The organism is Paraburkholderia acidipaludis NBRC 101816 (assembly GCF_000684975.1).
Lineage (GTDB): Bacteria > Pseudomonadota > Gammaproteobacteria > Burkholderiales > Burkholderiaceae > Paraburkholderia > Paraburkholderia acidipaludis.
This window is the reverse complement of record NZ_BAXZ01000009.1, coordinates 167,988-224,279: the sequence shown is the minus strand read 5'-3', so window position 1 is coordinate 224,279 and position 56,292 is coordinate 167,988. Positions and strand designations below refer to the sequence as shown.

General features: G+C 66.5%; 50 protein-coding genes (2 of these 50 running past the window's edge). 32 read left to right on the top strand and 18 right to left on the bottom strand.

Annotation, left to right across the window (positions count from 1 at the left end; all coding sequences use genetic code 11):
- Positions 1 to 842, bottom strand: the 5' portion of a protein-coding gene (locus BAC01S_RS12915) for a zinc-binding dehydrogenase (protein WP_027795141.1). 244 nt of this gene lie to the left of the window's left edge; the window shows 842 of its 1,086 coding nt (coding positions 1–842); the start codon lies at positions 840 to 842; its stop codon lies off the left edge, out of view.
- Between the two features lie 90 nt (positions 843 to 932).
- On the opposite strand from BAC01S_RS12915, the gene BAC01S_RS12910 reads away from it, so the two are divergent.
- The 5 genes from BAC01S_RS12910 to BAC01S_RS12890 all read left to right on the top strand — a co-directional run bounded on the left by BAC01S_RS12910 (position 933) and on the right by BAC01S_RS12890 (position 6,957).
- Positions 933 to 1,850, top strand: a complete 918-nt coding sequence (locus tag BAC01S_RS12910; RefSeq protein ID WP_027795140.1) for a LysR family transcriptional regulator — start codon at positions 933 to 935, stop codon at positions 1,848 to 1,850.
- 436 nt (positions 1,851 to 2,286) lie between these two features.
- Entirely contained in the window at positions 2,287 to 2,985 is a 699-nt protein-coding gene (locus BAC01S_RS12905) for a (2Fe-2S)-binding protein (protein WP_043202094.1), read from the top strand.
- 17 nt (positions 2,986 to 3,002) lie between these two features.
- Positions 3,003 to 4,004: an FAD binding domain-containing protein gene (locus BAC01S_RS12900; protein ID WP_027795138.1), complete on the top strand. Its 1,002-nt coding sequence runs from the start codon at positions 3,003 to 3,005 to the stop codon at positions 4,002 to 4,004.
- Entirely contained in the window at positions 4,001 to 6,232 is a 2,232-nt protein-coding gene (locus BAC01S_RS12895; protein WP_027795137.1) for a xanthine dehydrogenase family protein molybdopterin-binding subunit, read from the top strand. The genes BAC01S_RS12900 and BAC01S_RS12895 overlap by 4 nt, the downstream gene beginning before the upstream one ends.
- Before the next feature lie 137 nt (positions 6,233 to 6,369).
- Positions 6,370 to 6,957 carry a nucleotidyltransferase family protein gene (locus BAC01S_RS12890; RefSeq protein WP_027795136.1) on the top strand — a complete coding sequence of 196 codons (588 nt, stop codon included), beginning with the start codon at positions 6,370 to 6,372 and terminating at the stop codon, positions 6,955 to 6,957.
- Positions 6,958 to 6,978: 21 nt separating this feature from the next.
- Here the strand turns inward: BAC01S_RS12890 and BAC01S_RS12885 are convergent, their stop codons facing one another.
- Entirely contained in the window at positions 6,979 to 7,353 is a 375-nt protein-coding gene (locus BAC01S_RS12885; RefSeq protein WP_043202091.1) for a hypothetical protein, read from the bottom strand.
- Positions 7,354 to 7,363: 10 nt separating this feature from the next.
- On the opposite strand from BAC01S_RS12885, the gene BAC01S_RS31210 reads away from it, so the two are divergent.
- Together BAC01S_RS31210 and BAC01S_RS12875 are read left to right on the top strand one after the other, a co-directional pair.
- On the top strand, positions 7,364 to 7,576 hold the full coding sequence (locus BAC01S_RS31210) for a hypothetical protein (RefSeq protein ID WP_156954403.1): 213 nt from the start codon (positions 7,364 to 7,366) through the stop codon (positions 7,574 to 7,576).
- A gap of 174 nt (positions 7,577 to 7,750) precedes the next feature.
- Positions 7,751 to 8,974, top strand: a complete 1,224-nt coding sequence (locus tag BAC01S_RS12875; RefSeq protein ID WP_027795134.1) for a PepSY-associated TM helix domain-containing protein — start codon at positions 7,751 to 7,753, stop codon at positions 8,972 to 8,974.
- A gap of 43 nt (positions 8,975 to 9,017) precedes the next feature.
- On the opposite strand, the gene BAC01S_RS12870 is transcribed toward BAC01S_RS12875, so the two are convergent.
- From BAC01S_RS12870 to BAC01S_RS12855, 4 genes are read right to left on the bottom strand one after another with little or no spacing between them, the layout of a single operon-like run.
- Positions 9,018 to 10,085: a 2-aminoethylphosphonate aminotransferase gene (locus tag BAC01S_RS12870; protein ID WP_027795133.1), complete on the bottom strand. Its 1,068-nt coding sequence runs from the start codon at positions 10,083 to 10,085 to the stop codon at positions 9,018 to 9,020.
- Between the two features lie 10 nt (positions 10,086 to 10,095).
- On the bottom strand, positions 10,096 to 11,280 hold the full coding sequence (gene aepY / locus BAC01S_RS12865; RefSeq protein ID WP_027795132.1) for a phosphonopyruvate decarboxylase: 1,185 nt from the start codon (positions 11,278 to 11,280) through the stop codon (positions 10,096 to 10,098).
- Positions 11,277 to 12,989, bottom strand: coding sequence for a phosphoenolpyruvate mutase (gene aepX, locus BAC01S_RS12860; protein WP_027795131.1), 1,713 nt, complete (start codon positions 12,987 to 12,989; stop codon positions 11,277 to 11,279). Before aepX ends, aepY begins: the two co-directional genes overlap by 4 nt.
- Positions 12,986 to 13,753: a phosphocholine cytidylyltransferase family protein gene (locus BAC01S_RS12855; protein WP_027795130.1), complete on the bottom strand. Its 768-nt coding sequence runs from the start codon at positions 13,751 to 13,753 to the stop codon at positions 12,986 to 12,988. The genes aepX and BAC01S_RS12855 overlap by 4 nt, the downstream gene beginning before the upstream one ends.
- 397 nt (positions 13,754 to 14,150) lie before the next feature.
- Here BAC01S_RS12855 and BAC01S_RS12850 point away from each other — a divergent pair, with 397 nt between their 5' ends.
- Both BAC01S_RS12850 and BAC01S_RS12845 read left to right on the top strand, forming a co-directional pair.
- Entirely contained in the window at positions 14,151 to 15,698 is a 1,548-nt protein-coding gene (locus BAC01S_RS12850; RefSeq protein WP_027795129.1) for a methyl-accepting chemotaxis protein, read from the top strand.
- A 205-nt stretch (positions 15,699 to 15,903) separates the two neighbouring features.
- On the top strand, positions 15,904 to 17,655 hold the full coding sequence (locus tag BAC01S_RS12845) for a peptidoglycan D,D-transpeptidase FtsI family protein (protein WP_027795128.1): 1,752 nt from the start codon (positions 15,904 to 15,906) through the stop codon (positions 17,653 to 17,655).
- 29 nt (positions 17,656 to 17,684) lie between these two features.
- Here BAC01S_RS12845 and BAC01S_RS12840 read toward each other — a convergent pair whose 3' ends face one another.
- Together BAC01S_RS12840 and BAC01S_RS31205 are read right to left on the bottom strand one after the other, a co-directional pair.
- The gene (locus BAC01S_RS12840; protein ID WP_027795127.1) at positions 17,685 to 18,008 is read right to left on the bottom strand and encodes a DUF4148 domain-containing protein; all 324 of its coding nucleotides are present in this window, start codon (positions 18,006 to 18,008) and stop codon (positions 17,685 to 17,687) included.
- A 173-nt stretch (positions 18,009 to 18,181) separates the two neighbouring features.
- The gene (locus BAC01S_RS31205) at positions 18,182 to 18,964 is read right to left on the bottom strand and encodes a Crp/Fnr family transcriptional regulator (protein ID WP_084168564.1); all 783 of its coding nucleotides are present in this window, start codon (positions 18,962 to 18,964) and stop codon (positions 18,182 to 18,184) included.
- A 176-nt stretch (positions 18,965 to 19,140) separates the two neighbouring features.
- On the opposite strand from BAC01S_RS31205, the gene BAC01S_RS12830 reads away from it, so the two are divergent.
- The 5 genes from BAC01S_RS12830 to BAC01S_RS12810 all read left to right on the top strand — a co-directional run bounded on the left by BAC01S_RS12830 (position 19,141) and on the right by BAC01S_RS12810 (position 24,169).
- A complete protein-coding gene (locus BAC01S_RS12830) occupies positions 19,141 to 20,808 on the top strand; it encodes an acyl-CoA synthetase (protein ID WP_027795126.1) in 1,668 nt (555 codons plus the stop codon).
- A 301-nt stretch (positions 20,809 to 21,109) separates the two neighbouring features.
- Positions 21,110 to 21,427 carry a hypothetical protein gene (locus BAC01S_RS12825; protein ID WP_027795125.1) on the top strand — a complete coding sequence of 106 codons (318 nt, stop codon included), beginning with the start codon at positions 21,110 to 21,112 and terminating at the stop codon, positions 21,425 to 21,427.
- A gap of 680 nt (positions 21,428 to 22,107) precedes the next feature.
- Entirely contained in the window at positions 22,108 to 22,701 is a 594-nt protein-coding gene (locus tag BAC01S_RS12820; RefSeq protein ID WP_027795124.1) for an IMPACT family protein, read from the top strand.
- Between the two features lie 323 nt (positions 22,702 to 23,024).
- Complete coding sequence (locus BAC01S_RS31200) at positions 23,025 to 23,276, top strand: DUF2964 family protein (protein WP_043202088.1); 252 nt, start codon at positions 23,025 to 23,027, stop codon at positions 23,274 to 23,276.
- A 488-nt stretch (positions 23,277 to 23,764) separates the two neighbouring features.
- Positions 23,765 to 24,169 carry a helix-turn-helix domain-containing protein gene (locus tag BAC01S_RS12810; protein ID WP_027795123.1) on the top strand — a complete coding sequence of 135 codons (405 nt, stop codon included), beginning with the start codon at positions 23,765 to 23,767 and terminating at the stop codon, positions 24,167 to 24,169.
- A gap of 55 nt (positions 24,170 to 24,224) precedes the next feature.
- Here the strand turns inward: BAC01S_RS12810 and BAC01S_RS31195 are convergent, their stop codons facing one another.
- Complete coding sequence (locus tag BAC01S_RS31195) at positions 24,225 to 25,814, bottom strand: GGDEF domain-containing protein (protein WP_245616583.1); 1,590 nt, start codon at positions 25,812 to 25,814, stop codon at positions 24,225 to 24,227.
- 213 nt (positions 25,815 to 26,027) lie between these two features.
- On the opposite strand from BAC01S_RS31195, the gene BAC01S_RS12800 reads away from it, so the two are divergent.
- On the top strand, positions 26,028 to 27,614 hold the full coding sequence (locus tag BAC01S_RS12800) for an inorganic phosphate transporter (protein ID WP_027795122.1): 1,587 nt from the start codon (positions 26,028 to 26,030) through the stop codon (positions 27,612 to 27,614).
- Positions 27,615 to 27,706: 92 nt separating this feature from the next.
- On the opposite strand, the gene ppk2 is transcribed toward BAC01S_RS12800, so the two are convergent.
- The 3 genes from ppk2 to BAC01S_RS31190 form a co-directional block, all read right to left on the bottom strand.
- Complete coding sequence (gene ppk2, locus BAC01S_RS12795) at positions 27,707 to 28,639, bottom strand: polyphosphate kinase 2 (protein WP_027795121.1); 933 nt, start codon at positions 28,637 to 28,639, stop codon at positions 27,707 to 27,709.
- A 147-nt stretch (positions 28,640 to 28,786) separates the two neighbouring features.
- The gene (locus BAC01S_RS12790) at positions 28,787 to 29,164 is read right to left on the bottom strand and encodes a VOC family protein (RefSeq protein ID WP_027795120.1); all 378 of its coding nucleotides are present in this window, start codon (positions 29,162 to 29,164) and stop codon (positions 28,787 to 28,789) included.
- Entirely contained in the window at positions 29,149 to 29,928 is a 780-nt protein-coding gene (locus BAC01S_RS31190) for a TetR/AcrR family transcriptional regulator (protein WP_084168563.1), read from the bottom strand. The genes BAC01S_RS12790 and BAC01S_RS31190 overlap by 16 nt, the downstream gene beginning before the upstream one ends.
- A 166-nt stretch (positions 29,929 to 30,094) precedes the next feature.
- Between BAC01S_RS31190 and BAC01S_RS31185 the strand changes: the two genes are divergently transcribed.
- Positions 30,095 to 31,513, top strand: coding sequence for a carotenoid oxygenase family protein (locus BAC01S_RS31185; RefSeq protein ID WP_245616582.1), 1,419 nt, complete (start codon positions 30,095 to 30,097; stop codon positions 31,511 to 31,513).
- On the opposite strand, the gene BAC01S_RS12775 is transcribed toward BAC01S_RS31185, so the two are convergent.
- Positions 31,419 to 32,249: a GGDEF domain-containing protein gene (locus BAC01S_RS12775; protein ID WP_156954402.1), complete on the bottom strand. Its 831-nt coding sequence runs from the start codon at positions 32,247 to 32,249 to the stop codon at positions 31,419 to 31,421. The genes BAC01S_RS31185 and BAC01S_RS12775 overlap by 95 nt on opposite strands.
- 321 nt (positions 32,250 to 32,570) lie before the next feature.
- Between BAC01S_RS12775 and BAC01S_RS12765 the strand changes: the two genes are divergently transcribed.
- From BAC01S_RS12765 to BAC01S_RS12740, 6 genes are read left to right on the top strand one after another with little or no spacing between them, the layout of a single operon-like run.
- Entirely contained in the window at positions 32,571 to 35,372 is a 2,802-nt protein-coding gene (locus BAC01S_RS12765; protein WP_027795118.1) for a monovalent cation/H+ antiporter subunit A, read from the top strand.
- On the top strand, positions 35,372 to 35,704 hold the full coding sequence (locus BAC01S_RS12760) for a Na+/H+ antiporter subunit C (RefSeq protein ID WP_027795117.1): 333 nt from the start codon (positions 35,372 to 35,374) through the stop codon (positions 35,702 to 35,704). Before BAC01S_RS12765 ends, BAC01S_RS12760 begins: the two co-directional genes overlap by 1 nt.
- Positions 35,701 to 37,374: a monovalent cation/H+ antiporter subunit D gene (locus tag BAC01S_RS12755; protein WP_027795116.1), complete on the top strand. Its 1,674-nt coding sequence runs from the start codon at positions 35,701 to 35,703 to the stop codon at positions 37,372 to 37,374. The genes BAC01S_RS12760 and BAC01S_RS12755 overlap by 4 nt, the downstream gene beginning before the upstream one ends.
- A gap of 2 nt (positions 37,375 to 37,376) precedes the next feature.
- The gene (locus BAC01S_RS12750) at positions 37,377 to 37,871 is read left to right on the top strand and encodes a Na+/H+ antiporter subunit E (protein ID WP_027795115.1); all 495 of its coding nucleotides are present in this window, start codon (positions 37,377 to 37,379) and stop codon (positions 37,869 to 37,871) included.
- A complete protein-coding gene (locus BAC01S_RS12745) occupies positions 37,865 to 38,140 on the top strand; it encodes a K+/H+ antiporter subunit F (RefSeq protein WP_027795114.1) in 276 nt (91 codons plus the stop codon). The genes BAC01S_RS12750 and BAC01S_RS12745 overlap by 7 nt, the downstream gene beginning before the upstream one ends.
- A gap of 14 nt (positions 38,141 to 38,154) precedes the next feature.
- Positions 38,155 to 38,553, top strand: a complete 399-nt coding sequence (locus tag BAC01S_RS12740) for a Na+/H+ antiporter subunit G (protein WP_027795113.1) — start codon at positions 38,155 to 38,157, stop codon at positions 38,551 to 38,553.
- 135 nt (positions 38,554 to 38,688) lie between these two features.
- Here BAC01S_RS12740 and BAC01S_RS34615 read toward each other — a convergent pair whose 3' ends face one another.
- The 3 genes from BAC01S_RS34615 to BAC01S_RS12725 all read right to left on the bottom strand — a co-directional run bounded on the left by BAC01S_RS34615 (position 38,689) and on the right by BAC01S_RS12725 (position 42,659).
- Entirely contained in the window at positions 38,689 to 39,261 is a 573-nt protein-coding gene (locus BAC01S_RS34615; protein ID WP_156954401.1) for a hypothetical protein, read from the bottom strand.
- Positions 39,261 to 41,597, bottom strand: a complete 2,337-nt coding sequence (locus BAC01S_RS31180) for a M23 family metallopeptidase (RefSeq protein ID WP_043202084.1) — start codon at positions 41,595 to 41,597, stop codon at positions 39,261 to 39,263. Before BAC01S_RS31180 ends, BAC01S_RS34615 begins: the two co-directional genes overlap by 1 nt.
- Positions 41,598 to 41,747: 150 nt before the next feature.
- Positions 41,748 to 42,659: a LysR family transcriptional regulator gene (locus tag BAC01S_RS12725; protein ID WP_027795112.1), complete on the bottom strand. Its 912-nt coding sequence runs from the start codon at positions 42,657 to 42,659 to the stop codon at positions 41,748 to 41,750.
- A 147-nt stretch (positions 42,660 to 42,806) separates the two neighbouring features.
- On the opposite strand from BAC01S_RS12725, the gene BAC01S_RS12720 reads away from it, so the two are divergent.
- The 5 genes from BAC01S_RS12720 (at position 42,807) to BAC01S_RS12700 (ending at position 50,857) form a co-directional block, all read left to right on the top strand.
- Positions 42,807 to 44,936, top strand: a complete 2,130-nt coding sequence (locus tag BAC01S_RS12720) for a 3-hydroxyacyl-CoA dehydrogenase NAD-binding domain-containing protein (protein WP_027795111.1) — start codon at positions 42,807 to 42,809, stop codon at positions 44,934 to 44,936.
- A 39-nt stretch (positions 44,937 to 44,975) separates the two neighbouring features.
- Entirely contained in the window at positions 44,976 to 46,172 is a 1,197-nt protein-coding gene (locus BAC01S_RS12715; RefSeq protein WP_027795110.1) for an acyl-CoA dehydrogenase family protein, read from the top strand.
- 11 nt (positions 46,173 to 46,183) lie between these two features.
- Positions 46,184 to 47,332, top strand: a complete 1,149-nt coding sequence (locus BAC01S_RS12710; protein WP_027795109.1) for an acyl-CoA dehydrogenase family protein — start codon at positions 46,184 to 46,186, stop codon at positions 47,330 to 47,332.
- 92 nt (positions 47,333 to 47,424) lie between these two features.
- Positions 47,425 to 48,651 carry a CaiB/BaiF CoA transferase family protein gene (locus BAC01S_RS12705; protein WP_027795108.1) on the top strand — a complete coding sequence of 409 codons (1,227 nt, stop codon included), beginning with the start codon at positions 47,425 to 47,427 and terminating at the stop codon, positions 48,649 to 48,651.
- A 100-nt stretch (positions 48,652 to 48,751) separates the two neighbouring features.
- Positions 48,752 to 50,857, top strand: coding sequence for a VTT domain-containing protein (locus tag BAC01S_RS12700; RefSeq protein WP_245616581.1), 2,106 nt, complete (start codon positions 48,752 to 48,754; stop codon positions 50,855 to 50,857).
- Between the two features lie 42 nt (positions 50,858 to 50,899).
- Here the strand turns inward: BAC01S_RS12700 and BAC01S_RS12695 are convergent, their stop codons facing one another.
- Positions 50,900 to 51,163 (bottom strand): hypothetical protein, encoded by a 264-nt coding sequence (locus BAC01S_RS12695; protein ID WP_245616580.1) that lies wholly within the window; start codon positions 51,161 to 51,163, stop codon positions 50,900 to 50,902.
- A gap of 139 nt (positions 51,164 to 51,302) precedes the next feature.
- On the opposite strand from BAC01S_RS12695, the gene BAC01S_RS12690 reads away from it, so the two are divergent.
- The 5 genes from BAC01S_RS12690 (at position 51,303) to BAC01S_RS31170 (ending at position 55,703) form a co-directional block, all read left to right on the top strand.
- Entirely contained in the window at positions 51,303 to 52,394 is a 1,092-nt protein-coding gene (locus BAC01S_RS12690; protein WP_027795105.1) for a Dyp-type peroxidase, read from the top strand.
- Entirely contained in the window at positions 52,387 to 53,187 is an 801-nt protein-coding gene (locus tag BAC01S_RS12685; protein ID WP_027795104.1) for a family 1 encapsulin nanocompartment shell protein, read from the top strand. Before BAC01S_RS12690 ends, BAC01S_RS12685 begins: the two co-directional genes overlap by 8 nt.
- A gap of 155 nt (positions 53,188 to 53,342) precedes the next feature.
- Positions 53,343 to 53,663 (top strand): pyrimidine/purine nucleoside phosphorylase, encoded by a 321-nt coding sequence (ppnP, locus tag BAC01S_RS12680; RefSeq protein ID WP_027795103.1) that lies wholly within the window; start codon positions 53,343 to 53,345, stop codon positions 53,661 to 53,663.
- 40 nt (positions 53,664 to 53,703) lie between these two features.
- Positions 53,704 to 55,062, top strand: coding sequence for a chloride channel protein (locus BAC01S_RS31175; RefSeq protein ID WP_043202081.1), 1,359 nt, complete (start codon positions 53,704 to 53,706; stop codon positions 55,060 to 55,062).
- Positions 55,063 to 55,094: 32 nt separating this feature from the next.
- Positions 55,095 to 55,703, top strand: a complete 609-nt coding sequence (locus tag BAC01S_RS31170; RefSeq protein ID WP_043202078.1) for a flavin reductase family protein — start codon at positions 55,095 to 55,097, stop codon at positions 55,701 to 55,703.
- A 27-nt stretch (positions 55,704 to 55,730) separates the two neighbouring features.
- Here BAC01S_RS31170 and BAC01S_RS12665 read toward each other — a convergent pair whose 3' ends face one another.
- Positions 55,731 to 56,292 carry the 3' portion of an enoyl-CoA hydratase/isomerase family protein gene (locus BAC01S_RS12665; RefSeq protein ID WP_027795102.1) on the bottom strand. 587 nt of this gene lie beyond the right edge of the window, so only the last 562 of its 1,149 coding nucleotides appear in the window; the start codon falls outside the window, past its right edge; its stop codon occupies positions 55,731 to 55,733.

Here is a 56,292-nt window from a genome sequence, read left to right as displayed (position 1 = left end):
TCCATACTGCCCATCAGCACCATGCGCCCGTTGCGGCGCAGGCCGCGCAAGCAGGCGAGCGTCGCATCCGGATCGGTGGCATGGCCCACCATGTCGAAGGCAAGGTCCGCTCCGCCGTCCGAGGCCGCGCGGATCGCGGCGATATCGCGCGCGGCGTCGCCGCTCAACGCGAGCGTCGTGACGCGTTTGCCCGCGCGCGCCGCGATCGATTCGAGCGCCGCGGCGCGGCGTCCCACCGCGACGACGCGGCTCGCGCCCAGCGCCAGCGCCCCCAGAACCGCCGCCGACCCGAATGCGCCCGCCGCGCCGTTCACGATCACCGTTTCGCCCGCGGCAAGCCGGCCGCGCCGCAGCCCGCCGAACGGCACGACGAGCTTGCCGAGCGCGGCGAGCTGCGCGGACGGGACCGCATCGAGGCCGTCGAGCGAAAACACCGTCGAAGCCGGAAATTCGGCGGCTTCACGCAGGGTGCCGTGCGGAAAATCCGCCAGCATCGCCGCGCTGCCCGGGCTGATGGCGGTCAGGCCGATCAAGGCCTGCTCCGGCTCGCGCACGGCCTCGTCGGCAACCCAGTAGGGGCTCAGCGCGACGCGCTGGCCGGGGCGATAGCCGCCGTAGACGCCCTCGCCCGCCGCGATTACGCGCCCAATGCCGTTGGTGCCCGGCGAGAACGGTCCGGGCGGATACGCGTATGGCAGCCGGCCCTGCACGTACTGGCGCGTGTAGCTCAGGAGCGGCACGGCTTCCATGCGCACGAGCAGCGTGCCGCGGCGCGGTTCGGGCCGGGCCTCGTCGCGAAGCGCGAGCGGCTGGCCGGGGGTGTCGAGCATCCAGGCTTTCATGGTCGTCTCCATCAGGATCAGTTGACGGTTTGAACTGTAGGCGCCGAAGACCTATTCTTGAAATCCATTCCTCCGATTCGACCTATCACTGTGGCTGATCTCTCCGGCATCGACCTGAACCTGCTCGTCTCGCTCGACGCCCTGCTCGCCGAATCGAACGTGACGCGTGCCGCCGCGCGGCTCAATCTCACGCAGCCCGCCGTTTCGGCGCAGCTCGCGCGGCTGCGCCAGTTGTTCGGCGATCCGCTCCTGATTCCGGCCGCAAACGGCCGAGGCATGACACGCACCGCCCGCGCGCTCGAACTGATGGAGCCGCTGCAATCCGCGCTGCGAACGCTCGAAGCCGTGGTCCGCCGCCAGCCCGTTTTCGACCCGCACACGGACACGCGGCGCTTCGTCGTGGCGGCCAGCGACCAGGCCGTGGCCGTGCTGGGCCTGCCGCTCATGCAGGCATGGCCGAGACTTGCCGGGCCGCATGTCCAGCTGGCGTTCGTCTCGGCAGAACTCGTGGGGCTGGCGGAGCGCTTCGAGCGCGGCGAGCTCGATCTGCTGCTGGGCTCCGAGCGCATGATGCCGCCCACGCTCAAGGCGCGGCGCCTTTACGAAGAGCGCTTCGTGACCGCACAGCGCCAGGGGCATCCGCGCGGCACCGCACCCTATACGCTCGACGACTACTGCGCCTTCGAGCATGTGCTCGTCTCTACCTCGGGCGGAAGCTTCTTCGGCTTCATGGACGAGCACCTCGAAACCCTCGGCCGGGCACGGCGCGTGGCCTTGTCGGTCCAGCACTTCACGCTCGTGCCCGAGGTTCTCGCGTGCACCGACTACCTCGCCACGCTGCCCGAGCGGCTGATCGCACGCTACCGCGACCGCCTCGATCTTTTCGAACTGCCGTTCGAAGCGCGCGGCTTCACCATGCTCGCGGGCTGGCACCCGCGCAGCCAGAACGATCCGGCGCATGGTTGGCTGCGGGAAGCGGTTGCGGCGATCGTGCCGGTTGCAAATTGAAAGCCGTGAAGCCGCATTCATCTTATGGAGTGCTACATATTTGGCCGCGGACGCAACCGGACGATTTATGTCCGCCCTGCCAGCCTCGCGTCAGCCGCCGGTCATGCATAGGCCAGTCCCGCGCCACACTCGCACGAGTCACGAAAGTTTCGCAGTCCCGCTCTTTACTTTCGCTTCCGGCAAGCGCAACGTGCTGGTCTGATGCGCGTGCCGGGCCTTCGTCCGGCCGCGTATCGCGCGAACCTGCCGCGTCGCGCTTCGCCGGTAAGCGATCAGCAAGGAAAGCACAACGCAGCGCGGGCTCGCGGCATCGGAATTGCTGTCCAGACAGAATGCGCAAAACGCGCAAGATTCGCAGATTTCGCGCACCGCGGGCCCAACTTCATGCGACCGCGCGTGCGCGTGTTTCCGTCCTTCGATGGAGCCGCCGAACGCCATGTCACACGACCTTCCCGACGACGCAGGCAAGCCCACGCCCGCCGCCACCCCCACCGACGTCTCGCGCCGCCGCTTCCTGCAGTCGGCGGCCGCTGCCGCCGCGCTGGGCGCCACGCCGCATCTGCAAGCGCAGACCGAACCCAACGCCGCCGAAACCGCAGCGCCGCGGCCGACGCCTGCTCCCGCCCAGCCCGTGCACCTGAACATCAACGGTCGCGAGTACGTGCTGCACATCGAACCGCGCGTCACGCTGCTCGATGCGCTGCGCGACTATGCAGGTCTCACCGGCACGAAGAAAGGCTGCGACCGCGGGCAGTGCGGCGCATGCACCGTGCTCGCGGACGGCCGGCGAATCAACTCGTGCCTCACGCTCGCGGTCATGCACGAGGGCGCACGCATCACGACCGTCGAAGGGCTCGCGAACGCGACTACGCTGAGCCCCGTGCAGCGCGCCTTCATCGAACACGACGCGTTTCAGTGCGGCTACTGCACGCCGGGGCAGCTCTGTTCGGCGACGGCGTGCATCAGCGAGTTCAATGCGGGCACGGCGAGCGCCGTCACGCGCGACGTGCGCGAACACCCCATGCAACTCACCGATGCCGAAATCCGCGAACGCATGAGCGGCAATATCTGCCGCTGCGGCGCCTATGCCAACATCGTGGCCGCCGTGCGCGATGCGCATGCGGCCAGCGCGTGACGAAGGAGGCGCCTCTCATGGATGCCATCTCCTACCAGCGCGCCGCCGACGTCAACTGCGCGATTGCGGCCGTGCAACAGCCGGGCGCGGTATTCGTCGGCGGCGGCACGAACCTGCTCGATCTCATGAAGGGCGGCGTGACGCATCCGGTCACGCTCATCGACGTCACGCGCATCGACGCCCTGCAGAACATCGAGACGCTGCCGGACGGCGGCCTGCGCATCGGCGCGCTCGTGCGCAACAGCGATGCGGCCAATCACGCGCTCGTGCGCACGCGTTATCCGCTGTTGACCGAGGCGTTGCTCTCGGGCGCCTCGGGGCAATTGCGCAACATGGCGACGATGGGCGGCAATCTCATGCAGCGCACACGCTGCGGCTACTTCTACGACACCGCGTTCGCCCAGTGCAACAAGCGCGCGCCGGGCAGCGGCTGCGCGGCCATCGGCGGCTTCAACCGCATGCACGCGATACTCGGCGCGAGTCCGCAATGCGTGGCCGTCAACCCGTCCGACATGAACGTGGCGCTCGCCGCGCTCGATGCGACCGTGCAGGTAAGCGGCCCGCGCGGCGCACGCGCGATTCCCATCGCGCAGTTTCACCGCCTGCCCGGCGACCGCCCCGATCTCGACACGACACTGCAGCCGGGTGAACTGATCACCTCGGTCGATCTGCCGCCGCCCGCGTTCAGCGATCACACGCATTACCTCAAGGTGCGCGACCGCGCGAGCTACGCGTTCGCGCTCGTCTCGGTAGCGGCCGCGTTGCAGATGGACGGCAAAACCGTGCGGGCCGCGCGCGTCGCGCTGGGCGGTGTCGCACATCGTCCGTGGCGGGCGAGCGTCGTCGAACAGCGGATCACGGGACACGCGCTCAGCGCGGCGACGCTGCGCGAAGCGGCAAGCGCCGAACTCGCGAGCGCGAAGCCGCTCGACGGGAATGCGTTCAAGGTCGGACTCGCGCAGCGCGCGATCGTCCGCTCGGTGCTGCTCGCAGCCGGCCAGTCAGGAGATTTCGCATGAGCAACCTCACCGGCCAGCCGCTCGACCGCATCGACGGCATCCTCAAGGTCACCGGCGACGCCCGTTATGCCGCCGACTTTCCCGAGGCGCGGCTCGCGCATGCCGTGCTCGTGACGAGCACGGTGGCGAGCGGCACGATCGGCAGCATCGACACGCAGCGTGCGCAGCAGATGCCCGGCGTGCTGCTCGTGATGACGTATGAGAACGCGATGCGCCTGCCCAACGGCGGGCACCCGCCGCTGAGCCCGCCCGCGGGCCGGCACCTCACGCTGCTGCAGGACAACGTCGTGCGTTACAGCAACGAGCCGGTCGCCGTAGTGGTCGCCGACACGCTCGAACATGCCGCCGACGCCGCGCGCCACGTGAACATCACTTACGCCGCAGCGCCGGCGGCGCTCGACTTCGCCAGCGCGAAGGCCTCCGCCCACACGGCGCCAAGCCAGCCCAACCGCCCGGCCGATTCGGCGCGCGGCAATCCGGAAGCGGGGCTGCAGGAAGGCGCGGTGCGCCTCGACGCTGTCTACACGACGCCGATGCAGTTCCACAACCCCATGGAGCCGCACGCGACGATGGCGCACTGGGACGGCCCGGAACTCACGCTCTACGACGCCACCCAGGGCGTAACGGGCGCAAGCACGGCGGTTGCCGCGGTGTTTGGCATTCCTGCCGATCACGTGCGCGTGATCTCGCCGTTCATCGGCGGCGGCTTCGGCTGCAAGGGCTCTTCATGGTCGCACGTGAGTCTGTGCGCGATGGCCGCGAAGCAAACGGGGCGGCCCGTGCGTCTCGCCCTCGCGCGGCCGCAGATGTTCGGCTCCGTAGGCGGCAGGCCGCGCACCGAGCAGCACCTGCGGATCGCGGCGCACCCGGGCGGCACGCTCACCGGCATGCGCCACGACACGTACTCGCACACCTCGACCTTCGAGGACTGGACCGAGATGTCGGGCCTCGTCACGCGCATGATGTATGCAGTGCCGAACCAGAGCACGAGCCATCGCCTGGTACAACTCAACGTGGGCACCCCCACCTTCACGCGCGCGCCGGGCGAGACGACGGGTTCGTTCGCGCTCGAATCGGCCATGGACGAACTTGCATGGCAGCTGAAGATGGACCCCGTGGCGCTGCGCCTGAAGAACTACGCCGAAGCCGAGCCGCAGGACGGCAAGCCGTGGTCGTCGAAGGCGCTGCGCGAATGCTACGAGACGGGCGCGCAGCGCTTCGGCTGGTCGCGCCGCACGGCCACGCCGCGCTCGATGCGCGAGGGCAATACGCTGATCGGCCTCGGCATGGCGAGCGCGACCTATCCCGCGAACCGCAGCGAAGCCTCCGCGCTCGCGCGCATCCTGCCCGACGGCAGCGCGATGGTCGCGTCGGGCACGCAGGATCTCGGCACGGGCACCTACACGGTGATGACCCAGGTGGCCGCCGACGCGCTCGGCTTTCCGCCCGAGCGCATCCGCTTCGCGCTGGGCGACTCGACGCTGCCGCGCGCGCCGGGTTCGGGCGGCTCGCAGTCGGCGGCGAGCGTCGCGCCCGCCGTGCAGGCCGCCGGGCAGCAGGTGCGCGACAAGCTGATTGCGCTCGCGGTGGCGGATCGCGCGTCGCCGGTCTATGGCGCCGCGCCCGGCGACGTCACGGTGGCAGACGGCTGGGTCGTGAGCCGCAGCGATTCATCGCGCCGCGACCCCGCCGCCGCGATTCTCGCGCGCGCGGGCGGCAAGCCGATCGAAGCGGTGGCGACGACGAAGCCCGGCAGCGAGCGCCAGCAGTACGCGTTCCACTCGTTCGGCGCCGTCTTCGCCGAAGTCCACGTGGACGCGGATCTCGGCACGATCCGTGTCGCGCGCATCGTGGGCGTCTACGACGTGGGAAGCCGTCTCAACGAGAAGACCGCGCGCAGCCAGTTGATGGGCGGCATGGTCTGGGGCGTGGCGACGGCGCTGGAAGAAGAGGCGCTGCTCGATCCGCGCTTCGGGCGCATCGTGAACGCCAATCTCGCCGAGTACCACGTGCCCGTGAATGCCGACATCGGCGAACTGGACGTGCTGTTCGTCGGGCAGCCCGACACGCGCTTCAATGCGCTCGGCGTGCGCGGCATCGGCGAGATCGGCATTACCGGCGTGCCGGCGGCAATCGCGAACGCCGTGTATCACGCAACGGGCGTGCGCGTGCGCGATCTGCCGATCACGCTCGACAAGGTCGTGCCGCAGAAGAGCGCAACCGTATGACGTGTCTCCACGGTTGACGAGATTCGCCTTGCCTGCACGCCCAGGATGCGGGCAAGGCGGCTTGATTCGCAGGCCTTGCTTCACACGCGCTTGCGCCGCACAATCGACTCCTGATCTTCTCGCGCGCAAGACACACCATGGCCTACGCTTCGCTTGCCACCGGCGTGCTGCTCGCCGCCGGCACCGGATCGCGCTTCGATCCCAACGGTCTGCACAACAAACTCCTCGCCCCGCTGCCCGGGGGCACCTGCGTCGCGCGCGAAGCCGCGCACCGCCTGCTGCTCGTCGTACCCAAGGTGATCGCCGTGGTCCGTCCCGGCGCGGAGACGCTCGCCTGCATGCTCAACGAAGCGGGCTGCGACGTGGTGTATTCCGCCGATGCGGCACGGGGCATGGGCGCAAGCCTGGCGGCAGGCGTGAGCGCGGCCGGCGACGCGGAAAGCTGGATCGTTGCGCTCGCCGACATGCCGCGCATCGCGGTGGAAACCATTGCGGCCGTGGCGCGCGCGGTCGACGAAGGCGCCGCGCTCGCCGCGCCGTTCTACGCAGGACAGCGCGGGCACCCGGTGGGCTTCGGCCTCGAACATCGCGAGGCGCTGCTCGCGCTGGATGGCGACGCGGGCGCGCGTGCCCTCCTCGCCACGTATCCGCTCACGCGCATCGACATGGACGACCCCGGCATCCTGCGCGACGTCGACACGCCGGCCGACCTGAGCGACCTCTAAAGCCAGCGCAAGCTTGCGGCCTCAGGGGCGCTCGCCTGCGCGGGTGTAGGCAAACGTTGCGGCGTCGGCGCCCACTTCGGCGATCTGCGCCGGTGCGGGTGGGGGTGTCGGCACTGTAGCGGCCTGTTGTGCCGGCTGCGCTTTGGCGGGGTTAGCGTTGGCATCGCCGTGGCCAAACAGCGACGGCACACCGATCAAACCCGCCAGAAACACCACCCCAATCACCGCCGCACCCATGCCCACGCTCCGAGAGAACAAACCGGGCGCCGCTTCGACGCCCAATTTCGAAAAAAGGCAGGAGTCTAAGGGCAGACTTGCGATTGTGAAACGCTGATGACATATAAACAGCATTGCGATCTTCACAACAATGGATGCCTTGGCAGAACGCGTGGTCATCGCGGTTGCCATGCAGTACAGTGAAGAACGGACCCGCCGCAACGGCGGAAGCGCCGCGCACGAGGTACCCGAGATGATCTGCTCGCATACGAATCCGCTGCCCGATCCGCTCGCCGATCCGACGCGCGACCCCGAGCGCGACCCGCTCACCCCTCCGCCGCCGGGCCATCACAACGAAGAGCCGCAACGCCCCGAAGGGCCGCCGAGCAAGGATCCTGTGTAGGCCGCGGTAGCCGGTCTTCGCCTTCAGGCCGGGCAGCGCTTCACGCCTGCAAGCACCTATGCCTTTCGTCTGGCTTGCGCCCGTCTCGTCATCGGCATAAAATGCGAACAATTCGCATTTGCACTATCGATACGACGTGATTCCAATCGACGCGGCGCCGGCCCGCACTCTCGCATGAGACCCCTGCTGGTCCATCTGCACCGCTGGTTCGGCCTCGCCATGGCGGGTTTCCTGTTCCTTGCCGGACTCACCGGCGCGGTGATCGCGTGGGACCACGAACTGGATGCCTGGCTCAATCCGTCGTACTTTCGCGCCCGGACGGACGGCCCGCCGTTGCCTGCCGTGAAACTGGCCGAGCGCCTCGAAGCGGCCGATCCGCGCGTTCAGGTCACGTACCTGCCGCTCTCGGTCGAACCCGGCGGCGCGCTGATCGTGCGGGTGCAGCCGCGCATCGACCCGGCTACCCGGGCACCCTATGCACTCGACTTCAACGAGGTGTCGCTCGACCCCGTGGCCGGCGACGTGCAAGGACGCCGCATGTGGGGCAAGCCCTCGCTCGCCCGCCTGAACCTGATTCCCTGCCTCTACCAGTTTCACTACACGCTGTTCCTGCCGACCCGAGCAGGCGTCAATCTCGGCATCTGGGCGATGGGGGTTGTCGGCATGGTCTGGCTCTTCGACGGGCTTATCGCGCTCGCGCTGGCGTTTCCGAGCCTGAAAAGCTGGCGCAAGTCGTTCGTCTTTCGCATGAAGCGCGGCGGTTATGCGCTCACGTTCGACCTGCATCGCTCGGGCGGCGTATGGCTATGGGGACTCCTGACGATCGTCGCGCTCACGTCGGTCTCGATGAATCTCGCCGAACCGGTCGTGCGGCCTGTGGTGTCGCTGTTCTCGACGCTCGCGCCCGATCCGTTCCGCAGCGTTGCGCCCGGCCCGCGCCTCACCGAGGACGAAGCCGCGGCCGCGCGCGAGCGCATCGTGGCCGCCGCGCCCGCGGCCGGCCGGCGCGAGAAGCTCGCCGCGCCGCCCGGCGGCCTCTTCTACGTGCCGGCGCTCGGCATCTACGGCGTGGGGTATTTCGCGGCAGGCAACAGCCACGGCGACGCCGGGCTCGGCAATCCGTGGCTCGTGATGGACGCGCGCTCGGGCAAGCTGATCGGCGCGCAGATCCCCGGCCGGGGCACGATGGGCGACCTCTTCATGCAACTGCAGTTTCCGCTGCACTCCGGGCGCATCGCGGGACTCGCGGGCCGCATCGCCATCAGCTTCACGGGCGTGTGCGTGGCGGTGCTCAGCGTGACCGGCTTGTTGATCTGGCTGAAGAAGGCGCGGGCGCGGCGGCGCGGGACGAAGCAAATGGCGCCGGTTGCGGCAACGCACGAGCGGGCGGCGAATTGAACGGGCGCGCTCGTGAGTTGCCGCAACTGCCACCGTCGGTAGTTCACCGCACGATCTCGTCGAACGCCGCCAGCAAACGCTCGATATCCGCCGCGTGGATGTCGCCCATCGTCGAGATGCGGAACAGTTCCGCCGAAAGACCGCCCTGCCCCGCGTAGATCACGAAGCCGCGCACCTTCAGCGCGTCGTGCAGCTTCGGATAGTCGATACCCTGCGGCAGCCGGAACGCCCGCAGCACCACCGACGATTCGTCCTTCGGCAGCACGCTCGCCATGCCGCGCGCCGCGAGCCCCGCGCGCACCTGCTCCGAAAGCGCCGCATAGCGCGCGTGGCGTGCCTGCCAGCCGCCCTCGTCGGCCAGCTCGCGCAGCGCTTCGACGAGCGCATAGTACGCGTGCACCGAAGGCGTGAACGGCGTGTTGCGCTGGTCCTGCAGCGTGGCGAGGCGCTTGAGGTCGAGGTAGTAGGTACGGCTCGCCGCCGTGGCGAGCGCCGCGCGGCGCGCGATCACGAACGCCGCGCCCGGCACGCCGTGCAGGCACTTGTTCGCCGTCGCGGCCACGGCGGCGATGCTCGCGTCGTTGAAGTCGATCGCTTCGGCGCCGAAGCTGCTCACGCCGTCCACCAGCATCTGCACGCCGTGCGCGCGGCAGGCCTCGCCAAGCGCACGCAGATCGTTCAGGCGCCCCGTGGTGGTTTCGTGATGGATGATCGCGACATGCGTGATCGCGCGGTCGGCATCGAGATGATCGACGATGCGAGCGAGGTCGGGGGCCTGCATCCAGTCGTGCTTCGCCACTTCATGCGCAATGCCGTACTGCTTCGCGATCTCCGTGATGCGCTCGCCGTACACGCCATTCTCGACGATCAGCAGCTTGCCGCTTTCGGGCACGAGCGACGCAATCATGCTTTCGACCGCAGCCGTGCCGGAGCCCGTCATCAGCACGGCTTGCCACTGGGCAGCATCGAGGCCGTAGACGTTCACGAGGCGCGTGCGCGCCTCTTCCTGCACGTCGAAAAACTCGCTTTCGCGGTGGCACAGGTCTTCCTGCAGCAGGCTGCGGCGCACGCGCTCCGTGAGCGTGACCGGGCCGGGGTTGAGCAACAGCATCGGCATGTCCTTATTGGGCGAGCGCGCCGATGTGGCGCATCAGGCGCGTCTTCACGTCAGGCGGCGTGATCGTGGGGCGCGGCAGGCCGTCGGGCGTGCCACGGCGAATCGAAAGGCATACGAAGCGCGTACCGCTCACGCCGTTGGCGCCGGCACGCCGCTCGCGCGCGGCGGCGAGCACGTCGTCGAGCGCGGCGAGGTCGTCGCTTTCCACGGCGTCGGCATAGCCGCATGCGGCGGCAACGGACGCGAACGACACCTGCTGCGAAACCGTGGCCTGGCCGCCCGTGGAGTCGTGCGCGCCGTTGTCGAGCAGCACGTGCGTAAGGTTCGACGGCCCATAAGCGCCGAGCGTCGCGAAAACGCCCATGCGCATCAGCGCGGCGCCGTCACCGTCGAGCGCGACGACGTTCAGGTCGGGGCGTGCGAGTGCCAGGCCCAGCGCGAACGGCGTGACGCAGCCCATCGATCCGACCATGTAGAGCTGGTTCGCGCGGTCGTCGAGCGCGTAGAGTTCGCGGCCGCAAAAGCCCGTGGAGGCGATCACCACCGTCGATTCCGCGGGCGTGGCCGCGATCACCCGTTCGAGCGCGTCGCGGCGCGACGGCCATTCGTTCGCAGTCCGATCCGTCCACTTCGATTGGGCCACCGCCAGAGCGTGCCTTTCCGGCGCGGCGCCGTCCTTCAGTTCGACCGGCGCGACGCTGCCCTTCTGCATCACGAGCGCATACGGGCGGCCCGTTTCGTCCATGTGCCGCATGGCGCGCTCGAGCGCGGGCCCGATCTGGTCGGCCTCGGTCGGGAAGGTCTCCCAGGGAATCTCCATGGTTTCGAGCATCTGCGGCGTGACCGGCCCCATCAGCGCGTGCTGCGGCTCGTCGGAAACGCCGGGCTGGCCGCGCCACGTCACGATCAGCAGTTGCGGCAGACGGAAGGTCCACGTGAGCGACGTGAGCGGACTCACGGCGTTGCCGAGACCCGAGTTCTGCATCATCGTGATACCGCGCTTGCCCGCGAGCGCAACGCCCGCGATCAGCGCGACGGCATCGCCCTCGTTGGCCGCGCAAACGTAGTGCAGCGACTCGTCCTGCAGCACGTAGTTGATGAACGGCGTGAGATACGAGCAAGGCACGCCCGCGTACCACTCGAAGCCGCGCGCCCGCGCCGCTTCGACAAATTGCACCGCCTCGATCATGCGCCGCCCTCCGGCCTTGCCTCTCCCGTGCCCAGCGGGGTTTGCGCATGAGCGAAGTCGCCCGCGCGGCGGAAATCTTCGAGGTCGTTCACGCCGCGCCAGTGGCCGTGCACGTACTGCACCTCGATCTTCTCGCCGTCGGCGATCAGCGCGTTGAGAAGCGCCGGCATGTCGAGCGTGTCGAAATCGGCGCGCGTCTGCAACTGCGCAAGCTTCTTCGCGAGCTTCTCGCGACCCGTGCCGCGCACGTTCATGAGCCCGATCCAGCGGCCATGCGGCGCATCGGCCGCATTGTCGTTCGCGCCCAGATCGCTGGAAATGCGCGAGAGCAGCACCTTGTTGCCGAACAGGCCCCGGTCGTCCGCGGCCGAGCACCACGCGAAGTCGCGCACGCTGCGGTTCTCCGTGGCCGGCGACGAATCGATCAGGACACAGAACTCCGCCTCGCTTTCGACCAGATCGCGCAGAAGGTAGCTGCGGAACAGCAGATCGCCGTATGAAATCACGGTGTCGTGTTGCATCGCGCCCACCGCGCACGCGAGCGACGCCAGCTCGTTGGTCTGCGCGTAGCGCTCGTTGCGCACGAGCTTGATGCCGGCGCTGTCGATCGCGTCGGCGCGATAGCCGCCCACCACCGTGATGTCGTTCACCGACTGTTTCTTGAAAGCATCGACGAGCCAGCGCAGCAGCGGCTTGCCCGCCACCGGCAGCATGACCTTCGGCTTGTCCTCGGTGAAGGCGTCGAGTCCCGAGCCGCGGCTCGCGGCCAGCACGATCGCCGACCCCGCGTTGCGCGAGGTGGACAGGTAGCGGTTTTCCGCTTCGGAATACTCGTCGGCGTCCTGCAGGCGGAAAATTTCGTTAACCGAAGCAATGCGATCCTCCACGTCGACGAGCGTTTGCGTGTCGTGAATCGTTTTCGCCACGGCCTGCATGGCCGAAGCCGACGCGCGCACCAGATGGTTTGCCCAGATCACGACGCTGATGCCGGCCTTGCGGAACACGTCGGTCGGCGTGCTGTAGTACTTGGTCGGCACGATCACGAGCGGGCCGCGGCCGGCCCACTCGCGCGCGAACGTGAGAATTTCGTCGGGTTTCGAGAGCTTGCTGTGAATGAGGATCGCGTCCGCGCCCGCGAGGCGATAGGCCTCGGCACGCTTGAGCGCTTCGTCCATGCCCCAGCCCGCGATCAGCGCCTCGACGCGCGCGACGATCGAAAAATGCTCGTCGGTCTGCGAGTCCTTGCCGGCCTTGATCTTGCCGCAGAATTCGTCGATGTCGGCAAGCGGCTGCGCCTCGCCCTTGATGAAGCTGTTGGTCTTCGGAAACTGCTTGTCTTCGATGCACACGCCCGCGATGCCGCGCTGCTCGAGCTTGCGCACGAGGCGGCGCACATTGTTGAAGTTGCCGTAGCCCGTGTCGCCGTCGAGCAGAATGGGCAGATCGCTTGCGTCGGCCATGAACTCGAGGTTGTCGACCACCTGGGTCCAGCTCGCTTCGTTGTTGTCGCGCACGCCGAACTGCGCGGAGATCGAAAGGCCCGAGCCCCAGATCGCCTTGAAGCCCGCCTCGCGCGCAATGCGCGCGGAAAGGCCGTTGTGGGCTTCCATCAGGAATTCGAGTTCGTTGCTCAGGAGCATCTGGCGCAGCCGCGCGCTGCGGGAGACGGGGACGGCCGTGAGAACCGCGGCGGGTTCGCGTGCATTCATCGTGTTGCTCCTACCGGACGGCGCAGTTGCGGCAGCACTTGCTGCGCCGCGCGCGTCACATCGTTGGGAAAATCGATTTCGATCCAGGGGGCGCCGGTCACGTCGGCGGTCTCGAACTCGCGGCCGCGCTCGAGCAGCAGGTCGCGCAGCGCTTCTTCGTGCGGCAGGTTCGCACGGCCGCTCTCGACATAGCCGGCCACGATCTGCGCAAAGCGCCGTGCCGTGGCCTCGTTGAGACGGAAGAAGCCGACCGATTCGCCGATCGTGTCGTACTGCAGGCTCACCGCGAGCTGCTTGCGCAGTTCGACGGGCACGCCTTCGCGCAGGCACAGCTTCACGGGCTCGTCGCCGGCTTCGAAATCGCGGTCGATCAGGAGGCGGTTCGTGCCTGCGGTGCCTGCAATGAGCGACGCCAGCACGCGTTCGTCGTAGAGCACGTCGGCGTCCATCAGCAGGACGTCGCCGCCACGCGTGAGCGCGTCGGCCACGCAGTGCACCGTGAGCACGCTGCCCAGTTCGTAGCGCGTGTTGATGACGGTCTCGACCTTGTGCGGCCAGCCGATGCGGGCCAGCTCCGCCTCCACGCTGTGCGGCTGGAAGCCGAGCGCGAGGACCACTTCTGTCACGCCCTGTGTTTCGAGCAGGCGCAGATGCCGCTCGAGCAGCGAAGTGCCATCAAAACGCAACAGACATTTGGGATACTGATCGCCCTCGGCTTGCTGAAGCCGCAGGCCAAGGCCGGCGGCAAGAATGATCGCTCGCATTCGGTTTCCAAGGGTTTTGTTATTGGGGCGGGCGCCGCCGCCCGCTCTTCTTGCCGGCCCTCGGTGCCGGCGCGGCAACGCCGCGTCGGCTCGGGAGCCGAATTCGCGACTATAACGGAAATGATTCCCAATTGCCTTGTCGTGCCTCTAATAGTGGCAAAACATGGCGTTGCAGTGAAATTTGTGGTTTTGCCAAGGCGCTTTTGACGTTTTTCCTACCCCTCGCCTTACCCTCCGTTTCACCGCGCAAACCGCGCCATTCTTCGGATGAATATCCCCGCAAAGGCCCGTGCATTCAGGGTTCGCCCTGATCGCGCCGCCCTTCGCGCGCGCCGTTAACACAGTCGGGCGCACCCGCCCCGCCAGCCCCGCAGCCCCACGAACGACCCGACCGACCATGACCCTGAATCAGAAACTCCGTTCGATGATCGCGATCCTCTGGATCGGCCTTCTGCTCATCGTCGCCTTTGGCGCGTGGCAAAGCCGCGCTTCGATGATCCGCGAGCGCGAGGCGCAACTGAAAACGCTCGTCGAAGAAGCGATGAGCATCACGAACTACTACTACACGCTCTCCCAGCAAGGAAAGCTTGCGGAAGCCGACGCGCAGAAGCAGGCGCTCGCCGTCATCGGCTCGATCCGCTATGGCAAGGATGGCTACCTGAGCATCAATAATTCGCAGTCCGTGATGCTCATGCATCCGATCAAGCCCGAGCTCGACGGCAAGATGCTCGCCGACTTCACCGACCCGGCCGGCCACCATCTGTTCACCGACCTCGCGGCCGCGGCCAACCGGCCCGAAGGCGGTTTCGTCGACTACCTCTGGGCGAAGCCCGGCCACGACCAGCCCGTGCCCAAGACGAGCTACGGCAAGCGCTTCGCGCCGTGGGACTGGTGCATTGTCACGGGCATGTACATGGACGACGTCCGTGCGGCTTTCTTCGAAAGCCTCGGCATCTGGCTCGCGGTGACGCTCGTGCTCGGCGCCGTGGCGACGATCGTAATGGTCTTCGTCGTGCGCAGCGTGCGTTCGAGCATCGGCGGCGAGCTCGAGATCGCAGTCGAGACGGCAAACCGCATCGCTCACGGCGACCTCACCACGCGCGTGCAGGTCCAGGGCAGCAACGAGAGCAGTCTGATGCGCGCGCTCTCGACGATGCAGGGCTCGCTCGTTGAAACCGTCTCGCGCGTGCTGGGCGGCGCGGAGAACATCAACGTGGGGGCGAACGAGATCGCCGCGGGCAACACGGACCTCTCGCAACGTACCGAGCAGCAGGCCGCGGCGCTCGTGGAAACGGCGTCGAGCATGGACCAGATGACCGCCAACGTGCGCCAGAATGCGGACAGCGCGCAGCACGCGGCCACGCTCGCGAGCCAGGCCGCCGACGTCGCGACGCGCGGTAACGAAGTGGTGGAAAACGTGGTGCGCACGATGGGCGACATCACCACGAGCTCGCGCCAGATCGGCGACATCATCGGCGTGATCGACGGCATTGCCTTCCAGACCAACATCCTCGCGCTCAATGCGGCCGTGGAGGCCGCGCGTGCGGGCGAACAGGGCCGCGGCTTCGCCGTGGTCGCCGCCGAGGTGCGCAGCCTCGCGCAGCGCTCGGCGACGGCGGCCAAGGAAATCAAGTCGCTGATCGAAAAGTCGACCGGCACGGTGGCGGAAGGCGCGCAACTCGTCACGGATGCGGGCACGACCATGACGGAGATCATGCAGTCCGTGCGGCGCGTGCACGAGATCCTCGAAGAAATCAGCCACGCCTCGCGCGAGCAGAGCGCGGGCATCGAGCAGGTGAACCGCGCCGTCGGCGAGATGGACCAGGTGACACAGCAAAACGCGGCGCTCGTCGAGGAAGCCGCTGCGGCAGCGCATTCGCTCAAGGATCAGGTGACCATGCTGCGCGAAGCGATCTCGAGCTTCAGGCTGCCGGCGCTCGCCTGACGCTCTCCCCGGCCGGCCCACCCTCTCTCCCCTCTCGCGCGCGACGCCATCGACAGGTGGCGCGCTGCTGTCAATTAATCAGCTCTACTATTTTTTGACCGCGCCACCGGGTACAACCCGGCATGGCATCAGGCTCGCCCGAAACATTTCATTTAAATTACATTGCAATTACAATTCAGACCATGACACGACGACCCGCCACCCGATGATCTCCCGGAACAAGCCGCCGCGCGACCCGCACGCCCTTGCCACGCGTCACCCGATGCTGAGCCCAAGCCTGCCGGCCTGGCGTTCGAAGCTGGTGGTCTTCATCGCGTTCGCCGGCTTCGCGGCACTCGCTGGGCGGGCGCTGTGGATCCAGGTCGTCAATCACGACTTCTACGTCCAGCAAGGGCAAAAGCGCTATCAACGCACGCAGGAACTCGACGCGCGGCGCGGGCGCATCGTGGACCGCAATGGCGCGCTCCTTGCCGTGAGCCTGGAGAGCTTCGAGATCTGGGCCAACCCGAAACTCGTCGACGAAGCGGTTTACGAGCCGCTCGCGCAACAGCTCGCCATGCCGCTCGCCGAGCTGCGCCGCCGTCTTTCGGGCGAGCGCTCGTTCGTGCTGCTCAAGCGCCAGGTGGACCCGGGCACCGCCGCGCACATCGACGAAATGGCCACGCGTGGCATCACGCTGATCGCGGATTCGAAGCGCTTTTATCCCGAAGGCGAATCGGCGGCGCACGTGGTGGGCTTCACCGGTATCGAAGACGCCGGGCAGGAAGGCGTCGAGCTCGCGGCGGACACGCAATTGCACGGCACGCCGGGCCAGCGCGAAGTGATCCGCGACCGGCTGGGCCGCGTCATATCCGAAACGCGCGAGCGCGTCCTGCCGAAGAACGGCGAGACCGTCCAGCTCACGATCGACCGCCGCGTGCAGCAGCTCGCGTATGCGCAATTGAAGGCCGCCGTTGCGAAGCACAACGCCGAGGCCGGCAGCGTGGTGGTGCTCGATGCGCGCAACGGCGACATCCTCGCGCTCGCGAACTGGCCGTCTTACGATCCGAACGACCGCGCGCGGCTCACGGGCCGCCAACTGCGCAACCGCGCCGTGGTGGATACGTTCGAGCCCGGCTCCACGATCAAGCCCGTCGTGGTGGGGCTCGCCATGGACCTGCACAAGGCGACTCCCGCCACGGTCATCGACACCGGGCCGGGCTCATACCGCATCGGCACCGCGACGATCCACGACACCTCGGACCACGGCCGCATGACTGTCGCGGAAGCGATCCAGAAGTCGAGCAATATCGCCCTCGCGAAGCTCGCGTTGAAGCTGCCCCCGCAGACCATCTGGGACAAGTATCAGGAATATGGGCTCGGCCAGAAGCCCGCCGTGACATTCCCGGGCGCCGCGGCGGGCCGCGTGCGGCCGTGGGCGCGCTGGCGCCCCATCGAGCAGGCCACGATGGCCTACGGCTACGGCCTTTCGGCGTCGCTGCTGCAGCTCGCGCAGCTCTACACGGCTTATGCGGGCGACGGCACGATGCACCCCGCGCGGCTCCTGGTCAAACCGGACGATTCGTTGGCCGAAGATGGCGCTGGAGAGAATTCGATCGATGCGCCCGCAACGATGGCGCGCAAGGTCACGACGCCGGCCACCGCGGCAGCCATGCGGACCATGCTGGAAATGGCGACGCGCGAGGGCGGAACGGGCCGCGCGGCGACGGTGGAAGGCTATCGTATCGGCGGCAAGACCGGCACCGCGCGCAAGCAGATCGGCGCGGGCTATGCGAAGAACCGCTATCGCGCGCTATTCGTCGGCATGGCGCCGATGAGCGCGCCGCGCGTGATCGTCGCCGTCATGATCGACGACCCCGCCAGCCGCGCCTATTACGGCGGCACGGTGGCGGGACCGGTGTTCTCGGGCGTCACTGCCGGCACGTTGCAACTGCTCGGCGTACCACCGGACGCGTGAGACGCGCGATGCGTAACTATCGCCACGCCTTAGCGGGCCGACGACGGGCCGCCCGATTCGCTGCCTTGCGCGGGCGAGCTGCCGTAGCTCGTCTGCGCAATCTGACGTTCCTGGGCCAGACGGGCCTCATCCGCGCGCTTTTCGCCAAGGCGCTGCATGGCTGCCTGGACGTCCTGAGGATAGGTGGCGTCGTTGAGGTGGGCGGGGTTGTATCCCACCGATTCCAGATCGACGATCTGCTGTTTCACTTCTGCGCGCGTGACCGGGGCGTTGTTCGTGGACTGCGCGAACGACATCGCGGGAACGGCAAACATCATCGAAACCACTGCGGTACGAAACATTGCGGTCTTCATTTTGCTCTCCTGAAGCATGAAGGAGACTCGCGCCGGGGGCTTCATGCACCGCCAGTCATGCGCGAGTCGGTGAGCAAAGTCTACGCAGCGGGCCGACGGGCAAAAAGCACCCGCGGCGAGAGAGACCCTTTCATCCTGCACAATGATTCGCGAGCCGTGCGCCTTCCGCCCCCTCAAAGCTGATCGCGGCCGAACGCCCTCAATCCTTCGAGTTCGAGAACGTCCACACGGTTGTACGAGAGCGTGACGAGCCCGGCCTTTTCGAGCGCTTGCAGCGCCTGATTGACCCGCTGCCGCGATGCGCCCGCCAGCATGCCTATCTCCTCCTGCGATATCTCCAGCGCCCGTCCTGTCTCGGGATAGAGATCGGGATTGAAGAGCTGCGCGAGGGCCTGGGCGACGCGCGCGTCGACGTCGAGCAAGCGGCTGTTCTGGATCAGCGCGATGAACTCGCCCATGCGGTTGTTCAGTTGATGGATCACGAAACGATTGAACGGCAAGCTGCAGTCCATGAGCCGATGAAACGTATCGGCCGGCACCGCCAGCACGAGCGAATGCTGCAGGGCAATCACGTCGTACTTGCGCGGCTCGCGCTTGATGACGCTGCCTTCGCCGAACCAGCCGCCGTGCGGCACGCCAGAGAACGTGCAGCCGCGTCCCGACGCGTTGAAGATCGCGAGCTTGACGAGCCCGGCGCTCACACCCAGCCAGTGAACGGACGGCGCCTCGCGCGCGGCGACGGTCACGCCGGGCGCGTAAGTCTGCGCATGCGAATCGGCCAGCACCCACGTGCGATGTTCGGGCGCAAGCGCACGAAACCAGGCGCAACGCTCGAAGAGAGCAGCGAGCCGAACCGGATCCGCGGCGTCGATACGCTGGGCGCCGCGGGTGCAGGCGCCGGCTTCGGCGGGCTCGCCCGGCAAACTGCCGGCCGGCGGCATATTGGACTGTGTCATCGCGCAAACTCCGAGTGGGAGCGGAGAACGGGAAACGGGAAGCGGAAAACGGGGGGCTCTGTCGCGCCAGCGACAGACTCTTGCGCGCGGTCCTGCCAGGATAGCGCGATCATACCGATAAACCACGCCCCCGGGCTTCGCGCCCGACTACCTTGCATGGGACTGGAGACAACGCCATGGTGCATCTCTTCGAAGAAGGGCTCGCGCAACGCGAGGCCAATTTTGTGCCGCTCACGCCGCTCGACTTCATCGCGCGTTCCGCCGAGGTGTATGGCGAGCGCCTCGCGATGGTCCATGGCGACGTGCGCCGCACCTGGCGCGAAACGTACGCGCGCACGCGCCGGCTCGCGAGCGCGCTCGCGAAGGCCGGCATCGGCCGCGGCGACACGGTGGCCGCGCTGTTGCCCAACATTCCGGCCATGGTCGAAGCGCACTTCGGCGTGCCGATGGCCGGCGCCGTGCTCAACACGCTGAATACGCGGCTCGACGTGGCCACCATGCTGTTCATGCTGCGCCATGGCGAGGCGAAAGCCCTCATCGTCGACACCGAATATGCGCCGCTCGCGCAGCGCGCGGCGCTGGAATTCCCGCACCTGAAGATCATCAGCGTCGCCGACATCGCGCCCGCCAGCCCGGAGCAGTTCCCGAGCGCCACGGACTACGAAGCATTCCTCGAACAAGGCGACCCCGCGTTCGAATGGACCCCGCCGCCAGGCGAATGGGACGCCATTGCGCTCAACTACACGTCCGGCACGACAGGCGACCCGAAGGGCGTGGTCTATCACCATCGCGGCGCGGCGCTGGCCGCGGTGAGCAACATCCTCGAATGGGACATGCCGAAGCACGCGGTCTACCTGTGGACGCTTCCGCTCTTTCACTGCAACGGCTGGTGCTTCGCATGGACCGTCGCGGCGCGCGCGGGCGTGAACGTCTGCCTGCGCAGGTTCGACGCGAAGCTCGTGTTCGACCTGATTCGCCGCGAGCGCGTCACGCACTATTGCGGCGCGCCGATCGTGCAGTCCGCGCTCGCCGACGCGCCCGCCGAAAGCCGCGAGGGCATCGCCCATACGGTGCACACGATGGTCGCGGGCGCGCCGCCCGCACCCGCCGTGATCGCGAAGATGAAAGCGATCGGCGTCGAGCTCACCCACGTTTATGGCCTGACCGAGGTGTACGGGCCCGCCGCCGTCTGTGCGGTCCAGCAAAGCTGGCAAGCGCTTCCCGCCGAGGAGCAGGCACGCCTCGCCGCGCGGCAAGGCGTGCGCTATCACCTGCAAGCCGGTCTCACCGTGCTCGATTCCGCGACCCTGGAGCCGGTGCCGGCCGACGGCGAAACGCTCGGCGAAATCATGTTCCGCGGCAACATCTGCATGAAGGGCTACCTCAAGAACGATCGCGCAACCGAAGACGCCTTCCGCGGCGGCTGGTTCCATACCGGCGACCTCGGCGTGATGACGCCCGACGGCTACGTGCGCATCACCGACCGCAGCAAGGACGTCATCATCTCGGGCGGCGAAAACATCTCGAGTATCGAGGTGGAAGATACCTTGTACCGGCATCCGGCCGTCGCGCTCGCGGCCGTGGTGGCCGTGCCCGACGCGAAATGGGGCGAAGTGCCGTGCGCGTTCGTCGAACTGCGCCCCGGCGCGAGCGCGACGGCAGAAGAGATCATCGCCCATTGCCGCCTCTTCCTCGCGCACTACAAGGTGCCTCGCACGGTGCGGTTCGGCGAGCTGCCCCGCACCGCCACGGGCAAGATCCAGAAGTACGAACTGCGCGCGCTGATGAAGTCGCAAAGCGCCATCGACCTGAGCGGCGCCCCGGCGAAGAAAACCGGCCCCTGAAGCGGGCACGGACCGTTACGGCGACGGCCGGCAAGCGCCGCCCGCCGATCCGAATGTAACGCGAGTTGACAACCCGACCCTATTGACCTCTCCGATCAATTGTCAGTTACCGCGCGTTATTGTTTTCGCATCAAGGGCCAAATGTCAGATTGACCCTTTCTTCATGCCTTTCGTTTCGAAATTTATGCTTACAAGTGGTCACGCATGGTTCGCATCCCGGCCTATAAGCTGGGTCTCGTGGGTGACGGCAAGGCGGGCTTCGCCGCCGTACCGCCACGACGGACTCTAGAGGAGGAACCTGATGAACACAAAGAGCTGGAAGACCCCCGCTCGCGCCATCGCAGCGGCGCTGATCGCCGGCGGCGCGCTGATGGGGGCCACGAGCGCCTTCGCGCAATCCGCGCCGTTCGCGCTACGTGCCGATTCGCAGCCGCAGTATGGCGAGCCGCACATGATGCCTGTCGACGTGCAAGTGACGATCGGCTGGCACGGCGACCGCTACTGGGACGGCCACCGCTACTGGGAACACGACGAGTGGATGCGCCATCATCCGCACGATCCGGGTCCGCCGCATTACCACGAAGACGACCATCGTCCGCCGCCTCCGCAGCACTACTGATCGGGTGGGCTAACCGCTGCCGCCGCGCTGCCGTTGTCGGGCGGCGGCCCGCGCCGAGGCCGGTTTTCCGCGAGGAAAGCCGGCCTCGCGCATTTGCGGGAAAGATGATTGCAAGTAATTGAAGGTAATTTGTATGAATTGATTCGCGGCGAACGGCCGGGTAACTTATCCCTGCGTTTCGTTCCCCGGAGCGCACGGTGTATTCTCATTCGCCCCGGCCGGCAACGCCCGGGGCATTTTTCTGGAATACCCAACGATTTTTTTTGCGTTGCGGATTGATTTTGGCGCGCGTAAGGTTGAATTGCCTCTTGAGAACAGGCGAGCCTTATGAGCCCCGGTCACAGGACAACGTCCTGACCGGGTTTTTTTTCGACACCGGAGTCGAGAGCGGCGGGGAATCCGGGAGCAAGCCCGGAAGGCTTCGCTGCAGCGCCTCGCAAGCGCGGCGGCAACGAGCGGGAAGCGGAGAAATGACGGATCACCGAATGAGGAGTTCGGTTTCGCTCCAGCCAGAGCTAGACCCGTCATGGCGAGCATTATCGGGCCTGGCCGCCGATGCGTCATTAGCACAAGCTGCAAGAATCCATTACGAATTTCGTCAAAATTTGGGGCCGGACGTGTCGGAAGCGGCCGCGCACATCGGTTAACATGGTGATTTCGCCCCTGCTGCACCGTCTGTCTTGCCCACCTTCACGCTAGCCGCCCCCCTCAGCGCAGAACTCGAGATCCGCAAGAGCCGTTTCATCGCGCACGCCATTCCGGTTGCGGGCCGCGATGCCGCCATGGTCGAACTGCGCCTGCTGCGCGAAGCGCACCCTGCGGCCACGCACGTCTGCTGGGCACTGCTCGCCGGCGGCCAGTCCGGCATGTCCGATGACGGCGAGCCCTCCGGCACCGCCGGCCGGCCCATCCTCGAAGTGCTGCGCCATCACGACCTGGACGGCGTGCTGGCCGCCGTCGTGCGCTATTACGGCGGCGTGAAGCTGGGCGCGGGCGGCCTCGTGCGCGCCTATACCGATGCGATCGCAACCGCGCTGCAGGGCGCCGCGCGCATCGAGCGCATTGCGCAGGCGCGGCTGATCGTCGAGGTCGGCTATCCCGACGAAACACGCGTGCGCCACTGGCTAGAACAGGCACGGGCCTCCCTCGTGGAGAGCGCCTATACGATGACCGTGCGCCTGACGATCGAATTGCCCGCGACCGAGCTGGAGGCCGCGCGGGAGACGCTGCGCGACCTCACGCAGGGCCGCGCCGGCTTCCCCGCGCACGGTTGAAGACCGGCGCGCGAACAAAGCACAAAACACAAAAAGCGCGCGCAAAAAAAAGACCGCCGAGACAATCGGCGGTCAACAGGGGACGTGAAGAACAACCGCGAATCGACTATCGAATCGACCCGACGGCTCCATCATGGCGACCCAAAATTAAGGCAAACTTAAACGCCGCTCAAACCGGGCAATAACTTTTCGGCGGCAAGCGCGAACCGCCTCAAGGCGCACAAAAATGGGCTCGCTATAATCGGTTTGTCACAAAGATTCCGGCGCATTCAGGTCGTCCTGCATCCATCGGATGTCCGTCAACCCTGATAGAAGAGCCGCCCATGAGATTCGATCAGCTCAAGGAAGGTGCCGGCGCCGAACGGCGTCATCGGCTATGGAGCAAGATACGCATCTTCGTGGCGGCCATGGGCACGCTTGGCGCCGCCGCCGGCATAGCAATCGCCGTGTTCGGGCTCGTCCAGTTCAATCATCGCGAAGTGATCGCGGGTGTGGCCGTGATCATCGTCTCGACGGCGGTGTACGTGTCTATCCTCGTGCGCGACCGCAATCGCGTCGACGAAGACATCGGCTAACTTGCATCCGCGCGAGGCGGCATCAGGTCAGACTTAAATCATCGACTAACGCGAAAGCGGAATACGAAACGCTCGTACGCATTGTTCCGCAATCCGGTCCGATTGATTTTGCCGATAGTCCACGATAATCCACAAGTCAAGCAGACTATTTTTTGCGGGACTATACACATTCCCAACAAAAACATTTATTAATATTCGCTGCGGAGCGCAAGCGCGTACCGCCCGCACCCCACCAGGGGCGCAACACTTCGCCGTCCGCTACAGGCCAGGCGTGATCCGTTGCCGACGCAAGGCCGTGGCAAGCGACAAGAGCCACATGCAGGAACCGGGGTTGACAGCTTGCATGGAACCCGAATCAGCACTGAAGCTAACTCGGGCCGACAGCTGTGCATGGGGTCCGGATAAGCGCTAAAGCGCTAACCCGGATCGACAGGAGCGGCACATCCGCTATGCCGCATGACCGGAATCTTTCGTCGACGAGTGATCACATGCTTACCCGAACCGAGGACTTGCCGAGCGTCACGAGAAGAATGGCCGCGGGCCAGATGCTTATCGAAGGCGCGACCGTCAACGTAGTCGCTGATTCCCTGCACCTTTCCGCCCAGACCGTGCGCCGTTACAAAACGATCGTCGAGGATGGCGGCCTCGCCGCGCTCAAACAGATGAGCGTGGGCGGCCGGCCTTCCGTGCTCGACCAGGCCGCGCTGGTCTGGATCGCGGGCGCGCTGCACGGTTCCGCGCGCGACCACGGTTTCCCGAGCGACGCATGGACCAACAGCCGCGTGCGCGAATTGATCGGCCGCCAGTTCGGCGTGCACTACTCGCGCGTCTACACCTGGCAGATCGTGTCGAATCTCGGCCTCGGCCATCGTCTGTCGAAATCGGCGCGCTAACCCGCGTCCGACCCGCCTTTGCCTCTCATTCCCCCGCAGGCCGCCCGGCGCGTGATCAGGCCGCGGCCTGCGGGCCCGTATTGGCCGGCTCGACGCCCTCCCCGCCCCACCACTGCGCTTTCACCTGATTGCGGCCGCCCTCCTTGGCCGCGTAGAGCAGGCGGTCGGCGGCAGCCAGCAGTTGCGCGGCGCTGCCGCCTTGCGGCGGGTTGCAGCTCGTGCAACCCACGCTCACCGTAACGCGGCCGTAGTGCGACCCGCTGTGCGCGAGGTTCGCCGACTCGATGCGCCTGCGAATCTTCTCCGCGATCTTCGCGGCGCTCTCGAGCGCCGTGCCGGGCAGCACCACGGTGAACTCCTCGCCGCCATAACGCGCAGCCATGTCCGACGTGCGCCGCGTGCCCGCCGCAATGCGCTCGGCCACGAGCGTCAGCACATCGTCGCCGGCGGCATGGCCGTAGGTGTCGTTGAAAATCTTGAAGTGGTCGATGTCGAAGAACAGCACCGAAAGCGGCTCGTGCTCGCGCATCGCGCGCTGCCATTCCGAAGCGAGGCGGCTGTCCAGCGCGCGGCGATTCGCGAGCCCCGTGAGCGGGTCGGTCACGGCGAGCCGCATCAACTCGCCTTCCGCGATCGCCTTGTCGCGCAGCGCGAAAGCCAGCACCCAGGAAACGACTACCCAGGCGCCGCCGAACAGGACCGTCATGACAATGGCGAACCAGGCGCGCCGGCGCCACGGCAGGAGCACGTCGTCGACGGCCGGCGCAATGGCCACGATCAGCGGCGTATTGCCGATGTGCTCCCACGTGTAGATGTGCATCCTGCCGTCCACCAGCGAGCGCCCGGTATAGGTGCCCGACGGCCGCCGCGAAATGATCGCGTAGTTCGGCGAGTCGGCGTAGCTCGCGCCCACGGCACGCAGCCCCGGCGGCTTGCTGGCGAGCATCGTGCCGTCCTGCATCAGGATGAACACGCCGCCGTGGCGGCCCACGTCGATGCGCGCCAGCAGGTGCTGGAAATACTCCAGCCGCACGGCCAGCAGCGCCACGCCGGCGAACTGGCCTTCGCGCCCGTTGATGCGCCGCGACAGCGCGATCGTCGGCACGCCGCCGCGCAGACGCGAGAAAAGCGGCTTCGAAACGAAGAGGCCGATATTCGGGCTGCGCGCCTGGGCGAGGAAATAGTCGCGGTCGGAGAGCAGGACGCCGGCCGCCGCGCCGCCGTTCTGCGAAGCGGCCACGCGGCCGTCGGCGCCGATCACGTAGGCGCCGCCGAGCGACGATGCCGCCGTCGCCCGGTTGAACAGCACCTGCTGGCGCAGCGCCTCGGGCAACGCCCAGGTTTGCGGCTCCTGCGCGCCCGTCACCACGGCCTGAAGCGCGAGATCGTAGATTTCGACGTTGCGCGCAATATCGCTGCTGGCGATCCGCACGATGTTGCGCGAATTCTCCGCGGCATGGTTCAGCTCCTCCGAACGGCCGCTGTCGATCGCCGCGAACGTCACCCCCGCCATGACCGTCGCCACGAGCGTGCCCGACATGCCGCCGAAAAGCGGATGCCTGCCGATCAGCCACATCGCCTGCCTGCCGCGCGCGAGCCACCACCGGCGTGCGCGATGACGTAGCGCGAGAACCCGCTTTGGCACTGTTGCGATCCTCCTTGGTGACGCAACGCCGGCCCGCGCCGGGCGAAACCGGGCCTTGATGCGCTCTGGCGCATCGAGAGGTATACGTCTGATGTTTTCGGTCCCGACCCTGCGGCGAACCTTGCATACAACTGTCATCAACCAGACACGACAGCAAGCGATGATCGGTACGTAGCATTTGCCGATTTTTTACGCACAAGGAGCCTGCTGGCCATGCCGGATATTTCCCTGTCTCCGCAACCGGGCGCAGCCCAGCCGCGCGGCCGCAATGCGAGCATGCTCGCCTTCTTCGCTGTCATTGCCCTCGGCATAGGCTATGTCGGCGTGCATCTGTCCGACGACCTCTCGCCCATCCACCAAAGCTCCGTGCTGCCCTGGGTGCTGCTGGGCTTCGCGCTCCTGATCGCCCTCGGCTTCGAGTTCGTCAACGGCTTCCACGATACCGCGAATGCGGTCGCGACCGTCATCTACACGCACTCGCTCGAGCCGCATCTCGCCGTGATCTGGTCGGGCTGCTGGAATTTCCTGGGGGTGCTGACTTCCACGGGTGCCGTCGCGTTCGGCATCCTGCAGTTGCTCCCCGTCGAACTGATTCTCCAGGTGGGCAGCAGCGCCGGCTTCGCGATGGTGTTCGCGCTCCTCATTGCCGCCATCATCTGGAATCTGGGCACCTGGTACTTCGGCCTGCCGTCGTCCAGCTCGCATACGCTCGTGGGCTCGATCATCGGCGTGGGCCTCATGAACCAGATGATGCACGGCGCGTCCGGCACGAGCGGCGTGGACTGGAGCCAGGCGATGGGCGTGGGCAAGGCGCTGCTGTTTTCGCCGCTGGTCGGCTTCCTGCTTTCCGCCCTGCTGCTCCTCATCCTCAAGGCCGTGGTGCGCGTGCCCGAGCTCTATGCGGAGCCGAAGGGCAACGAGCCGCCGCCGTTCTGGATCCGAGCGCTGCTGATCCTCACCTGCACGGGCGTTTCGTTCGCGCACGGCTCGAACGACGGCCAGAAGGGCATGGGCCTCATCATGCTGATCCTGATCGGCACGGTGCCCACGGCCTACGCGCTCAACAAGGCCGTCACGCCGGAGCAGACGCAGACCTACCTCGCCGTCGCCCAGCAGGCCGCGCGCACGCTCGACAGGTACGCGAACGGCGTGGCCGTGCCGGCCCAGCCTCGCGACGAAGTCGAGCGCTATATCAGCTCGCGCCAGCTCACGCCGGCAACGGTCCCGGCGCTCGCCGCGCTCGCCACGCAAGTGGGCGAGCAGGTGGGCGGCTACGGCTCGATCTCGAACGTGCCGCAGTCGATCGTCGATAACGTGCGCAACAACATGTACCTCGCTTCGGAAGCGATCCGCCTCATGGAGAAGAGCAAGCAGCCCGCCTTCTCCGCCGTCGACGCCAAGGCCATCGACAACTTCCGCACCGCGACCGACCACGCCACCAAGTTCATCCCGACGTGGGTGAAGGTGGCGGTGGCGATCGCGCTCGGACTCGGCACCATGGTGGGCTGGAAGCGCATCGTCGTGACGGTGGGCGAGCGCATCGGCAAGCAGCACCTCACCTACGGTCAGGGCGCCTCGGCGGAAGTGGTCGCGATGGCGACGATCGGCATGGCCGACGTGTACGGCCTGCCCGTCTCCACCACGCACGTGCTGGCCTCGGGCGTGGCCGGCACGATGGCGGCGAACGGCTCGGGCCTGCAATGGAGCACGGTGCGCAGCCTGATCCTCGCATGGGTGCTCACGCTGCCCGCTTCGATCGCGCTCGCCGCAGGGCTTTACTGGGTGTTCCGCCACGTCTGAGCAGGCGCTGCGCCGCAACGAAAAAACGCCGCGCTCCGGTTGGAGCGCGGCGTTTGCGTTTGGGGCGTCGCGTAGCGCTGTCGCGCCGGAGATCAATACACGTCCGGCACGATCATGTTATCGGGCACCGGCTGGCGGATATAGTCCGGATGATGCTCGCGCGCGGGCAGCGTCACCTGCGGATGCTCGATCTCGTGATACGGCACCTGGCTCAGCAGGTGGCTGATGCAGTTCAGGCGCGCGCGCTTCTTGTCCACGCCCTGCACGACCCACCACGGCGCCTCCGGAATATGCGAGCGCTGCAGCATGACTTCCTTCGCCTGCGTGTACATCTCCCAGCGGCGGCGGCTTTCGAGATCCATCGGGGAAAGCTTCCACTGCTTGAGCGGATCGTCGATGCGGCTCTGGAAGCGGATCTCCTGCTCGTCGTCCGTAATGGAGAACCAGTATTTGAGGATCTGGATGCCGCTTCTCACGAGCATCTTCTCGAACTCGGGCACGGAGCGGAAGAACTCTTCGTATTCGTCCTCAGTGCAGAAGTTCATCACGCGCTCCACGCCCGCGCGGTTGTACCAGCTGCGGTCGAACAGCACCATCTCGCCGCCCGCCGGCAAATGCTGGACGTAGCGCTGGAAATACCATTGCGTGCGCTCGCGGTTGCTCGGCGCGGGCAGCGCGGCCACGCGGCACATGCGCGGGTTCAGGCGCTGCGTGATGCGCTTGATGACGCCGCCCTTGCCCGCCGCGTCGCGGCCTTCGAAGATCACCACCATGCGGTGGCCCGTGCTCACGATCCAGTCCTGCAGCTTCACGAGTTCGCCCTGCAGACGGATCAGCTCGCGGAAATAGACACGGCGCAGCTCGCGCGCGTCGTCGCCGATATGCAGGCCCGTGTGGTGGAGATGGTCGTCGACCTCCATTTCGAGCTCTTCGTCGTAGGCGTCGATCAGCTCCTCGTCGAGCCGGCGGCGGCGGTCCTGCTCGGCGTCCTGCTCGGCGTCCAGTTCGCGGTCGGTTTCGTTCATGGCGACTCTCCTGTGTCGGTCAAATGGCTATCCACATCGCTCGTGCAGCGACGGTATCGCAGCACTATCGGCGCTACGGGTGTCATTCGTATTTCAAACGCATGGATAGGGTGCGCGCAAGCGCCTTCGCGCCCGCATGCGCCAGGCTCATCCGAGCGGCTTCGCAAAGCTCAGTTCGTGGCCGTCGGAGTCGAGCAGATGGAAATAACGCTCGCCCCACGGCGCGTCCCGCGGCGCAAATTCGGGCGTGTGGCCGGCCGCGAGCGCCTCGCGGTAAAACGCGTCCACGTCGCGGACGTAAAGAATCACGCGCCCCCAACCCGCAATGGGACCATGCGGGCCTTCGAGCAGGTTCAGATAGCCCGGCGAGACCTCGCCCAGCACGAACGAAGCAAATCCCGGCACCGCGGGACCCGAACGCTGCAGGAAGCCGAGCGACTCGTAAAAGCGCACCGAACGCCCGATTTCGCTGACGGTCAGCGTCACGGCGCTCAGCGACTCGATTTGCGTTACGCGTTCTTGCATGCTGCCTGCTCCTCTGTCGCCTGCCGGCCGGTCGAGTCGGCCTTCGGCGGCGAGGCCGCCACGCTGCGCCGCACGATCCCCATCTGCTCGATCACGGCATCGACGAGTTCTTGCGGATCCCGAAACGTATCGGTGGCGGCTGCGATCCGCGTGAGACGGTGGTCGATGAGCAGCGAGGCGAGCCCGTGCACGTAGGCCCATAGCGCGGTCATTGCCACCGCTTGCGGGCCGCTCAATTCGGCAAAAGCGTCGGGCGCGGGCGATGAAGGCGGCGAGCCGGCTACGCCGGCCAGCTCGCGAGCGGACAGGCGCCGCGCCTCCACGAGCGACGGCCGTTCGGCATCCAGCAATTCGTTGCGCGCCATCAGGCGAAACAGATCGGGGTGGTTCACGGCAAAGTCGACATAGCCGCGCGCGGTTGCCCGGCTGCGCGCTTCGTCCTCCTCCACGCCCCGGGCGCGCTCGATCATGGACGCAGCCAGGCGGCGGTGCCCGGTCGCGGCCAGCTCGCTCAACACGCCCGTCGTATCGCCGAAATGGTGCTGCGGGGCCGTGTGCGACACCCCTGCTTCGCGGGCGATTGCCCGCAGCGTGAGACCGCGCAGACCGTCGCGCCGCAGCACGGTTTCCGCCGCGCGCAACAGCGCGTCGGGCAGCGAGCCGTGATGGTAGCGCCGCGCCGGCGCCGGTTCGCCCCCTGGTTCATTCCCTGTGCTGCTCGTTCGGGCGGCCGCCGTGCCCTCTGCCCGGATCTTCTTCTGCATGATGGACTTCAACTACGCAATTGATTTCTCCAATGGAAAAATATCTTGACCATGTTCGGCGGCCAAGTCAAAATCTTTCCACTGGAAACATTGGGTAGACACCACTACCTGACCGCACTCGACGACCGAACCCGCCAGGCTGGCCGAGCACACCCCGGAGATCATCGTGTCATTGCCCTTTCCCACCGACGAGCCCTTTCTCAGCGGCTACTACGCGCCGCTGCACATGGAATGCGACGCGGCCAGTCTGCCGATCACCGGCACCCTGCCGAAGGCGCTGCGCGGCACGCTCTACCGTAACGGACCGAATCCGCAATTCGCGCCGCGCGGGCCGTACCACTGGTTCTCGGGCGACGGCATGCTGCACGCGTTCCAGATCGAAGACGGGCGCGTGTCCTATCGCAATCGTTGGGTGCGCACGCCCAAGTGGGTCATGGAGCACGACCATGGAGAGGGCCTCTCGGGCTCGCTGTCGCACCGGCACCTGAGCGACCCGGCCCTGCGCGAACTCAACTCCACGGTGGCCAACACCAACGTCGTCTGGCACGGCCGCCGCCTGCTCGCGCTCGAAGAAGCACACGCGCCGTTCGAAGTGGACCCGTTCACGCTGGCGCCGCGAGGCTACTATCGCTACGACGGCAAACTGCCGGGCGCGATGACGGCGCATCCGAAATGCGATCCCGTTACCGGCGAACTGATCTTCTTCGCTTATGCCGCGAGCGGCCCCTTCACCCGCGACCTCGTGCTTCACGTGGCCGACCGCGAAGGCCGGCTGCAACGGAGCGTGCATTTCGCGGCGCCGTTCCCGAGCATGGTTCACGACTTCGCCGTCACGCGCACGCATATCCTCTTCCCGGTCTTTCCGCTGACGGGCTCCATGGACCGGGCGACGGACGGGCTCCCGCCCTATGCGTGGGAGCCCGACAAGGGCACGCACATCGGCATTCTGCCCCGCAACGGCACCGCCGACGACGTGCGCTGGCTGCGCACCGACCCGTGCTTCGTTTTCCACGTCATGAACGCCTTCGACGCCGGCGAGCAGATCGTCTGCGACGTGATGAAATACGACGCCGCTCCGCTTTTTCCGCGGCCCGACGGCACGCCTGTGGGAAACGAGCCGCCGCAGGCGCGACTCGTGCGCTGGACCCTCGATCCGCACAAGACGGCAAGCGTTGGCGAGCAGTTACTGGACGATCGTCCCGGCGAATTTCCGCGCTTCGACGAGCGCTTCGCGATGTCGCGCTACCGGCACGGCTACTTCAGTTCCGCACCGGCGACGGAAGGCGCGAAGGGCACGCGCTCGCGCGTGGGCCTCGCGCACATCGACGTGGCCACCGGCCATACCGCGGAATGGCTGCCCGACCTCGGCGACTACTGCAGCGAACCGGTGTTTGTCGAGCGCCATGCGGATGCCGCGGAAGGCGACGGCTGGCTGCTCGCCGCCGTCTGGCGCGGCAAGGAAAACCGCAGCGATCTTGCGGTATTCGACGCTACCGACATTGCAGCCGGCCCGGTTGCCCTTGCGCATCTGTCCCACCGCGTGCCGGCGGGCTTTCATGGCAACTGGCGCAGCGCCGCCGGCTGATCTCGTGCGCGGAGGATGCGCCTCGGCAGCAGTACGAAACAACGCGCAGAGCGGCATCCCCCGCGCCCGCTATCGAACCGTGGAAGCGACGGGCATCCGGAGGTCCGCGTCGGCGAACGCCGTCTGGCCGTTGCCGCGCGACTTGGCCTGGTACATGGCGCCGTCGGCGGCGCGCATCAAGGTTCGGGCGTTGCGCGGGGCGAGCCAGCGTATCGCCGCGCCGCATCTGACTGGCCAGCGTGATGGCGAAACTGCGGAGCAATTCGTCCCCCACCGCATGCCCGTGATCGTCGTTCACTTCCTTGAAGCCATCGAGGTCGATGAGCAGCAACGCCGCATGAACGGCACCGGCGCCTCGAACGGCGAGCGTGCGGACTATGGCCTGTTCGAGCCGGGCGCGGTTGCTCAAGCCGGTCAACGGATCGGTGGCCGCCTGCTTTTCGAGCCGGTACACCAGCACCGCGAGGTAGAGCGATGTCGCGGCGACGCTCAGCATCAGGCCCGCGCCGGCCGCAACGTTCGCACGCCACCACGGTTGCCAGTGCGTCAGTCCGGCGAAACCGCAGAACGCCACCACGCACGAGAGCGCCAGCATGCTTCGGCCGTAACGGCATCCGGCGCCGACGAGAAACCAGAAAACGACCCATAGAAGCGGCAGCGCGGCCTCGCCGCCGACGGCCAGCGCCGTCATCAGCACGGCCTGATCGGCAAACGTGGCGAGCGTCAACCTGAGCATCGAGCGCGCCGGGCGCAACGTCGTGGCAAGCCAGGTGGCCGCGCCGAATACGCCTTGTCCGGACCAGGATTAAAAGTCCCCCTCGCCCATGCCAGCCACCCCCGCCCGTATTCCGTAGTTATCGACCGGTAGTCTAACGCGCCCGCATGTCCGAGCGTGTCCGATTGTCGACGCCACGAGGCATTCACGCGCCACTCATGCCACCTGAATGAACCCGGGCTCCGTTTGCGGCTATGATCGTGACCTACGGCGCCCTGGCACGCGCGGCGTCCCCGTTCCCCTGCCCATCCGTCACGCACACGATCAACTGGAGATAACCGCATGGTATTGGGGTGGCTCGTCGTTCTCCCGTTCGTGGCGGCGGCGCTCGTTGCGATGGCGATGCAGTTCGCACGACCGCTTGCGACGTGGATCGCATTCGCCGCAGCGCTCCTCGGTCTCGGGCTGCTCGCGAGCAAGCGGGTGGGCATGCCGACTTACGGCGTCCTGCAATGGCGCCACGACTGGGTGCCCGAGCTCGGTCTCGCGCTGAGCCTGCGACTCGACGGCCTCTCGTTCATGTTCGCGCTGCTGGTGCTCGCCATCGGCCTGCTCGTGTTCGTCTACGCGCGCTACTACCTCGCCGGCAGCGAATCACTGCCGCGTCTTTACCTGCTCCTGCTGCTTTTCATGGGCGCGATGCTTGGCCTCGTGCTCTCGAACAATCTGCTGCTGCTCGTGATCTTCTGGGAATTGACGAGCCTCGTCTCGTTCCTCTTGATCGGCTTCTGGCCGTCCCGTCCCGACGCCCGGCGCGGCGCGCGCATGGCCCTCACCATCACGGGCGCGGGCGGCCTCGCGCTGCTGGGCGCGATGCTGCTGCTCGGGCACGTGTGCGGCAGCTACGAGCTCACCGACGTGCTGGCGCAGGCCGGCAACGTGCAGAAGAATCCGCTCTATCCGGTGATCCTGCTGCTCCTGCTGTTCGCGGCGTTCACGAAGTCGGCGCAGTTCCCGTTCCACTTCTGGCTGCCGCATGCGATGTCCGCGCCCACACCGGTCTCCGCCTACCTTCACTCGGCCACGATGGTGAAGGCCGGCGTGTTCCTGCTCGCCCGCTTCTACCCCGTGCTCGAAGGCACGGACTGGTGGTTCTACGTCGTGAGCCTCGCCGGTCTCGTGACGCTCACGGGCGGCGCGGCCATGGCGCTCGTGCAGCGCGACCTCAAGGGCCTGCTCGCGTATTCGACAATCAGCCACCTCGGCCTCATCATTCTGCTGTTCGGTCTGGACACCGAACTCTCCACCGTCGCCGCGCTCTTTCACACCTTCAACCACGCGGTGTTCAAGGCCTCGCTGTTCATGGCCGCGGGCATCATCGACCACGAAACCGGCACCCGCGACCTCGGCCGGCTGCGCGGCCTGCACCGCCATCTGCCGTGGACCGCGGCGCTCGCGGGCGTGGCCTCGCTGGCCATGGCGGGCGTGCCGCTCCTCAACGGCTTTCTCTCGAAGGAAATGTTCTTCGGCGAAACGCTCGCGCAGGGCCTCTTCGGCGAATTCAACTGGGTCATTCCGGCGCTCGCCGTGGTGGCGGCCGGGCTCTCGGTGGCGTACTCGCTGCGCTTCGTCTACGGCGTCTTCTGGGACGGCGCCACCCCGCGCGACCTGCCGCAATATCCGCCGCACGAGCCGCCGCGCTTCATGCGTTTGCCTGTGGAAATTCTCGTCGTGCTGTGTCTGCTGGTCGGCCTCTTTCCGCAGCAGACCATCGGCCGGATGCTCGAATCGGCGGCATGGTTCGCGCTGGGCGGCTCGCTGCCCACTTATAGCCTGAGCATCTGGCACGGGTTCAACCTGCCGCTCGTGATGAGCGTGGTCTCGTTCGCCGCCGGCGCGCTGCTGTTCTTCTTTCGCCGCGACGCCTTCCGCCACCATCGCTCCAGGCTCTCCGAAATGAATGCGAGCGAAGGCTTCGACCGCATCGTGCAGCATCTGGAAGAAGCTGCCGCCGTGGTGGTGCGCATATTCGAGAACGGCTCGCTGCCGTCCTATCTCGCGTGGATGGTGGCCGCGATGATCGTCGTGCCGGGCGCCGCGCTGCTCGCCCTCCCTCAGTTCGGCGGTGCGCTCGCGCTCACGCAAGTCGATCCGGTCACGTTCATCGGTCTCGTGCTGACCGCACTCTGCGCCCTCGCCGTCGTGCACGTTCGCACCCATACGCTCTATGCGCTCATCATCCTGAGCACCTGCGGCCTCTTCGTGACGCTCGCGTTCGCGCGCTTCTCCGCTCCCGACCTCGCGCTCACGCAGATCTCCGTGGAAGTCGTCACCGTCCTGCTGCTCGTGCTCGCCATCTACTTCCTGCCCGACGAACAACGCGTGATCGAGCCGGTCCCGGCGCGCGTGCGCAACGGCGTGCTCGCGATTGCGGGCGGCGCGCTGCTGGGCGGCGTCGCTTATGCCGTGATGACGCGACCGGCCGGCGCCGGCATCGCGCCGTTCTTCCTCGCGAATGCGCTGCCCGGCAGCGGCGGACACAACGTCGTGAACGTGATCCTCGTGGACTTTCGCGGCTTCGACACGATGGTCGAAGTCAGCGTGCTGGTCGTCGCGGGTCTCGCCGTCAAGGCGCTCCTGCGCGGGCTGCGGCTCCCGCCGCCCGCCACGGGGCCCGGAGGCTTGCCGTGGTCGTCGCAATCGCATCCGCTATTGCTCGCCCTGCTCGCGCGCCTCATGCTGCCGCTCACCGTGCTCGTCGCCATATTCGTGTTTCTGCGCGGCCACAATCTGCCCGGCGGCGGCTTCATCGCGTCGCTCATCGTCTCGGTCGCGCTGTTGCTGCAATACGTGGCGAGCGGCGTGCTGTGGGCCGAGTCGCGCATCCGCATCAACTACCGCACGCTCGCGGGCATCGGCCTGCTCGCGGCCGCGTGCACGGGCGCCGGCAGCCTTGCGTTCGGCCAGCCGTTCCTCACGAGCGCATTCGGGCATCTGCATCTGCCGCTTATCGGCGAGATCGAACTGAGCACCGCCATGCTGTTCGATCTCGGCGTGTTCTGCGCCGTGGTCGGCACCACGCTCACGATCGTCTCGCACCTCGGCACGCGCGACAAAGACCTGCAATCCGTGGAGAAAAGCTGATGGAAGCCGCCTTCGCCGCGACGATCGGCGTGCTCTGCGCCTGCGGCCTCTACCTGCTGCTGAGCGCGCGCGTGCTGCCCGTGATCCTCGGCATCACGCTGTTCTCGTATGCCGTCAATCTGTTCCTGCTCGGCATGGGACGGCTCTCCATGGGCAAGCCGCCCGTGATCGCGCCCGGCGCGCAGTATGCCGATCCTGTTCCGCAGGCGCTCGTGCTCACGGCCATCGTGATCGGCTTCGCCATGACCGCCTTCACGGTGGTGCTGGCGCTGCGCTCGCTCGCGCTCAACGGCTCCGATCACGTGGACGGCAAGGAGATCGACGGCGCATGAACCACGCCCTCATCCTGCCTATCCTGATCCCGCTCTTCGCGGCAGGCACCATCGTTGCGCTGCCGGTGCGCGCGAAGCGCCTGCAGCGCGCACTCAACGTCGTCGCCACGATCGCGCTCCTGCCGGTCGCGATCGCGCTCGCTGCGCGCGCCGCGTCGGGAGCAATCGCGACCTACTCGCTCGGCGCATGGCCTGCGCCGTTCGGCATCGTGCTGCAGCTCGATCGCCTCGGCGCGCTCATGCTCGTGCTCACCGCGGTGCTGGCGTGCTGCTGCCTGCTCGGCACCTCGAGCGCCGACGCGCGGCGCGGCCGCTACTTCCGCGCGCTATGGCAGTTCGAACTGATGGGCCTGAACGGCGCGTTCCTCGCGGGCGATGTCTTCAATCTGTTCGTGTTCTTCGAACTCCTGCTGATCGCCTCCTACGCGCTGCTGCTGCACGGCGGTGGTCGCCGACGCGTGCGCAACGGCCTGCATTACCTGCTGCTGAACCTCGTGGGCTCGTCGTTCTTCCTGATCGCGCTGGGCGTGCTGTACGGCCTCACCGGCACGCTGAACATGGCCGACATGGGCGAACGGCTCGCGCATCTCGACGCCGCCTCGCTGCCGCTCGCGCAGTTCGCGGGTGCGATGCTGATGCTCGTGTTCGGTCTGAAAGCCGCCGTGTTTCCGCTCTCGTTCTGGCTGCCGCAGGCGTACCGCAGTGCGATTGGCCCCGTGGCCGCGCTCTTTGCGATCATGACGAAGGTGGGTGTGTATGCCATGCTCCGCTGTGACGCGCTTGTGTTTGGCGGCGGCGATTCTCGGGCAGGCGGCCTGCTCGATCATTTCATGCACGACTGGGCGTGGTGGCTCGCCATCGCGACGATCGTATTCGGCGCGCTGGGCGCACTTGCCGTGTCGAGCCTCAAGACCACGACCGCGTATCTCGTGCTGGTTTCGGTAGGCCTCCTGATTGCCGCGACGACGCTGCAAAGCACGGCTGCCTGGAGCGCACTGCTCTATTACCTCATCAGCACGACGCTGTGTTCGGCGGCGCTGTTCCTGCTGGCCGACACGCTGGAGCCGGAAACACCGGAGCCGTCGGCCCACGAACCCGCCTCGCACGCCGCGCTCGACGACAGCACGGCACCCGCGCTCTCGCCCGTGGCCGACGGCGACGTGCTCGTGGCCGGGCCCGCTGTCGTGACGGAAGGGGTGGCAGAAACGGCGGCGCACAGCACGACATCGCCGTGGCCCGCGCAGACGGCAGCCTTGCTCTATCTCGTGGGCGCCGTGGGCGCGGCCGGCCTGCCGCCGCTCTCGGGCTTCCTCGGCAAGGCGATGGTGCTGGCCGCCACGCCCATCGGCAAAGCCGCCACGCTGTGGCCAGCCGTGCTGCTTTCGAGCCTCCTCCTGATCGTCGCCCTGAGCCGCACCGGTACGCGCCTGCTGTGGGCTGCCCCTGCGTCGCGGGCGTATGCGGCTGCTACACCGGTAGCACCGCGCGGCGCACGCGCCAAGCTGGCGGCGTGCGCGCTGCTGCTTGCGTGCGTCGTCGCCGCCACGCTCGGCGCGGGCCCGCTCAAGCGTTATCTGGACGCCACCGCCGCGCAGTTGCTCGATCGCGCCGCGTACGTGCACGCGGTTCTGCACACTGCTGCTGCGGCTTCGCAAGGCAACGGGAGCTGACCATGCTGAAGCGGCTCTTTCCCCACCCCTGGCTCAGCGTCGTTCTGCTCGTCTGCTGGCTATTGCTGATGAACGACGTCTCGCCCGGCAACGTCCTGCTTGGCGCGGTGCTGGGCTGCGCGATTTCGTTCGCGGTCGGCGCGGGTCTCTGGATGCGGCCCGTGCGCTTCGGGCATCCCTGGCTGCTCGCACAACTCGCGCTGCACGTGCTCTGCGACATCGTCGTCGCGAACGTCGAAGTGGCGCTGCTGGTGCTGGGCCGCCCAGAGAAGCTGCGCCCCGCCTTCATCGAAGTGCCGCTCGACAGCACGCACGAAATCGCGCTCACGGCGCTCATCAGCATCGTGTCGCTCTCGCCCGGCACGCTATGCGCCGAACTCTCGGACGACCGCACGCGCCTCGTCGTGCACGTCCTCGACCTCGGCGACGAAGCCGCGCTCGTGGCCCAGATCAAGACCCGTTATGAAGCCCCGCTGATGGAGATCTTCGCATGCTAACCATCGCCATTCCGGTCTCGTTCGCGATACTCGGCCTCGCGTTTCTGCTCACGCTCGTGCGCCTCGTGCGCGGACCCTCGCTGCCCGACCGCATCGTCGCGCTCGACACGCTCAACATCAACGCCATCGCGCTGATCGTGGTCTATGGCATCAGTCTGGGCTCCACCGTGTTCTTCGAGACGGCGCTCTTGATCGCGGTGATGGGTTTCATCGGCACCGTCGCGCTGACGAAGTATCTGCAGCGCGGCGACATCATCGAGCTGAACTGACGGGAGGACACGTTATGCAAACCGTCGTTGAAGCGATCGTCAGCGTGCTGCTGCTGTTGGGGAGCCTGTTCATGCTGATCGGCGCGATCGGGCTCGCGCGCCTGCCCGACTTCTTCATGCGCCTGCACGGCCCGACCAAATCGACGACGCTCGGGGTGGGCGGCGTCGTGCTTGCGTCGGTGGTCTATTTCAGCACGCACAATAACTATGCAAGCCTGCATGAGCTGCTGATTCCGGCTTTTCTGTTTCTTACCGCGCCGATCAGCGCGCATATGCTTGCGAAGGCGGGAATTCAGCAGCGCGTGGCGCTCACGGCGGGTACGCGCGGAAGGCCGCCGGTGACAGGGGCTTGCGCCGAATCTGGAGATACATCGGCAGCGCGCTCGCAGGAAAACGATGCACGGGATGCGTGAGGAAGACTTTGGAAAATGATCCCGGGTGTAGTTTCACTGAACGATGCAGAAAGGCAGCCACGCCACCTACTGCAACAACGACATCCAATGTTGGGCGCGGGGTGGCGCTTGTGTGAAGTGTGAACCCCAAAAGGCTTAGTTTACGAATTTTATGCTATTTAGCAGCCGAATAATTTGAGGCAACACACTCTCCTCAGGATAATCGAGATACATCACTGTATCGTCTTGCCCGCATAGAGCTTGGGAATGGTGCATTATGCAAAACGTTAGCGCGCTTCTCCCCCCGTCATCCCCAACTTGATCTTGAGTAATGCCTGCACCGTCCCACCCCTGTCCGCCAAGTGGGTATAGCTTTGTGTTGACTGCCGCAGCATTGCCAGAAAAATTAATTATCCATTTTCCGTTTTCCCTTCCGATACCAGCAAGGTCAGAAAGATCGCTAATATTAACGTTATCATGACATTCGAATTGAATTTCCGTCTCAAAGCGGCGTTGAGATTTGGGGTTGACTTCAACTCTATAGTTAGCATAATGAAATGATCTATCAGTTGTTAAGGTCAGCACCCCTCCATAGGGATCACGCATTTTGAAGTGACATCCCCCGATCTCTACCTCGCGAATGACAACTTTATCAGTATTGCTTTTTTCAGCCCATACAGAGGAAGTTGAAAACAAAAGCGCAGTAAATAAAAATAAACTTATTTTCATTACATCACCCTCCGCTCAAACCCGTCCGGTCGATCCATTTGCTGCCCACTTGTGGTTGGAAAAGATATCCCATCAGCCAGAATGATCAACGCACTGGTGTAAGCTTGATATCGTGCCAATATTCCATTGACGCGAGCAATTTTTGCGGTGTCCTTCGGTGCGCTGCCAAAATTAACCGTAGCAGCTACTTGACCATAGCTTAAACAACTGTAATAAATTACAGACCGAAAAATCGGTTTGGTGATATTTTGAATTTGACGCTGCATGATCGGTGCTTTATCCGCATAAATCGCCGCCTTCATCCAGGCCCAATAGGCACCTGCACTAGTAGCTGGAGCAACAGGACCATCGGCCATATCCTCACGCCACTGAATCATTGGTGCGGTCAGCGCAGGATGTTTATTGTCTTGCAACGATACACTACTGCCTTCCTTGTCGGCCATTTTCGCAGATGCGCTTAACTCTTTCTTCAAAAAATCAGGAATTTTCCTGCCAAAAAACTCCCAATATTTTACGTAGTTATCTGGCCAGGTAAGTTGAAGAAAACCCCGACCATCCCAAGGCCAGTATTTGGCACCAGGATTACTTTCATGAAGCTTTGTGAACCATTGCGTTTCCTCTGCGGCGTTAGCGAGAAAGGCTGCCATACGCCGAGGATTAATCGTAATGCCGAATTTGCACATGGCGTCATTTAGTGAAACATAATTCTTATGCACAAGCGCTTTCATTGCCGCCGTAATTTCTATCGGCTCGGAGGTCCAGTATCCCGGCGCATGCGGGGGCTTGGCGTACCGGACTGCGGATGTTGGCAAGAGGCTGAGCAATTCGTTTTCACTGAGCCATCCACATTTTCTGAAATGCCGGATGAACGCTAGTGGATGAAAGAACCAAAGATTTCCCCCTGCAGGCAAACCTGTCACGTCCCAGAACTGGACTTCCTTGAGGTACTTGAGAAAATCCTGGTAGCCCTGCTCTCTGCCGTGATAGAACCCGCCCTCGTCGAGCAGTTTCGCGTAGCGCGTTTCGTTGTTCGTGCTGTCCCATTCGCTGGGCGCATAGCAGATAAACCCACGCAGCGCCTGCCGTACCGGCTTTTCGAGCGTGATGTAGGTTGACAGCGCCTGCATCTTCTCGGCCTCCGTCACATCCTCTATCACCGGAAGCTCGTTGCCAGGCCTGGCATCCTTGACGAGTTTTTTCAGCACGTCGATATCACACATCCCGTTGCTGTCGAAGGGCGTGTTGCCATCGGTAATCTTTTGCCAGCCCATGAATGCTGGGAAATCCGCGTCGGACAGTTTCTTGATTGCCGCGTTGCTGATATCGATGTAGCCCTGCTTCCCGCTTGCATAGGTCACGAATGCCCATGTCAGCGGAGTCGCGGTCGAAGACCGGACGCGCCCGAAGCGCAGCATCTCGTACCCGTCGCCAGGACAGGCGGCATAAAGCGCCGTCGCACGCGTATAAAGATCGTATTCGTAACCCGCTTCGGGCACTGGCTCCGGCGTCAGCAGTGTGCGGACACCGTTCGCCGCGACGCTCCAGACGTTGGTGTATTTTGTCCCGTTGCAGAAATATGTCTCGACCGCCAGCGGCAGATCGTTCTCGCCCTCCTGGCCCGCCTTGAATTCAATCCCGTGCAGTTTGTTGTCCGTCCCGGTGTAAGGCGGCTGCGCGTAAAACGTCTGCTTGCCAGGAATCATGTAGTAGGCGTTTCCCCAGCAGTCCGGGCCTGTCGGCGTTTCCGGCGTGGGATTGCCAAGCTGCGTGTGGCCGAAACAGGCAGCGAAATCATCCGGCGCCATGAAGATTTCAAAGTGCAGGTGCGTGCGCCCCTCGTAGCATCCCAGATAGCCCAGAATGTCCTTCCGCCGTACCTTTTTACCATCACCCTTTACGGCCTGTGTGACCTTCCCCTTCTGGGCGTCACCGGTCGGCATATGCAGGAAATCGGCCAGCCCCTTCGCGTCGTATCCGAACGTGTGGTACTCGGCCAGTGGCAGCAGATGCATGTACAGCGAATAGAACGTCAACTTGCGACCGTCGCCCGTTTCGGCCATGTGCTTGAGCAGAACAAAGCCCACATGACTGCTGTCCGGGTCAATCGCGTGCTGGCAGACCCGGTAGGCTACCACCTCGCCGTCGGCGATGGCATAGACCGGACCGTGCATGTCGGGTGCGAGATGAATGCCACAATGCCGACGCCGGTCAAACGCAATCGGATAGATACCGTGGAAGAGTTCAAACTCGTCAACGGCATCCATCATTGGGTCCGATTTGGCGGGGTCAAGCTTTGACGGGTCCAGTTGCGGCAGAAAAGGCGGGCTGATAATCATGGTAGAACGCGTTCCTGTTAATCGGGTGCGGATTACCCGAGACAACACTAGTGCGAACAGGAATGCAGTAGCAACAGGGCAGCCGCCAGATCTTTGTCAACGATTGTCAGCCATGCACCAGAACATTGATTATGGGCAGACACGGCGTGTTCATCTCGTCGCCGCGCCGCGCCCCGCCTTGTGCGCCTCCCCAAGCACAAAATCGATAAACGTAGACGCCGCCCGCGTACGATGCCGATTCGGCATATAAAGCATATACATGTGCGTGCCAAAGATACTAAGCCGCCACGCATCAAGCGACGTCACAATCTCCCCGCGGCGCAGATCGTCCTGAACCACATAGTCCGGCACAATCCCCACCCCAAGCCCCGCGAGAATCGACTGCCGCAGAAAAAGGAAGTTCTCCGAAATAATAGCCGGCTCAAGGAGAACCTCATGGCGTTCCTCGCCCAGATACCCCGCCAGCCGCAACTGCTTGCCCACCACCGCCGCGGTAATGACAGGCGCCGTGCCGAGCGCTTCCAGCCGCTGCGGCATGCCGTGTTCGCGCGCCCATTGCGCCGAGGCGCAAGCCACGTAGCGCACCGATCCCATGTCGCGCGCGACGAGGTTCTGCGGCGGCTCCGACATCACGCGCACGGCAATGTCGACCTCATCGCGCAACAGGTCTTCCACGCGGTTTTCGAACATCACGTCGAGCACGATGCCCGGATAAAGCCGTTTGAACTGGATCAGCCAGTCGGACATCACGAGCTGCCCGTAGCCGCTCGGCACCGATAGCCGCACGCGCCCCTGCAGGCTCTGGCCGAGCGTCGAGACCGATTCCCGCGCGGCCAGCAGCGCGTTCTGGATCGCGCGCCCGTGCTCGTAGAGCTTCAGCCCGATCTCGGTGGCCTCCACGCGGCGCGTGGTGCGCCTCACGAGCTGCAGCCCGATCGATTTTTCGAGGTGGTTGAGGTGGTAGCTGACGTTCGCACGGCTCATCTTCAGGCGCCGCGCGGCCTCGCTCAGATTCCCCGCATCGAGAATCTCCACCAGCAGGGTTAGCGCATTGACGTCCACGGCCGGCTCACTGTCAAAGATATTTTGACAGTCTGTCAACAGCTAATGTGATTGTCAATGAACCTTGGCGAGCCCAGAATCGAACGAACATCCGATAATCGGGCGCGCCTCCTTGCGCCGCCCGGATCGACTTCTGGAGACAAGACCATGGCATCCGACACCGCTTTCCCCCCTGCTTCCCCGGTCACTCACGAACTCCGCGGCAAAGTCCTGCTGGTCACGGTGGACAATCCGCCCGTCAACGCCCTGGGCGTCGAAGTGCGGCGCGGCCTCGCCGCCGCCATCGAACACGCCGAATCGAACGACGCCGTGCAGGCCGTCCTGATCGTCGGCGCGGGGCGCAACTTCATCGCCGGCGCGGACATTCGCGAGTTCGGCAAGCCGCCTCAGCCGCCCGCGCTGCCCGACGTCTGCAACCGCATCGAAGCCAGCCGCAAGCCGGTGGTCGCCGCCGTCCACGGCGCCGCGCTCGGCGGCGGCCTCGAAGTGGCGCTCGCCGCGCATTACCGTCTCGCCGTGGCGGGCGCGAAGCTGGGCCTGCCCGAAGTGCAGCTCGGCCTGCTGCCCGGCGCGGGCGGCACGCAGCGCACGCCGCGCCTGATCGGCGCCGAGGCCGCGCTTTCGCTGATGCTGAGCGGCCGCCATGCCAGCGCGCAGGAAGCGCTCAAGCTGGGCCTTGTGGGTCGCCTTGGCGCGAGCGACGACGTGCTCGCCGAAGGCCTCGCCTACGCCCAGGAACTGCTCGCCGCGCACGCGCCGGTGCGCCGCACGCGCGACGCGCAGGGCCTTGCGAACCGCGAAGCCGCCCAGGCCGCCATCGAAGCCGCGCGCGCCGACACCGCGAAGAAGTCGCGCGGCCTGTTCTCGCCGATGAAGATCGTCGAGTGCGTGGAAGCCGCGCTGAACGAATCCTTCGACGAAGGCCAGCGCTTCGAGCGCAAGCAGTTCCTCGAATGCCTCGAAAGCCCGCAGCGCGCGGGCCTCGTTCACGCGTTCTTCGCCGAACGCGAAGTGCAGAAGGCGCCGGAAACGAAGAGCGCAACGCCGCGAGCGCTCGCCAGCGTGGGCGTGGTGGGCGGCGGCACGATGGGTGCCGGCATTGCGGTGGCGGTACTCGACGCGGGCCTGCCCGTGACGATGATCGAGCGCGACGACGCCTCGCTCGCGCGCGGCCGCGCGCATGTCGAAAAAGTCTACGACGGTCTCATCGCCAAGGGCCGCATGACGCCCGAAGCGAAGGCGCAGATTCTCGCGCGCTTCTCGGGCAGCACGTCCTACGATGCGCTCGCCAAGGTCGATCTCGTGATCGAGGCGGTATTCGAAGACATGGACGTGAAGAAAGCCGTGTTCGCCGAACTCGACCGCGTCTGCAAACCCGGGGCCGTGCTGGCCACCAACACCTCGTACCTCGACATCGACGCCATCGCCGCCAGCCTCTCGCGTCCGCAGGACGTCGTGGGCCTGCACTTCTTCTCGCCCGCGAACATCATGAAGCTGCTGGAAGTGGTGGTGCCGAAGCAGGTCTCGGCCGACGTCGTGGCCACCGCCTTCGAGCTCGCGAAGAAGCTGCGCAAGGTGCCCGTGCGCGCGGGCGTATGCGACGGGTTCATCGGCAACCGCGTTCTGGCCGTGTACCGCGCCGCCGCCGATCACATGATGGAGGACGGCGCCTCGCCGTATCAGATCGACAAGGCCGTGCGCAATTTCGGCTACCCGATGGGCCCCTACCAGGTGAGCGATCTCGCGGGCGGCGACATCGGCTGGGCCACGCGCAAGCGTCGCGCGGCCACGCGCGATCCGAAAGCACGCTACGTGCAGATCGCCGACCGCATCTGCGAGCGCGGCTGGTTCGGGCAGAAGACGGGCCGCGGCTACTATCTCTACCCCGACGGCGCGCGCACCGGCACGCCCGACCCGGAAGTCGAAGCGATCATCGCCGCCGAGCGCGAGCGCGCGGGCATCACGCCGCGCACCTTCACCGACGAGGAAATCATGCGCCGCTACATGGCCGCGATGATCAACGAAGGCGCGAACGTCGTGCACGAAAAGATCGCGCTGCGCCCGCTCGACGTGGACGTGACTTTCCTCTACGGCTATGGCTTCCCGCGCTACCGCGGCGGCCCCATGAAGTACGCGGACACCGTGGGCCTCGACAAGGTACTCGCGGACATCCGCGAGTTCGCAAAGGAAGACCCGCTGTTCTGGCGCCCCTCTCCGCTCCTCGTGGAGCTGGTGGAACGCGGCGCGAATTTCGCGAGCCTGAACGAGTCGGCGTGAATGAGCGCACGCACACGCCCTTGATGGAGTGAAACAAGCATGGACCTGAAATTCACGGCGGAAGAAGAAGCCTTCCGCACCGAGGTACTGGACTTCCTGCGCGAGCGCCTGCCGCAGCGCATTGCCGAGAAGGTGCGCAACGGCCGTCACCTCACGCGCGACGACATGGCCACGTGGCACGCGACGCTCAACGAGAAGGGCTGGCTCGCGAACCACTGGCCGAAGGAGTACGGCGGCCCCGGCTGGACCGCGGTGCAGAAGTTCATCTTCGAGAACGAATGCGCGATTGCGGGCGCGCCGCGCATCGTGCCCTTCGGCGTGAACATGCTCGGGCCCGTGCTGATCAAGTACGGCAGCGAGGAGCAGAAGCGCTACTGGCTGCCGCGCATCCTGAACGGCGCCGACTGGTGGTGCCAAGGCTACTCGGAGCCGGGCGCGGGCTCCGACCTCGCCTCGGTGCGCACGACCGCCCAGCGCCAGGGCGATCATTACATCGTGAACGGCCAGAAGACGTGGACCACGCTCGGCCACTACGCGAACATGATCTTCTGCCTCGTGCGCACGGCCACCGACGTGCGCAAGCAGGAAGGCATCAGCTTCCTGCTGGTCGACATGAACACGCCGGGCATCGAGGTGCGCCCCATCGTCACGCTCGACGGCGAACATGAGGTGAACGAAGTGTTTTTCACCGATGTTCGCGTTCCGGCGGCGAACCTCGTGGGCAAGGAAAACAAGGGCTGGACCTATGCCAAGTATCTGCTCACCTACGAGCGCACGAACATCGCGGGCGTGGGCTTTTCGGTGGCGGCGCTCGCGCGCCTGAAGCGCGCGGCACGAAAGCTCACGCGCAACGGCAAGCCGCTTGCCGACGATCCGCAGTTCGCCGCGCGCATGGCCAAGGTCGAGATCGATCTGGAGAACATGAAGACGACGAACCTGCGCGTGATCGCCGCCGTGGCCGGCGGCGGCGTGCCGGGCGCGGAAAGCTCGATGCTGAAGATTCGCGGCACCGAGATCCGTCAGGAAATCTCGTCGCTGCTGCGCCGCGCGATGGGGCCTTACGCGGCGCCGTTCGCCGAAGAAGCGCTCGAAGAAGGCTACGCAGGCGAGGCCATTGGCCCCGACGAGGCCGCGAGAGCCGCCGCGCAGTACTTCAACAACCGCAAGCTGTCGATCTTCGGCGGCTCCAACGAAATCCAGAAGAACATCATCTCGAAGATGATTCTCGGTCTTTAAGAGGTCCGGCCATGAACTTCCAGCACACCGAAGACCGCCGGATGCTCGCGGACACGCTCAACCGTTTCGTCGCCGAGCAGTACGGTTTCGACACACGCGATAAAATCGCGCGCTCCGCGGAGGGCTTCAGCATCGACATGTGGCGCCGCTTCGCCGAACTCGGCGTGATCGGCGCGCTCTTTCCCGAGGCGCAGGGCGGCTTCGGCGGCGCGGGCTTCGATATCGCGGTCGTATTCGAGTCGCTTGGCCGGGGGCTCGTGGTCGAGCCGTTCCTCGACACGCTGATCGTCGGCCGCGCGCTCGCGCACGCGGGCAGCGAAGCACAGCAGGCGCAGATCGCCGCGCTCATCGACGCCTCGCAGATCGCCGCCTTCGCGCACGACGAGCCGGGTTCGCACTACGAAGCCTCGCGCGTGGCTACGCGCGCCGAAAAGCGCGGCGACGGCTGGGTGCTGAGCGGCGCGAAGGGCGTGGTGCAGCACGCGGAGCATGCCGACTTGCTGCTCGTTTCTGCGCGGACCGCAGTGGCCCAACCCGGTGGCGAGTTCGACGAAGCCGGCATCTCGCTCTTCCTCGTGCCGCGCAACGCGCCTGGCGTAAGCGTGCGCGGCTACCGGAAGATCGACGGCGGCCGCGCGGCCGAAGTCGCGCTGAACGACGTGCAGGTGGGCGCCGAAGCGCTCGTGGGCGCGGAGGGCGGCGGCTTCGCCGCGCTCGAGCATGCGACGGGCTACGGCCTGCTCGCGCTCGCCGCGGAAAGCCTGGGCGCGATGGATGTCGCGCGCGACTACACGCTCGACTACCTGCGCACGCGCAAGCAGTTCGGCGTGCCCATCGGCAGCTTCCAGGCGCTGCAGCATCGCATGGCCGACGTACTGCTCGAAATCGAGCAGGCACGCTCCGCGGTCATCAATGCGGCGGCGGCCGTCGATGCGCCGCGCGGCGAACGCGAGCGCGCGCTTTCGGCGGCGAAGTACACGATCGGACGCACGGGCGCGCGCGTGGCCGAGGAATCGATCCAGCTGCACGGCGGCATTGGCATGACGTGGGAGCTGCCGCTTTCGCATTACGCGAAGCGTCTCGTGATGATCGATCACCAGCTTGGCGACGAGGATCATCATCTGGCGCGCTACATCGCGCTGGGCCGCGCCGCGGCCTGAAGCGCGGCACTCGCGAAAGCGCACCGCGCGGTGCCCCTACCGCGCCCAACCCGGCGGACCGAGCGCCCGCCAACGAACGAGGAACACTGCCGATGCAGACCGAAAGCAGGACACCGGGCACGAGCCTGCCGCTCGCCGGCGTGCGTGTGCTCGATTTCTCCCGCGTCCTCGCGGGGCCGTGGAGCGGCATGGTGCTCGGCGATCTCGGCGCCGAAGTCATCAAGGTCGAGCACCCGGAGCGCGGCGACGACACGCGCGACTGGGGCCTGCGCATCGGCCAGACCGAGACCGCGTATTTCAACAGCGTGAACCGCAACAAGCGCTCGATCACGCTGGACCTGCAGACGCCCGAGGGCCAGCGCATCGCGCGGGACCTCGCGAAAACCTGCGACGTCGTGATCCAGAACTTCAAGTTCGGCGGGATGGAGAAGCTCGGTCTGGGCTACGAGCAGATGAGCCGCGAGAATCCGCGCCTCATCTATTGTTCGATCTCGGGCTACGACCGCACCGGCCCCGAAGCCGCGCGGCCCGGCTACGACCTCGTCGTGCAGGGCGAAGCGGGCCTGATGGCGATGAACGGCGAGGCCGGCCAGCCGCCGCTGAAGTTCGGCGTCGCGGCCGTCGACCTGTTCACCGGCATGTACTCGGCGCAGGCCATGCTCGCGGCGCTCTTCGAGCGCGAGCGCACGGGGCGCGGGCGCCACATCGAAATGGCGCTGTTCGACTGCGGCCTGATGATCACGGCCTACTACGGGCTGGAGGCGCTCGTGATGGGCGAAGACCCGCCGCGCTACGGCAATGCGCACCCTTCGATCGTGCCGTATGGCGTGTTCGACGCGGCGGACGGCCCGCTCGTCATTACGGTGGGCAATAACAGCCAGTTCGAGCGCTTTTGCCGCGAGGTGATCGAGCGCCCCGACCTGGCCGACGACGAACGTTTCAAGACCAACCTCCTGCGCGCCCGGCATCGCGAGGCGCTGGTGCCTGAACTCACGCGCGAACTGGGCAGCCGCCCGCGCAGGCTGCTGCTCGAGCGGCTCGCGCGCGCGGGCATTCCATGCGGCGAGGTCGCCGGACTGCGCGAGGCGCTGCTATCGAAGCGCGCGACCGACGCGGGCCTCGTGACCGAGCAGCCGCATCCGCATACGGCCAGCGGCACGACGCCGGTGCTCGCGCCGCCGTGGCGCTTCGACGGCGAGCGCATGCCCGTGCGGCGCGCGCCTCCGCAGCTCGGCGAAGGCACGCGCGAGGTGTTGCAGTCGGTGCTGGGACTTTCCGACGAAGCGCTTGCCGGCCTGAAAGACAAAGGCGTGATCTGATTTCGCGGCTCCCTGGCGTCGCCTGAACGCCATGACCGTGCGATCCGTCACCCAATCGCACGCTCGGGGCGGCGCCCGGGTATATTGCGCATGACGCCCGGTGTCGGCATTCAGCTTCGGCATCGCGTCACCCGCTCCCGCCACCCGTTCCGCCCCCTCGATGGAGCACGCCTACGCTCACCTGCTGCACCTCCTCGCCGCCCATGCGGGGTGGACGCTCGCGTTCGTCTTCGTGGCCGCGTTCCTGGAGTCGCTCGCGCTCATCGGCACGTTCATCCCGGGCAGCACGGCCATGTTCATTGCGGGCGCCTTCGCGGGCACCGGCACGCTGAATCTCGGCTGGCTCTTTATCGTGGCCATTGCGGGCGCCGTGGCCGGCGACGCCCTGAGCTTCTGGGTCGGCCACCGCTATCGCGAATCGCTCGCCCAGATGTGGCCGTTCTCGCACTACCCGGCCATCTTCGCCAAAGCGCGGGCGTACTTCTCGCGGCACGGCGCGCGCAGCGTGATCCTCGCGCGCTTCATCGCGCCGCTGCGCGCCGTCGTGCCCATCGTCGCCGGCATGGCGGGCATGGCGCCCCTGCGCTTCCTCGTGATGAACGTCGCCTCGGCGCTGATCTGGGCGCCGGCGCACATCCTGCCGGGCGTGGTGTTCGGCGCGTCGCTGCAGATCGCGGGCGCCGTCTCGTTCCGCCTCGTTGTGATCGCACTGATCCTCGCCACCGCGCTCTGGCTCATCTGGCGGTTCGTGCGGATTCTGCTGCTGCACTTCGACGCGTGGGCCAGCGCCTCGCGCCGCAGCGTCGCGCACTGGGCGCAAGGCCACGAGGGTGCGGCGGCGCGGCGGCTCGCCCGGCTGCTCGACCCCGAGCAGCCGGCGCTCGGCGCCCTCGTCGTGGTCACGGGGCTCGTGCCGCTCGGCGCGGCCATCTTCTCGTACGTGCTCGACAACGTGCTGCACGGCGATCCGCTCGTCCAGGTCGATCAATCCGTGCGCCAGTTCATGCGCTCGATCCACACCGTCTGGGCCGACGCCGCGCTCGCGCGCGTGGAAACGCTCGGCAGCAGCCTGACGCTCGCCGCGCTGGTCGTGACGGTGACAGTCTGGATGACGCTCGAGCGGCGCTGGCGCACCATCGCGTACTGGATGATCGCGGCGACGTTTTCGCAACTGGTGATCCTCGCGATCCGGCTTGGCGTGCATCACGCGCCGCTCGCCGTCCGGAACGTCGAGACCTATGTGTTTCCGAGCGACCGCGTGGCGTCGATGGTGATCGTCTATGGCTTCCTCATGTTCCTGCTCGTGCGCCGCGCGAGCATGGCGGAAGCGGCGCTCGTCGCGGCGCTCGGCAACGGCATCATCGTCGCCGTGACTTTCGCCGGGCTCTATTTCGACCGCTTCCTGTTCTCCGACGCGATCGGCGGCGCCGCCCTGGCCTCGATCTGGGTCGCGGTCGTCGTGCTGATGTCGCTCTGGCGCTATCCGGAGCGGCCGCCGCAGCGCAATTTCGTGCCGCCGATCGTGCTGGCTGTGCTCGCCACGGCGTTCGTGCTGCAAAAGGGCGAGCCGCCGCGCGGCGCCGCACCCGCCGAGACCGCGCCGCCAATGGTCATCTCGCAGATGGACTGGAGCGACAGGCTGTGGAGAAACTTCGCGTGCTACCGCTTCGACATGAAAGGCGAGCGCCGCGAGCCCACGACGCTGCAATGGGCCGCGAGCGCGGACGATCTGCGCGCCGCGCTGCGCGCCGCGGGCTGGAGCGAGGGCGCCCGGCTCTCCATGCGCAACGTGCTCGCGCTCGTGGCGCCGCACGTGGACGTGATGACGCTGCCGCTGCTGCCGAGACTGAACAACGGCGTGCCTTCGCCGCTGGTGTTCGCGCGCGAGCCGGCGTCGAGCAGCCCCGGGCAGGCCGATGGAAAGCGCGACGTGCTGCGCTTCTGGCCGACCGGTTACGCGCTGAAAAACGGCGATGGAGGCAACGGCGCCGGCACGGTGCCGATCTGGACGGGCTCGTTGATCCACGAGCAGCTGCGGCGCGCCTCCTGGCCGTTCAACATCCTCTCGGCCTCCCCCGAGGAGGGCACCATCGCGCCCCCGCTCGCGGCGCCCGGCCAAAGCGCGCCGTGGCGCGTGCTGCAGGTGCCGGGCGGCGTGGGCTGCGAAGGGCGGCCGGTCATGCTGATCGTGTCCGGCAACCGCTAGCGCCTGCCGCAGCGCAGCATCGCGCGCGAACCGGCGGGCTGCCTACGCCCAGCTTCCCTTGGCATGAAAGCGGTCGATGCGCCGGCGGCCGTCGGCGTAGGCCGCGTCGAGCGCCGCGTCCGAGCCGGTGTAATTGCGCATCATGTCGTGGAAACGGATGCTCTGCCCTTCCAGATGCGCGTCCGCGCCATGCCGGCAGATATAGCCGCTGTAATGGAACAGCGGCTCCGGCGAGCGCGGCCCGAACGCGGGAATCGGCAGCACCCAGATCTCGAAGCCTTCATGCTCGGTGTGATCCCACATCATGCGTCTCCTCGAAGAAGATCCCGCTCATCCTCGCACGCGCCCCGCTCGGCCTGCAAACGCGGATTGCGCCAGTTGGCTAAACTATGCGCTCATCATGTTTCACCCTTTTACCACTCCCCGCCAGGCGATACCCCAGATCATGACGCCGTCTTCCGCCCCGCCCGCCCCCCAGGCTGTCTCCACCTCCGTCACGAAGAGCGCGTTCTTCCTCGTCGCGACGGTGAACGACGACGCCGCGAGCCGCGCCCAGGTGCGCGCCTGGTGCGCCGACGTCGCGAACCTCACGCGCGCCGTCGGCAAACGCGTGCCGAAGGGCAATCTCAGCTGCGTGGTGGGCTTCGGCTCCGCCGCCTGGGACAAGCTCTTCGGCGAGCCGCGCCCGGCCGAGCTGCACCCTTTCCGCGAGTTCGGCGGCGGCGAGCGCCTCGCGGTGGCCACGCCCGGCGACATCCTGATCCATATCCGCGCCGACCAGACCGATCTGTGCTTCGAGCTGGCCACGCAATTGATGAACCGCCTCGAAGGCGCGGCGGAGACAGTGGACGAAGTGCACGGCTTCCGCAACTTCGACATGCGCGCGATGATCGGCTTCGTGGACGGCACCGAGAACCCGGAAGGCGACGAGGCCGTGCACTTCACGGTGATCGGCGAGGCCGACCCCGGCTTCGCGGGCGGCAGCTACGTGCTGGTGCAAAAGTACCTGCATGACATGAAAGGCTGGAACGCGCTGCCGGTGGAGGCGCAGGAGCACATCATCGGGCGCACGAAGCTGCAGGACATCGAGCTCGAGCCGGGCGTGAAGCCGAGCTGGTCGCACAGCTCGCTCACGACGCTAGAAGACGCCGACGGCAGCGAGATCAAGATCCTGCGCGACAACATGCCGTTCGGCCGGCCGGGCCAGGGCGAATTCGGCACGTTCTTCATCGGCTACGCGCGCTCGCCGCAGCCCATCGAGCAGATGCTGGAGAACATGTTCGTCGGCAACCCGCCGGGCAACTACGACCGCCTGCTGGACTTCAGCCGCGCCGTGACGGGCGGGCTCTTCTTCGTGCCGTCCGAACCGCTGCTGGAAGCGCTGGCCGAACGCGAGCCCGGCGCCGCATCGGCCGCTACACCGGGCGCGCCCGATGCGTCTGACGAAATCGAACCCGAATCCGTCGCCGCCGCTGCACCGTCCGGCGACGGTTCGCTCGCTATTGGATCCCTCAAAGGAGCCCCCCGTTATGAATAATCTCCATCGCGATCTGGCGCCCATCTCCTCGGCGGCCTGGTCGCAAATCGAAGAAGAAGTCGCGCGCACCTTCAAGCGCTCGCTCGCGGGCCGCCGCGTCGTGGACGTGGACGGCCCCGGCGGCGCCGATCTCGCGGCTGTCGGCACCGGCCACCAGAACGGCATCGAGGCGCCGCTCGAAGGCATACGCGCGCGCCAGCGCGAGGTGAAGGCGCTCGTCGAACTGCGCGTGCCGTTCGAGCTTTCGCGCGACGCCATCGACGACGTCGAGCGCGGCGCCGAAGACTCCGACTGGCAGCCCGCCAAGGACGCGGCCACGCGCCTCGCCTTCGCGGAAGACCGCGCGATCTTCGACGGCTACACGGCCGCGCAGATCACCGGCATTCGCGAGGGCTCGTCGAACCCCGTGCTGACGCTGCCGGCCGACATCGCCGATTACCCCGCCGTGATCGCGAAGGCGCTCGCGGAACTGCGCCTGCAGGGGGTGGACGGCCCGTATGCGGTGCTGCTCGGCTCGGATGCCTATACGGCCGTGAGCGAAGCCAGCGACCAGGGCTACCCCATCCTGGAACACATCCGCCGGCTCGTGAACGGCGAGATCATCTGGGCGCCGGCGATCGAGGGCGGCAGCATCCTCAGCACGCGCGGCGGCGACTTCGCGCTGCACCTGGGGCAAGACCTTTCGATCGGCTATCTGAGCCACGACGAGAAGAGCGTGCGGCTCTACCTGCAGGAGAGCTTCACGTTCATGCTGCTGACCTCCGAAGCTTCGGTGACGGTCAAGCCGGAATAAGCGTCCGGCCGGACGTGCCAGACATGAGACTGGGGCGCCGCGAGCGCCCCAGTCTCATGCGGCATGGACCCGGCTTGCGCCACCAGCCTGGCCCGGCATGCCGCGCTGCCGGTATGATGTCGGGCTCATTCACGACGACCCAGAGGAACACCGCCATGACGGCCGCAACGCAATTCGACCAGGTTTCCGTTGTCAAACGCGCCAACGTCTACTTCGACGGCAAGTGCGTCTCGCACACCGTCCTTTTCGCCGACGGCAGCCGCAAGACGCTCGGCGTGATCCTGCCCGGTACGCTCAACTTCGGCACGGACGCGCCCGAGCTGATGGAAGTGCAGGCCGGCACATGCCGCATCCGCCTCGAAGGCAGCAGCGAGTGGCAGACATACGGCGCGGGCGAGTCGTTCCCGGTGCCGGGCAAGAGCCGCTTCGACATCGACGTGATCGAGACGCTCGACTACGTCTGCAGCTATCTGTAACACACCGCGCCCTGGCATCCCCATCGCCGGATTCGCCGCCATGCCGCAGACCCGCCTCGAAGCCGACCGTCCGCCCGCGCGCAGCCCGCTTCTCACGCTCGCGGTGGTGACCGTGCTGACGGGCATCGGCGCGGGTATCGGCGGCATGCTGCTCGCGATGCTGCTGCACGAAATCCAGCATGTCGCCTACGGCTACAGCCAGGCGCACATCATCAGCAACGAGAGCTTCCTGCAGGGCGTGACCGGCACCACGTCCGCGCGGCGCGTGGCGGTGCTGACGGTCTGCGGGCTGATCGGCGGCTTCGGCTGGTGGGCGCTCTATCGCTACGGGCGGCCGCTCGTGAGCATCAGCGCCGCCATCAAGCCCGGCGGCGCGCGCATGCCCCTCGTTGCCACGACCGTCCACGCGGTCTTGCAGATCGTCACCGTGGCGCTCGGCTCCCCGCTCGGGCGCGAGGTGGCGCCGCGCGAGATCGGCGCAGCGTTCGCGGCCTGGCTTTCGAAACGCACCGGGCTCACCGGCGCGGAACGCCGCGTGATGATCGCGTGCGGCGCCGGCGCGGGCCTCGCGGCGGTCTACAACGTGCCGTTCGGCGGCGCGATGTTCGTGCTCGAAGTGCTGCTCGGCACCTTCGGCTGGTCCGCGGCGATACCGGCGCTCACGGCCTCGGCAATTGCCGCCGTCGTCGCCTGGATCGGGCTAGGCGACGAACAGCAGTATCACGTGCCCTTCTATGCGATCAACGCGCAGCTCGTGGTGTTCTCCGCGCTGTGCGGGCCCCTTTTCGGCGCGGCCGCGCACGGTTTCACCCGCGTGACGGGCCGCGCGCGTGAAGCCTCCCCGAAAGACTGGCGCCTGCCGCTCTATTCGCTCGTGAACTTCGCGGCGATCGGCGTGCTCGCGATCGGGTTTCCGCAATTGCTCGGCAACGGCAAGGGCCCGGCGGGCCTCAGTTTCAAAGACGACCTCGGCATCGGCCTCGCCGCCACGCTGCTCGCGCTGAAGGTGGTCATCACGACCACGAGCCTGCGCGCCGGTGCGAAGGGCGGGCTGCTGACGCCGGGGCTTGCGATCGGCGCGCTGCTCGCCATCGCGATCGCCAGTCTGACGAATCACGTGTGGCCCGGCCTCGCAGCGGGCGCGTTCGCCATCGTCGGCGCGGCGGCGTTTCTCGCGGCGTCGATGCAGATGCCGGTCACGGCCGTCGTACTGATGCTCGAATTCACGCACGCCAACCACGACCTGGCCATTCCCATGCTGCTCGCCGTTGCCGGGTCGGTCGCCGCGCTGCGGCTCATGGCAAGGTCGCGTAGGCCTGCGAAGCAAATGGCCGAAGGGCAACGCGTGCGGCGTCTAGCAACGCCCGGGGAGACGGAGACGCGCGAAGCGTCGGATTGAGGGCCGAGGCCACCGAATACGAGGACCGCTCCATGACCACCGAAAATTTCCGCGAGAACGTCGATCTCGCCCGCTGCACGCGCCTGCTCAACCACGGCCCCGTCACGATCGTCACGAGCCAGCACGGCGCACGCGCGAACGTGATGGCCGCCTCGTGGGCCATGCCGCTCGATTTCGACCCGCCGAAGGTCGTGGTCGTGATCGACAGCCGCACGCTCACGCGCAAGCTCGTCGAAGCCAGCGGGGTGTTCGGCCTGCAACTGCCTGGCGCGGCATTCGCGCAGCAAACGCTCGCCGTAGGCACGAGCAACGGCGTGGAGTTCGACAAGTTCGCGGCGTTCGATCTGGAAACGTTCCGCGGCCAGAAGATCGACGTGCCGATGCTGGCCGCGTGCACCGCCTGGCTGGAATGCAAGGTGATTCCCGACGAGAGCCAGCGCCACGACCTCATCCTGGCCGAAGTCGTCGCGGCGTATGCGGACCGCCGGGTGTATTCGAACAACCGCTGGCACTTCGACGCCGCGCCCGAACTGCGCACCTGCCATTACGTGGCAGGCGGCACGTTCTTCGCGACGGGCGAACCGTTCGAGGTGCACGCCACGCCCTCGGCCGTGACCGAGAGCCGCACCGGAGAAGCCTGAGCGCCGCGCCGCCGGGCAAGCGTCGTGTCAGGCGCCGAGCCCCGCCAGCGGATGCGCGTCGCCGCGCCACGGCGACGTGAGGAAGTGCCGGACGCGCTCGGGACGCATCTCGGTCAGCGTGGCGGGCGCCCAGCGCGGCGTGCGGTCCTTGTCGACGAGATGCGCGCGCACGCCCTCGCAGAAGTCCCCCTCTTCGATCGCCCGCGCCACGATGCCGAGCTCCATGCGGAAGCTTTCAGCCAGCGTCATCTGCCGGCCGCGCAGCAGCGCCTCGCGCGTCACTTCGAGCATGGTCGGCGAATAGTGCGTGAGCGCGTCGAGCGTCGCGCGCCGCCATGCCTGTTGCGCTTCCGGCGCCCCGGTCTCGTTAGCGAGGTCGGCTCGCAAGGCTTCTACGATCTGCTCCACCGTTCTGCGCCGCTCGAAGTATTGCGCGATCAACGGCGCGTTCGGCGCCAGGTCGCCCGCCTGCGCATCGTGACAGGGCGCGTCGAACACGCGCCGCAGCGCGGCCTCGACATCGCCGTCCATCGCCGTCTGCGCAAGCCGCGCTTCGAAACCATCGAGCCATTCTCCCGGCACGCAACTA

Coding starts and splice junctions, on each gene's coding strand:
- BAC01S_RS12905 (WP_043202094.1), top strand. CDS start 2,287: ATGTCACACGACCTTCCCGACGACGCAGGCAAGCCCACGCCCGCCGCC.
- BAC01S_RS12900 (WP_027795138.1), top strand. CDS start 3,003: ATGGATGCCATCTCCTACCAGCGCGCCGCCGACGTCAACTGCGCGATT.
- BAC01S_RS12895 (WP_027795137.1), top strand. CDS start 4,001: ATGAGCAACCTCACCGGCCAGCCGCTCGACCGCATCGACGGCATCCTC.
- BAC01S_RS12890 (WP_027795136.1), top strand. CDS start 6,370: ATGGCCTACGCTTCGCTTGCCACCGGCGTGCTGCTCGCCGCCGGCACC.
- BAC01S_RS12885 (WP_043202091.1), bottom strand. CDS start 7,353: ATGACCACGCGTTCTGCCAAGGCATCCATTGTTGTGAAGATCGCAATG.
- BAC01S_RS31210 (WP_156954403.1), top strand. CDS start 7,364: ATGCAGTACAGTGAAGAACGGACCCGCCGCAACGGCGGAAGCGCCGCG.
- BAC01S_RS12875 (WP_027795134.1), top strand. CDS start 7,751: ATGAGACCCCTGCTGGTCCATCTGCACCGCTGGTTCGGCCTCGCCATG.
- BAC01S_RS12870 (WP_027795133.1), bottom strand. CDS start 10,085: ATGCTGTTGCTCAACCCCGGCCCGGTCACGCTCACGGAGCGCGTGCGC.
- aepY (WP_027795132.1), bottom strand. CDS start 11,280: ATGATCGAGGCGGTGCAATTTGTCGAAGCGGCGCGGGCGCGCGGCTTC.
- aepX (WP_027795131.1), bottom strand. CDS start 12,989: ATGAATGCACGCGAACCCGCCGCGGTTCTCACGGCCGTCCCCGTCTCC.
- BAC01S_RS12855 (WP_027795130.1), bottom strand. CDS start 13,753: ATGCGAGCGATCATTCTTGCCGCCGGCCTTGGCCTGCGGCTTCAGCAA.
- BAC01S_RS12850 (WP_027795129.1), top strand. CDS start 14,151: ATGACCCTGAATCAGAAACTCCGTTCGATGATCGCGATCCTCTGGATC.
- BAC01S_RS12845 (WP_027795128.1), top strand. CDS start 15,904: ATGATCTCCCGGAACAAGCCGCCGCGCGACCCGCACGCCCTTGCCACG.
- BAC01S_RS12840 (WP_027795127.1), bottom strand. CDS start 18,008: ATGAAGACCGCAATGTTTCGTACCGCAGTGGTTTCGATGATGTTTGCC.
- BAC01S_RS31205 (WP_084168564.1), bottom strand. CDS start 18,964: ATGACACAGTCCAATATGCCGCCGGCCGGCAGTTTGCCGGGCGAGCCC.
- BAC01S_RS12830 (WP_027795126.1), top strand. CDS start 19,141: ATGGTGCATCTCTTCGAAGAAGGGCTCGCGCAACGCGAGGCCAATTTT.
- BAC01S_RS12825 (WP_027795125.1), top strand. CDS start 21,110: ATGAACACAAAGAGCTGGAAGACCCCCGCTCGCGCCATCGCAGCGGCG.
- BAC01S_RS31200 (WP_043202088.1), top strand. CDS start 23,025: ATGAGATTCGATCAGCTCAAGGAAGGTGCCGGCGCCGAACGGCGTCAT.
- BAC01S_RS12810 (WP_027795123.1), top strand. CDS start 23,765: ATGCTTACCCGAACCGAGGACTTGCCGAGCGTCACGAGAAGAATGGCC.
- BAC01S_RS12800 (WP_027795122.1), top strand. CDS start 26,028: ATGCCGGATATTTCCCTGTCTCCGCAACCGGGCGCAGCCCAGCCGCGC.
- ppk2 (WP_027795121.1), bottom strand. CDS start 28,639: ATGAACGAAACCGACCGCGAACTGGACGCCGAGCAGGACGCCGAGCAG.
- BAC01S_RS12790 (WP_027795120.1), bottom strand. CDS start 29,164: ATGCAAGAACGCGTAACGCAAATCGAGTCGCTGAGCGCCGTGACGCTG.
- BAC01S_RS31190 (WP_084168563.1), bottom strand. CDS start 29,928: ATGCAGAAGAAGATCCGGGCAGAGGGCACGGCGGCCGCCCGAACGAGC.
- BAC01S_RS12775 (WP_156954402.1), bottom strand. CDS start 32,249: ATGCTCAGGTTGACGCTCGCCACGTTTGCCGATCAGGCCGTGCTGATG.
- BAC01S_RS12765 (WP_027795118.1), top strand. CDS start 32,571: ATGGTATTGGGGTGGCTCGTCGTTCTCCCGTTCGTGGCGGCGGCGCTC.
- BAC01S_RS12760 (WP_027795117.1), top strand. CDS start 35,372: ATGGAAGCCGCCTTCGCCGCGACGATCGGCGTGCTCTGCGCCTGCGGC.
- BAC01S_RS12755 (WP_027795116.1), top strand. CDS start 35,701: ATGAACCACGCCCTCATCCTGCCTATCCTGATCCCGCTCTTCGCGGCA.
- BAC01S_RS12750 (WP_027795115.1), top strand. CDS start 37,377: ATGCTGAAGCGGCTCTTTCCCCACCCCTGGCTCAGCGTCGTTCTGCTC.
- BAC01S_RS12745 (WP_027795114.1), top strand. CDS start 37,865: ATGCTAACCATCGCCATTCCGGTCTCGTTCGCGATACTCGGCCTCGCG.
- BAC01S_RS12740 (WP_027795113.1), top strand. CDS start 38,155: ATGCAAACCGTCGTTGAAGCGATCGTCAGCGTGCTGCTGCTGTTGGGG.
- BAC01S_RS34615 (WP_156954401.1), bottom strand. CDS start 39,261: ATGAAAATAAGTTTATTTTTATTTACTGCGCTTTTGTTTTCAACTTCC.
- BAC01S_RS31180 (WP_043202084.1), bottom strand. CDS start 41,597: ATGATTATCAGCCCGCCTTTTCTGCCGCAACTGGACCCGTCAAAGCTT.
- BAC01S_RS12720 (WP_027795111.1), top strand. CDS start 42,807: ATGGCATCCGACACCGCTTTCCCCCCTGCTTCCCCGGTCACTCACGAA.
- BAC01S_RS12715 (WP_027795110.1), top strand. CDS start 44,976: ATGGACCTGAAATTCACGGCGGAAGAAGAAGCCTTCCGCACCGAGGTA.
- BAC01S_RS12710 (WP_027795109.1), top strand. CDS start 46,184: ATGAACTTCCAGCACACCGAAGACCGCCGGATGCTCGCGGACACGCTC.
- BAC01S_RS12705 (WP_027795108.1), top strand. CDS start 47,425: ATGCAGACCGAAAGCAGGACACCGGGCACGAGCCTGCCGCTCGCCGGC.
- BAC01S_RS12695 (WP_245616580.1), bottom strand. CDS start 51,163: ATGATGTGGGATCACACCGAGCATGAAGGCTTCGAGATCTGGGTGCTG.
- BAC01S_RS12690 (WP_027795105.1), top strand. CDS start 51,303: ATGACGCCGTCTTCCGCCCCGCCCGCCCCCCAGGCTGTCTCCACCTCC.
- BAC01S_RS12685 (WP_027795104.1), top strand. CDS start 52,387: ATGAATAATCTCCATCGCGATCTGGCGCCCATCTCCTCGGCGGCCTGG.
- ppnP (WP_027795103.1), top strand. CDS start 53,343: ATGACGGCCGCAACGCAATTCGACCAGGTTTCCGTTGTCAAACGCGCC.
- BAC01S_RS31175 (WP_043202081.1), top strand. CDS start 53,704: ATGCCGCAGACCCGCCTCGAAGCCGACCGTCCGCCCGCGCGCAGCCCG.
- BAC01S_RS31170 (WP_043202078.1), top strand. CDS start 55,095: ATGACCACCGAAAATTTCCGCGAGAACGTCGATCTCGCCCGCTGCACG.